Origin of the sequence: Streptomyces sp. NPDC051452 (genome assembly GCF_044454765.1) — a bacterium.
In the GTDB taxonomy this organism is placed as follows: Bacteria; Actinomycetota; Actinomycetes; order Streptomycetales; family Streptomycetaceae; genus Streptomyces.
In genome coordinates, this window is sequence record NZ_JBITEB010000004.1 from 1 (window position 1) to 54,603 (window position 54,603).

At 72.2% G+C, this 54,603-nt stretch carries 57 protein-coding genes (1 of these 57 only partly in view); 23 read left to right on the forward strand and 34 right to left on the reverse strand.

Annotated features, from left to right (window positions below; all coding sequences use genetic code 11):
- Positions 1–455 precede the first annotated feature (455 nt).
- Positions 456–1,106 (reverse strand): DNA-3-methyladenine glycosylase, encoded by a 651-nt coding sequence (locus ACIBA9_RS12210; RefSeq protein ID WP_399362134.1) that lies wholly within the window; start codon positions 1,104–1,106, stop codon positions 456–458.
- Positions 1,107–1,207: 101 nt separating this feature from the next.
- Between ACIBA9_RS12210 and ACIBA9_RS12215 the strand changes: the two genes are divergently transcribed.
- The 3 genes from ACIBA9_RS12215 (at position 1,208) to ACIBA9_RS12225 (ending at position 3,247) form a co-directional block, all read left to right on the forward strand.
- Positions 1,208–1,990 (forward strand): sporulation protein, encoded by a 783-nt coding sequence (locus tag ACIBA9_RS12215; RefSeq protein WP_362165156.1) that lies wholly within the window; start codon positions 1,208–1,210, stop codon positions 1,988–1,990.
- 45 nt (positions 1,991–2,035) lie between these two features.
- Positions 2,036–2,575 (forward strand): YbhB/YbcL family Raf kinase inhibitor-like protein, encoded by a 540-nt coding sequence (locus ACIBA9_RS12220; RefSeq protein ID WP_399362136.1) that lies wholly within the window; start codon positions 2,036–2,038, stop codon positions 2,573–2,575.
- A gap of 165 nt (positions 2,576–2,740) precedes the next feature.
- Positions 2,741–3,247: an HNH endonuclease gene (locus ACIBA9_RS12225; protein WP_393900867.1), complete on the forward strand. Its 507-nt coding sequence runs from the start codon at positions 2,741–2,743 to the stop codon at positions 3,245–3,247.
- 141 nt (positions 3,248–3,388) lie between these two features.
- On the opposite strand, the gene ACIBA9_RS12230 is transcribed toward ACIBA9_RS12225, so the two are convergent.
- The 3 genes from ACIBA9_RS12230 to ACIBA9_RS12240 all read right to left on the reverse strand — a co-directional run bounded on the left by ACIBA9_RS12230 (position 3,389) and on the right by ACIBA9_RS12240 (position 5,785).
- Entirely contained in the window at positions 3,389–4,354 is a 966-nt protein-coding gene (locus ACIBA9_RS12230; protein ID WP_399362139.1) for an SPFH domain-containing protein, read from the reverse strand.
- 110 nt (positions 4,355–4,464) lie between these two features.
- Entirely contained in the window at positions 4,465–4,896 is a 432-nt protein-coding gene (locus ACIBA9_RS12235) for an NfeD family protein (protein ID WP_399362141.1), read from the reverse strand.
- 91 nt (positions 4,897–4,987) lie between these two features.
- Positions 4,988–5,785 (reverse strand): ABC transporter ATP-binding protein, encoded by a 798-nt coding sequence (locus ACIBA9_RS12240; RefSeq protein ID WP_362165143.1) that lies wholly within the window; start codon positions 5,783–5,785, stop codon positions 4,988–4,990.
- Positions 5,786–5,935: 150 nt separating this feature from the next.
- Here ACIBA9_RS12240 and ACIBA9_RS12245 point away from each other — a divergent pair, with 150 nt between their 5' ends.
- The gene (locus ACIBA9_RS12245) at positions 5,936–6,724 is read left to right on the forward strand and encodes a hypothetical protein (protein ID WP_399362143.1); all 789 of its coding nucleotides are present in this window, start codon (positions 5,936–5,938) and stop codon (positions 6,722–6,724) included.
- Between the two features lie 422 nt (positions 6,725–7,146).
- Here ACIBA9_RS12245 and ACIBA9_RS12250 read toward each other — a convergent pair whose 3' ends face one another.
- From ACIBA9_RS12250 to ACIBA9_RS12260, 3 genes are all read right to left on the reverse strand, one after another.
- Entirely contained in the window at positions 7,147–7,392 is a 246-nt protein-coding gene (locus tag ACIBA9_RS12250; protein WP_362165163.1) for a chaplin, read from the reverse strand.
- A gap of 169 nt (positions 7,393–7,561) precedes the next feature.
- Positions 7,562–8,203 (reverse strand): response regulator, encoded by a 642-nt coding sequence (locus tag ACIBA9_RS12255; RefSeq protein WP_399362146.1) that lies wholly within the window; start codon positions 8,201–8,203, stop codon positions 7,562–7,564.
- Positions 8,196–9,365 carry a GAF domain-containing sensor histidine kinase gene (locus tag ACIBA9_RS12260; RefSeq protein WP_399362148.1) on the reverse strand — a complete coding sequence of 390 codons (1,170 nt, stop codon included), beginning with the start codon at positions 9,363–9,365 and terminating at the stop codon, positions 8,196–8,198. The genes ACIBA9_RS12255 and ACIBA9_RS12260 overlap by 8 nt, the downstream gene beginning before the upstream one ends.
- Before the next feature lie 940 nt (positions 9,366–10,305).
- On the opposite strand from ACIBA9_RS12260, the gene ACIBA9_RS12265 reads away from it, so the two are divergent.
- Positions 10,306–11,025 carry a transglycosylase SLT domain-containing protein gene (locus ACIBA9_RS12265; protein ID WP_399362150.1) on the forward strand — a complete coding sequence of 240 codons (720 nt, stop codon included), beginning with the start codon at positions 10,306–10,308 and terminating at the stop codon, positions 11,023–11,025.
- A gap of 95 nt (positions 11,026–11,120) precedes the next feature.
- Here the strand turns inward: ACIBA9_RS12265 and ACIBA9_RS12270 are convergent, their stop codons facing one another.
- Positions 11,121–13,673 (reverse strand): FHA domain-containing protein, encoded by a 2,553-nt coding sequence (locus ACIBA9_RS12270; protein ID WP_399362152.1) that lies wholly within the window; start codon positions 13,671–13,673, stop codon positions 11,121–11,123.
- A 242-nt stretch (positions 13,674–13,915) separates the two neighbouring features.
- Here ACIBA9_RS12270 and ACIBA9_RS12275 point away from each other — a divergent pair, with 242 nt between their 5' ends.
- Both ACIBA9_RS12275 and serB read left to right on the forward strand, forming a co-directional pair.
- On the forward strand, positions 13,916–15,883 hold the full coding sequence (locus tag ACIBA9_RS12275; RefSeq protein WP_399362154.1) for a streptophobe family protein: 1,968 nt from the start codon (positions 13,916–13,918) through the stop codon (positions 15,881–15,883).
- A 242-nt stretch (positions 15,884–16,125) separates the two neighbouring features.
- Complete coding sequence (gene serB / locus ACIBA9_RS12280; RefSeq protein ID WP_362165129.1) at positions 16,126–17,334, forward strand: phosphoserine phosphatase SerB; 1,209 nt, start codon at positions 16,126–16,128, stop codon at positions 17,332–17,334.
- Between the two features lie 244 nt (positions 17,335–17,578).
- On the opposite strand, the gene ACIBA9_RS12285 is transcribed toward serB, so the two are convergent.
- The 4 genes from ACIBA9_RS12285 to ACIBA9_RS12300 all read right to left on the reverse strand — a co-directional run bounded on the left by ACIBA9_RS12285 (position 17,579) and on the right by ACIBA9_RS12300 (position 20,093).
- On the reverse strand, positions 17,579–18,097 hold the full coding sequence (locus ACIBA9_RS12285) for a SixA phosphatase family protein (protein WP_399362156.1): 519 nt from the start codon (positions 18,095–18,097) through the stop codon (positions 17,579–17,581).
- 78 nt (positions 18,098–18,175) lie between these two features.
- Entirely contained in the window at positions 18,176–18,382 is a 207-nt protein-coding gene (locus ACIBA9_RS12290) for a hypothetical protein (RefSeq protein ID WP_399362158.1), read from the reverse strand.
- 169 nt (positions 18,383–18,551) lie between these two features.
- Complete coding sequence (locus ACIBA9_RS12295; RefSeq protein ID WP_362165122.1) at positions 18,552–18,671, reverse strand: SGM_5486 family transporter-associated protein; 120 nt, start codon at positions 18,669–18,671, stop codon at positions 18,552–18,554.
- 132 nt (positions 18,672–18,803) lie between these two features.
- Complete coding sequence (locus tag ACIBA9_RS12300) at positions 18,804–20,093, reverse strand: CynX/NimT family MFS transporter (protein ID WP_399362160.1); 1,290 nt, start codon at positions 20,091–20,093, stop codon at positions 18,804–18,806.
- Between the two features lie 163 nt (positions 20,094–20,256).
- On the opposite strand from ACIBA9_RS12300, the gene ACIBA9_RS12305 reads away from it, so the two are divergent.
- Positions 20,257–20,949: a FadR/GntR family transcriptional regulator gene (locus tag ACIBA9_RS12305; RefSeq protein WP_362165117.1), complete on the forward strand. Its 693-nt coding sequence runs from the start codon at positions 20,257–20,259 to the stop codon at positions 20,947–20,949.
- Here ACIBA9_RS12305 and ACIBA9_RS12310 read toward each other — a convergent pair.
- From ACIBA9_RS12310 to fabG, 3 genes are all read right to left on the reverse strand, one after another.
- Positions 20,927–21,277 (reverse strand): hypothetical protein, encoded by a 351-nt coding sequence (locus ACIBA9_RS12310; RefSeq protein ID WP_393900856.1) that lies wholly within the window; start codon positions 21,275–21,277, stop codon positions 20,927–20,929. The two genes, ACIBA9_RS12305 and ACIBA9_RS12310, sit on opposite strands and share 23 nt — an antisense overlap.
- Positions 21,278–21,497: 220 nt before the next feature.
- Positions 21,498–22,265: an enoyl-ACP reductase FabI gene (gene fabI / locus ACIBA9_RS12315; RefSeq protein WP_399362163.1), complete on the reverse strand. Its 768-nt coding sequence runs from the start codon at positions 22,263–22,265 to the stop codon at positions 21,498–21,500.
- Positions 22,266–22,270: 5 nt separating this feature from the next.
- Positions 22,271–22,975 carry a 3-oxoacyl-[acyl-carrier-protein] reductase gene (gene fabG, locus ACIBA9_RS12320; RefSeq protein ID WP_362165109.1) on the reverse strand — a complete coding sequence of 235 codons (705 nt, stop codon included), beginning with the start codon at positions 22,973–22,975 and terminating at the stop codon, positions 22,271–22,273.
- A 249-nt stretch (positions 22,976–23,224) separates the two neighbouring features.
- Between fabG and ACIBA9_RS12325 the strand changes: the two genes are divergently transcribed.
- From ACIBA9_RS12325 to tyrS, 3 genes are read left to right on the forward strand one after another with little or no spacing between them, the layout of a single operon-like run.
- The gene (locus ACIBA9_RS12325; protein WP_399362165.1) at positions 23,225–24,781 is read left to right on the forward strand and encodes a TldD/PmbA family protein; all 1,557 of its coding nucleotides are present in this window, start codon (positions 23,225–23,227) and stop codon (positions 24,779–24,781) included.
- Positions 24,778–26,172: a metallopeptidase TldD-related protein gene (locus ACIBA9_RS12330; RefSeq protein ID WP_399362167.1), complete on the forward strand. Its 1,395-nt coding sequence runs from the start codon at positions 24,778–24,780 to the stop codon at positions 26,170–26,172. Before ACIBA9_RS12325 ends, ACIBA9_RS12330 begins: the two co-directional genes overlap by 4 nt.
- 56 nt (positions 26,173–26,228) lie before the next feature.
- Positions 26,229–27,497 (forward strand): tyrosine--tRNA ligase, encoded by a 1,269-nt coding sequence (gene tyrS, locus ACIBA9_RS12335; RefSeq protein ID WP_399362169.1) that lies wholly within the window; start codon positions 26,229–26,231, stop codon positions 27,495–27,497.
- A gap of 150 nt (positions 27,498–27,647) precedes the next feature.
- Here the strand turns inward: tyrS and ACIBA9_RS12340 are convergent, their stop codons facing one another.
- Entirely contained in the window at positions 27,648–27,929 is a 282-nt protein-coding gene (locus ACIBA9_RS12340) for a GlsB/YeaQ/YmgE family stress response membrane protein (RefSeq protein WP_399362171.1), read from the reverse strand.
- A 259-nt stretch (positions 27,930–28,188) separates the two neighbouring features.
- Here ACIBA9_RS12340 and ACIBA9_RS12345 point away from each other — a divergent pair, with 259 nt between their 5' ends.
- Together ACIBA9_RS12345 and ACIBA9_RS12350 are read left to right on the forward strand one after the other, a co-directional pair.
- Positions 28,189–28,551 carry a DUF3099 domain-containing protein gene (locus ACIBA9_RS12345; protein WP_399362173.1) on the forward strand — a complete coding sequence of 121 codons (363 nt, stop codon included), beginning with the start codon at positions 28,189–28,191 and terminating at the stop codon, positions 28,549–28,551.
- Between the two features lie 244 nt (positions 28,552–28,795).
- On the forward strand, positions 28,796–29,014 hold the full coding sequence (locus ACIBA9_RS12350; protein WP_399362175.1) for a hypothetical protein: 219 nt from the start codon (positions 28,796–28,798) through the stop codon (positions 29,012–29,014).
- Here ACIBA9_RS12350 and moaA read toward each other — a convergent pair.
- From moaA to ACIBA9_RS12365, 3 genes are all read right to left on the reverse strand, one after another.
- Entirely contained in the window at positions 29,011–30,000 is a 990-nt protein-coding gene (moaA, locus tag ACIBA9_RS12355) for a GTP 3',8-cyclase MoaA (protein WP_399362177.1), read from the reverse strand. The two genes, ACIBA9_RS12350 and moaA, sit on opposite strands and share 4 nt — an antisense overlap.
- A gap of 193 nt (positions 30,001–30,193) precedes the next feature.
- On the reverse strand, positions 30,194–31,819 hold the full coding sequence (locus ACIBA9_RS12360; RefSeq protein ID WP_399362179.1) for a cation acetate symporter: 1,626 nt from the start codon (positions 31,817–31,819) through the stop codon (positions 30,194–30,196).
- Positions 31,816–32,172, reverse strand: coding sequence for a DUF485 domain-containing protein (locus tag ACIBA9_RS12365; protein ID WP_399362180.1), 357 nt, complete (start codon positions 32,170–32,172; stop codon positions 31,816–31,818). The genes ACIBA9_RS12360 and ACIBA9_RS12365 overlap by 4 nt, the downstream gene beginning before the upstream one ends.
- A 283-nt stretch (positions 32,173–32,455) precedes the next feature.
- Here ACIBA9_RS12365 and ACIBA9_RS12370 point away from each other — a divergent pair, with 283 nt between their 5' ends.
- Both ACIBA9_RS12370 and ACIBA9_RS12375 read left to right on the forward strand, forming a co-directional pair.
- Positions 32,456–33,982: a S8 family peptidase gene (locus tag ACIBA9_RS12370; protein ID WP_399362182.1), complete on the forward strand. Its 1,527-nt coding sequence runs from the start codon at positions 32,456–32,458 to the stop codon at positions 33,980–33,982.
- Positions 33,983–34,028: 46 nt separating this feature from the next.
- Positions 34,029–35,408 (forward strand): CoA transferase, encoded by a 1,380-nt coding sequence (locus tag ACIBA9_RS12375; RefSeq protein ID WP_399362184.1) that lies wholly within the window; start codon positions 34,029–34,031, stop codon positions 35,406–35,408.
- Positions 35,409–35,436: 28 nt separating this feature from the next.
- On the opposite strand, the gene ACIBA9_RS12380 is transcribed toward ACIBA9_RS12375, so the two are convergent.
- From ACIBA9_RS12380 to ACIBA9_RS12400, 5 genes are all read right to left on the reverse strand, one after another.
- The gene (locus ACIBA9_RS12380) at positions 35,437–36,486 is read right to left on the reverse strand and encodes a zinc-dependent alcohol dehydrogenase family protein (protein ID WP_399362186.1); all 1,050 of its coding nucleotides are present in this window, start codon (positions 36,484–36,486) and stop codon (positions 35,437–35,439) included.
- Positions 36,487–36,857: 371 nt separating this feature from the next.
- Positions 36,858–38,096, reverse strand: coding sequence for an amidohydrolase family protein (locus ACIBA9_RS12385; RefSeq protein WP_399362188.1), 1,239 nt, complete (start codon positions 38,094–38,096; stop codon positions 36,858–36,860).
- Positions 38,089–39,381, reverse strand: coding sequence for an amidohydrolase family protein (locus tag ACIBA9_RS12390; RefSeq protein WP_399362190.1), 1,293 nt, complete (start codon positions 39,379–39,381; stop codon positions 38,089–38,091). The genes ACIBA9_RS12385 and ACIBA9_RS12390 overlap by 8 nt, the downstream gene beginning before the upstream one ends.
- 13 nt (positions 39,382–39,394) lie before the next feature.
- Positions 39,395–40,279, reverse strand: coding sequence for an SDR family NAD(P)-dependent oxidoreductase (locus tag ACIBA9_RS12395; RefSeq protein WP_399362191.1), 885 nt, complete (start codon positions 40,277–40,279; stop codon positions 39,395–39,397).
- The gene (locus ACIBA9_RS12400; protein WP_399362193.1) at positions 40,279–41,076 is read right to left on the reverse strand and encodes an acetoacetate decarboxylase family protein; all 798 of its coding nucleotides are present in this window, start codon (positions 41,074–41,076) and stop codon (positions 40,279–40,281) included. Before ACIBA9_RS12400 ends, ACIBA9_RS12395 begins: the two co-directional genes overlap by 1 nt.
- 101 nt (positions 41,077–41,177) lie before the next feature.
- Between ACIBA9_RS12400 and ACIBA9_RS12405 the strand changes: the two genes are divergently transcribed.
- The 5 genes from ACIBA9_RS12405 to ACIBA9_RS12425 all read left to right on the forward strand — a co-directional run bounded on the left by ACIBA9_RS12405 (position 41,178) and on the right by ACIBA9_RS12425 (position 45,085).
- On the forward strand, positions 41,178–41,816 hold the full coding sequence (locus tag ACIBA9_RS12405; RefSeq protein ID WP_399362195.1) for a TetR/AcrR family transcriptional regulator: 639 nt from the start codon (positions 41,178–41,180) through the stop codon (positions 41,814–41,816).
- 122 nt (positions 41,817–41,938) lie between these two features.
- Positions 41,939–42,922 (forward strand): DEDDh family exonuclease, encoded by a 984-nt coding sequence (locus ACIBA9_RS12410; protein WP_399362197.1) that lies wholly within the window; start codon positions 41,939–41,941, stop codon positions 42,920–42,922.
- A 144-nt stretch (positions 42,923–43,066) separates the two neighbouring features.
- Positions 43,067–43,300, forward strand: coding sequence for a hypothetical protein (locus tag ACIBA9_RS12415; protein WP_362161955.1), 234 nt, complete (start codon positions 43,067–43,069; stop codon positions 43,298–43,300).
- A gap of 49 nt (positions 43,301–43,349) precedes the next feature.
- Entirely contained in the window at positions 43,350–44,147 is a 798-nt protein-coding gene (locus ACIBA9_RS12420) for an SURF1 family protein (RefSeq protein WP_399362199.1), read from the forward strand.
- Between the two features lie 182 nt (positions 44,148–44,329).
- The gene (locus tag ACIBA9_RS12425; protein WP_399362201.1) at positions 44,330–45,085 is read left to right on the forward strand and encodes an SDR family oxidoreductase; all 756 of its coding nucleotides are present in this window, start codon (positions 44,330–44,332) and stop codon (positions 45,083–45,085) included.
- Positions 45,086–45,165: 80 nt separating this feature from the next.
- On the opposite strand, the gene amaP is transcribed toward ACIBA9_RS12425, so the two are convergent.
- Genes amaP through ACIBA9_RS12450 form a run of 5 tightly spaced genes read right to left on the reverse strand, consistent with a single transcriptional unit; the run spans position 45,166 to position 47,529 of the window.
- Positions 45,166–45,732 carry an alkaline shock response membrane anchor protein AmaP gene (gene amaP, locus ACIBA9_RS12430; RefSeq protein WP_399362203.1) on the reverse strand — a complete coding sequence of 189 codons (567 nt, stop codon included), beginning with the start codon at positions 45,730–45,732 and terminating at the stop codon, positions 45,166–45,168.
- A gap of 20 nt (positions 45,733–45,752) precedes the next feature.
- Positions 45,753–46,436: a DUF6286 domain-containing protein gene (locus ACIBA9_RS12435; protein WP_399362205.1), complete on the reverse strand. Its 684-nt coding sequence runs from the start codon at positions 46,434–46,436 to the stop codon at positions 45,753–45,755.
- Complete coding sequence (locus tag ACIBA9_RS12440; RefSeq protein ID WP_399362207.1) at positions 46,433–46,810, reverse strand: hypothetical protein; 378 nt, start codon at positions 46,808–46,810, stop codon at positions 46,433–46,435. The genes ACIBA9_RS12435 and ACIBA9_RS12440 overlap by 4 nt, the downstream gene beginning before the upstream one ends.
- Entirely contained in the window at positions 46,807–47,001 is a 195-nt protein-coding gene (locus ACIBA9_RS12445; protein WP_362161969.1) for a hypothetical protein, read from the reverse strand. The genes ACIBA9_RS12440 and ACIBA9_RS12445 overlap by 4 nt, the downstream gene beginning before the upstream one ends.
- 54 nt (positions 47,002–47,055) lie before the next feature.
- Positions 47,056–47,529, reverse strand: a complete 474-nt coding sequence (locus tag ACIBA9_RS12450) for an Asp23/Gls24 family envelope stress response protein (RefSeq protein WP_399362209.1) — start codon at positions 47,527–47,529, stop codon at positions 47,056–47,058.
- An 87-nt stretch (positions 47,530–47,616) separates the two neighbouring features.
- Between ACIBA9_RS12450 and ACIBA9_RS12455 the strand changes: the two genes are divergently transcribed.
- Positions 47,617–48,342, forward strand: a complete 726-nt coding sequence (locus ACIBA9_RS12455; protein ID WP_399362211.1) for a nucleopolyhedrovirus P10 family protein — start codon at positions 47,617–47,619, stop codon at positions 48,340–48,342.
- A gap of 61 nt (positions 48,343–48,403) precedes the next feature.
- Here ACIBA9_RS12455 and ACIBA9_RS12460 read toward each other — a convergent pair whose 3' ends face one another.
- The 4 genes from ACIBA9_RS12460 to ACIBA9_RS12475 form a co-directional block, all read right to left on the reverse strand.
- Entirely contained in the window at positions 48,404–49,207 is an 804-nt protein-coding gene (locus ACIBA9_RS12460) for an enoyl-CoA hydratase/isomerase family protein (protein WP_393900834.1), read from the reverse strand.
- A gap of 146 nt (positions 49,208–49,353) precedes the next feature.
- Positions 49,354–49,575: a helix-turn-helix domain-containing protein gene (locus ACIBA9_RS12465; protein WP_010355597.1), complete on the reverse strand. Its 222-nt coding sequence runs from the start codon at positions 49,573–49,575 to the stop codon at positions 49,354–49,356.
- A 335-nt stretch (positions 49,576–49,910) separates the two neighbouring features.
- On the reverse strand, positions 49,911–51,509 hold the full coding sequence (gene abc-f, locus ACIBA9_RS12470) for a ribosomal protection-like ABC-F family protein (protein WP_362161980.1): 1,599 nt from the start codon (positions 51,507–51,509) through the stop codon (positions 49,911–49,913).
- 92 nt (positions 51,510–51,601) lie between these two features.
- Complete coding sequence (locus ACIBA9_RS12475; RefSeq protein WP_399362214.1) at positions 51,602–51,982, reverse strand: hypothetical protein; 381 nt, start codon at positions 51,980–51,982, stop codon at positions 51,602–51,604.
- Between the two features lie 1,026 nt (positions 51,983–53,008).
- On the opposite strand from ACIBA9_RS12475, the gene ACIBA9_RS12480 reads away from it, so the two are divergent.
- Together ACIBA9_RS12480 and ACIBA9_RS12485 are read left to right on the forward strand one after the other, a co-directional pair.
- Entirely contained in the window at positions 53,009–53,899 is an 891-nt protein-coding gene (locus tag ACIBA9_RS12480; RefSeq protein WP_399362216.1) for a neutral zinc metallopeptidase, read from the forward strand.
- A gap of 87 nt (positions 53,900–53,986) precedes the next feature.
- The gene (locus tag ACIBA9_RS12485; protein ID WP_399362218.1) at positions 53,987–54,400 is read left to right on the forward strand and encodes a VOC family protein; all 414 of its coding nucleotides are present in this window, start codon (positions 53,987–53,989) and stop codon (positions 54,398–54,400) included.
- A gap of 26 nt (positions 54,401–54,426) precedes the next feature.
- On the opposite strand, the gene ACIBA9_RS12490 is transcribed toward ACIBA9_RS12485, so the two are convergent.
- Positions 54,427–54,603: the final stretch of a hypothetical protein gene (locus ACIBA9_RS12490; protein WP_399362220.1), read on the reverse strand. It continues 1,236 nt past the right edge of the window; the window shows 177 of its 1,413 coding nt (coding positions 1,237–1,413); its start codon lies off the right edge, out of view; its stop codon occupies positions 54,427–54,429.

Here is a 54,603-nt window from a genome sequence, read left to right on the forward strand (position 1 = left end):
GTTGATTTTTGGCACGCTGTTGAGTTCTCAAGGAACGGTCGCTTCCTTTGTACTCACCCTCTCGGGCTTTCCTCCGGGCTTCCCTTCGGTGTTTCCGACTCTATCAGATCTTTTCTCGATCCGATTTCCTCGGTGCTTTCCAGGTTCCCGCTTTCGCGTTTCCCTTTCCGGCGGTTCCGACTCTATCAGACCCTTTCGGCGTCCGATTCCCGGTCGGCGGGATTGTCTGGGGCTTTGGACTTTCGCCTGTCGGCCTTTCGACATTCACTACGTTAGCCGATTCCCCCGGCGACTCATAATCGAGTCTCGCGAGTTCGAATTCGAGCGCGCGGGCGCGCCGAAATCGACCCCGGTGAAGGGGTTGAGCTAGGTAGTGGGTTGGCCGCTCCGGCTGCAGGCGATCGCCGTACCCGGTTCAGCGGCTCCGGATACATTACGCACCTTCCACGGGCGCGTCAACTTCGTCGGCGCCGCGGCACATGGGCCCGGTAGGGGCTCACGGTCGGGTCGCCGGCCACCCAGAAGCGCCAGGGATGCAGGTCGCCGCTGCCGCCTTCGCCGGCGACGCCGGTGCGTGGACCGCTCAGGACCTGGTCGGAGGGGATGGCCGTGCCCGTCAGTATCCGCAAGGGGGTCTCGTCGGAGCCGCAGGCGTCGGTGCCGTCCAGGGCCCGGTCGACCTCCAGAGCCGTGGCCAGACGGGCGGGCCCCTTGGCCAGTTCCTTGTCATTGCGGGCCGAAATCCGTCGTTTGCGGGCGAGTTCGACGCCCTCCACGACCTCTCCGGCGCGGAGCAGGACGGCGCTCGCCCGGCCCTCCGGACCGCAGACGAGGTTCATGCAGTGCCACATGCCATAGGTGAAGTAGACGTACACATGTCCGGGCGGCCCGAACATCACCGCGTTCCGGGCCGTCGGGCCACGGTAGGCGTGCGAGCCGGGGTCTTTCGCGCCGTCGTACGCCTCCACCTCTGTGAGGCGGAGCGCGATGGGGCCGTCGGGTGTCGTCCGGACCAGGACGCGCCCCAGGAGGTCGGGCGCTACCTCGAGGACCGGTCGGTCGAAGAACTCGCGGGGCAGTGGCGTACGGTCCGGGGGCGCGATCATGCCGTCCGAGGGTAGTCCAGACGGGGCACCGTCCCCGCGGAACCGGCCGGGGACGGATCGCGTTGGTACGGGTCGAGGGTCCAATCGTCAAGGGAGAGTCAATGGCGTTCAAGAAGCTGCTCGCGAGCCTCGGGGCCGGTGGTGCCTCGGTCGAGACGGTGCTCACCGAGGTCAACGTCGTGCCGGGTGGCGTCGTCCAGGGCGAGGTGCGGATCCAGGGCGGGTCCGTGAACCAGGACATCGAGGGCCTGTCGGTGGGTCTGCAGGCCAAGGTCGAGGTGGAGAGCGGCGACGAGGAGTACAAGCAGGACATCGAGTTCACCAAGGTGCGGCTCGGCGGTGCCTTCGAGCTGGCGGCGGGCGCCGTGCACGCGGTGCCGTTCGGGCTCGAGATCCCCTGGGAGACGCCGATCACCATGATCGACGGGCAGTCCCTGCGCGGTATGCACATCGGTGTGACCACGGAGCTCGCGATCGCGCGGGCCATCGACTCCGGCGACCTCGACCCGGTCAACGTGCACCCGATGCCGGCGCAGAAGGCGATCCTGGACGCCTTCATCCAGCTGGGCTTCCGGTTCAAGAGCGCGGACATGGAGCGCGGCCACATCCGCGGTACCCGGCAGCGGCTGCCCTTCTACCAGGAGATCGAGTTCTTCCCGCCGTCGCAGTACCGGGGTCTGAACCAGGTCGAGCTGAGCTTCGTCGCCGACGAGCACGCCATGGACGTCGTCCTGGAGATGGACAAGAAGGCGGGGCTCTTCAGCGAGGGTTCGGACACCTTCCGGTCGTTCCAGGTGGGTCTGAACGACTGGCAGGGGACCGACTGGGCGGCTTACCTCAACCAGTGGCTGTCCGAGGTCGGCAGCAAGCGCAACTGGTTCTAGGCTCGGGAACCGCTGATTCACGTCTTCGACGCAGGAGGTACCGAGGTGACCGAGCTCAAGCGGCGGCCGCTGCCCCACGACTTCCATCCGCCCGTGCCGTCGTTCACGGTGACGAGCGAGGACATCGAGGAGGGTGCGACGCTCAAGGCCGACCAGGTCAAGTCCGAGGGCGACACCTCGCCGCAGCTTCGGTGGACGGGTTTCCCCGCGGAGACCAAGAGTTTCGCCGTGACCTGCTACGACCCCGACGCGCCGACCGGCAGCGGGTTCTGGCACTGGGTGCTGTTCGACATCCCGGCCTCGGTGACGGAGTTGCCGGCGGGTGCGGGCGGCGGCAAGTTCGAGGGGCTGCCCGAGGGCGCTGTGCACGCGCGGAACGACTACGGGTCGAAGGACTTCGGGGGTGCCGCTCCCCCGCCCGGCGACGGCCCGCACCGTTACGTCTTCACGGTGTACGCGGTGGACCAGGAGAAGCTCGGCCCGGACGCGGACGCCTCTCCGGCCGTCGTGGGCTTCAACCTGCGGTTCCACACGATCGCGCGCGCCCAGCTCGTCGGGGAGTACGAGATCGCCGCCGAGGGCTGACGGCGCGCCGACTCAGCCGAGCGTTCACGCAAGGTTTGCCCGCCTCCGGTCTTGGAAGTGATCGGAGGCGGGCATTTTTTATTGCGTTGTCCATCCCGGCCCGCCCGTCCAGAGTTGATCCGGGCCCGCCGGGGGGTGGGCAGGTGCACACGGGAGGTGGGCTGGATGCGGGACACGCTGGTTCTGAACGCGAGCTTCGAGCCGCTGTCGACGGTGACTCTCAACCGCGCCGTCGTTCTGGTGCTTCAGGACAAGGCCGTCGTGGAGCAGGCCCACGCCGAACTGCGTATGCGCGGCGCGGATGTGGACATACCCGCGCCCCGGGTGATCAGGCTGTGCCGCTATGTGAGAGTGCCGTTCCGAAGACAAGCGCCCTGGTCGAGGCGGGGGGTGCTGGTCCGGGATCGGCACCGGTGCGCGTACTGCGGGCGCAGGGCCACGACGGTGGACCATGTGCTGCCGCGGTCGCAGGGCGGTCAGGACACCTGGTTGAACACCGTCGCCGCGTGCGCGGAGGACAATCACCGCAAGGCGAACCGGACTCCGGAGGAGGCCGGGATGGCGATGCTGAGGGAGCCCTTCGAGCCGACGCCCGCGGACGCGATGCTGCTGTCCCTGGGGACGGAGGACTTCGCCGCGCTTCCCGAGTGGCTCGCCGGGGAAGCGGCCTGACGGTCCTGTCGCGCGCGGTTCGGACGATGCCGCCAGTCACCGGTTGTTCCGTCCGGTCGTTCGTGGTCGTCCATGGTTGTCCGCGCGGTTCTCCGCGCCCCGGGAGGGCGCGGAGAGGACCCCGGCGTGGTCCGGGCGCCGTCAGTCGATGTCGGGCCGCTCCCGGCGTTCCGTGGCGCCCTTGCTCTGGGGCGGGACCGAACCTGAGCCGTTGCCCTGGCCACCGCCGCCGAAGGGGCCGAAGTTGCCCATGGCGCCGGACAGGCCCTTGAGGGCGTCGCCGATCTCGCTGGGGACGATCCAGAGCTTGTTGGCGTCGCCTTCGGCGATCTTGGGGAGCATCTGCAGGTACTGGTAGGACAGGAGCTTCTGGTCCGGGTCGCCGGCGTGGATGGCCTCGAAGACGGTGCGGACGGCCTGGGCCTCGCCCTCTGCGCGCAGGGCGGCCGCCTTGGCCTCACCCTCGGCGCGCAGGATCTGCGACTGCTTCTCGCCCTCCGCGGTGAGGATGGCCGCCTGCCGCGTACCTTCGGCGGTGAGGATCGCGGCGCGCTTGTCACGGTCGGCGCGCATCTGCTTCTCCATCGAGTCCTGGATGGAGGTGGGCGGTTCGATGGCCTTGAGCTCGACGCGGTTGACGCGGATGCCCCACTTGCCGGTGGCCTCGTCGAGGACGCCGCGCAGGGCCGCGTTGATCTCCTCGCGGGAGGTCAGGGTCCGTTCGAGGTCCATGCCGCCGATGATGTTGCGCAGTGTGGTGACGGTGAGCTGCTCGATCGCCTGGATGTAGCTGGCGACCTCGTAGGTGGCGGCCCGCGCGTCGGTCACCTGGTAGTAGATGACGGTGTCGATGTTCACGACCAGGTTGTCCTGGGTGATCACCGGCTGGGGCGGGAACGGTACGACCTGTTCGCGCAGGTCGATGCGGTTGCGGATGGTGTCTATGAACGGGACCACGATGTTCAGGCCCGCGTTGAGGGTGCGTGTGTAGCGGCCGAAGCGCTCGACGATGGCGGCGCTGGCCTGTGGGATGACCTGGATGGTCTTGATCAGGGCGATGAAGACCAACACCACCAGAATGACCAGGACGATGATGACCGGTTCCATCGTGTTCCCCGTACCCCTCTCCGCCTCGGCACCTTCGGCAGATCTCGCGGATGCCGAAGATCTTGCTGGTCGAGTCTGACAGACCGTCGCCCGGCGCGTGGCCGGATGCCTCAGATGACGATCGCGGTGGCTCCTTCGATGTCCACGACGTCCACCTCCTGGCCCACTTCGTAGGCCCGGCCGCCGTCGAGGGCGCGGGCCGACCACATCTCCCCGGCGAGCTTGATACGGCCGCCCGAGCCGTCGACCCGTTCGAGCACGACGGCCTGTTTACCCTTCAAGGCGTCGATGCCGGTGGCGTGTTGGGGCCGCTGTCTGCTGTGGCGGGCCGCGATGGGCCGGACCACGGCGATGAGGGCGACGGAGACGGCGACGAACACGAGTACCTGGGGCACGGTGTCGAAGCCGAGGCCCGCGGTGACCGCGGCGGCGACGGCTCCCACCGCGAGCATGCCGAACTCCGGCATCGCGGTGACCACGAGCGGGATTCCGAGCGCCGCCGCGCCGACGAGCCACCAGACCCATGCGTCTATGTCGTTCACGTGGTCATGGTAGGACCGGGACCGGGCGGCGGACAGGGCGCGAAGGGGGCGGGGCGGGAGCGGACCGATCGGCGGCGGATACCGGCCGGGGTCAGGACAGGGGCAGGCCCTGGGCGGTCCAGCGGTCGCCGACCCGCTCGACGACGAGCGGGAGACCGAAGCAGAGGGAGAGGTTGCGGGAGGACAGTTCCAGCTCGATGGGGCCCGCGGCGAGGACCTTGCCCTGGCGGATCATGAGGACGTGGGTGAAGCCGGGGGCGATCTCCTCGACGTGGTGCGTGACCATGATCATCGAGGGGGCGATGGGGTCGCGGGCGAGGCGGCCGAGCCGGCGGACGAGGTCCTCGCGGCCGCCGAGGTCGAGGCCGGCGGCGGGCTCGTCGAGGAGGAGCAGCTCGGGGTCGGTCATCAGGGCGCGGGCGATCAGGGTGCGCTTGCGCTCGCCCTCGGAGAGGGTGCCGAACTTCCGGTCGAGGTAGTCGCTCATGCCGAGGCGGTCGAGGAAGGCGCGGGCCCGCTGCTCGTCTACGTCCTCGTACTCCTCCTGCCAGCCGGCGGTCATGCCGTAGGCGGCGGTGAGGACGGTCTGCAGGACGCTCTGGCGCTTGGGGAGCTTGTCGGCGAGGGCGATGCCGGCCATGCCGACGCGGGGGCGCAGCTCGAAGACGTCGGTGCCGGGCTTGCCGAGGGTCTCGCCGAGGATGGTGGCGGTGCCCTTGCTGGGGTAGAGGTAGCTGGAGGCGACGTTCAGGAGGGTGGTCTTGCCGGCGCCGTTCGGGCCGAGGATGACCCAGCGTTCGCCCTCCTTCACCGACCAGGAGACCTGGTCCACCAGAGCCCGGCCCTCGCGGACCACGGATACGTCCTGAAGCTCCAGAACATCGCTCATGAGCGCGTTGTCTCCCCTTGCAGTGTGGCCGGTCTCGGCTGTCGCGTACGCCTGTGGCTCGGTCCGCCGCGCCTGCGGGCGCAGCCCATATGAAATCTACGCCACGAGTGCCCCGCCCCATTCCATCGGTCCTGTCCTTAGGGTGGGGGCATGCTCTCGGAACCACGTTCAGGACGCCTTGCCGCTTGGGGAAATGCCCTATTGGCCGGATTTGCCTCTCCGGACGACGCCGCGCTCGCCATTGTGGGCGAGGACACGGTGCACAGGGTCGAGGGGCTGCCCGGGGAGACCGCGCCGGTCGGGCTCACGCTCGCGCTGGGCCGGTTGCGGGCGCTCGGAGTGAGCGGTCTGCGGGTCGCGCTGCCGGCGTCCGGTCATCCGCTGGGGCTGAGCGGGCCACCGGAGTTCAACGCGCGGGCCCTGGAGGCGGGGGAGGCGGTGGTCTGTCACGGCGCCGCGTTCGGGCTGGTGCCGGAGGTGTACGAGGCGGGGCCCGAGGGCGATGTGCATGCCGAGGTGGTCTGGCGCGTGCTGCCTGTGCGAGAGGCGCCGCCGGCCGACGTGCCCTCGCTGGGCGAGGCGGAGCGGGAGCTGGCGGAGGCGCTGCGGGAGGCGACCGAGGTGCTGGCGAAGCTGGATGTCGCCGGATCGGGTCCGGTGGCGGATGCGGCGATCGACGCGTACCGGGCGCGGGCGGAGCGCGGACGGGAGGCGCTGGCGCCCGGTTATCCACCGCGCGCTGTGCGGGTGTTGGAGCTGGCTCAGCGGGTGGGGTTGCTGGTGTCGCTGGCGTCCGCCCATGGTCCCGGGGGCGCGGTGAGCGCTTCCGAGATGGCGGCGCGGGGGGCGGCGCTGCGGCCGGTGGAGCGGACGGCCCGGCGTGCGCAGGTGGCGGCCTACAACGCGATCGTGGAGGAACGGGAGCGGGGAGCGCGCTGAGCGTCGGGCTCGCCGCGGCCCCCGGACGGAGGCCCGCCGGACGGGAGCGCACCGGATAGGAGCGCACCGGACGGGCCGCGCCTGGAGTGCTTCCGTCGTCGCGGTCTCCTCGGGGCGTCCCGGCCGGCCGTCGCCTCGCCGTCGTCCCGGAGGCGCCGTGCCGTCGGGGGCGCCTGCGGAGCGCGCTTGCCGTCGCCTCGCCGTCTTCCGGTGACCGCCCGGCGGCCGTCCCCGTCGGCGCTGTCTGCGAGGAGCGTCGCCCGGTCCGGCCCGTCAGTCGGGGGCGGTCGTGTCGCCGTGCGTCGCTCCTGGCCGGCCGGGCCGTATATGACGCCTTGTCACCTACCGGCGCCGCCGCCGTGGTGACAGCCGGACAGGCCTTCCGGGAACCCGGAAGGCCTGGGGTCGTCGTCGGCGCGGCCTCAGTGGTTGAGGCCGAGGTTGCCGAACGCCGGGTTCAGCACGCCGATGACGCTCACGCTGTTGCCGACCGCGTTCACCGGCACGTGCACCGGGGCCTGGACGACGTTCCCCGAGACGACGCCCGGGGAGCCGTGGGCCTCGCCGGCGGCCCAGGCACCGTTCGCGGCGGAGGCCATGCCCGCTCCGGCGGCCACCAGGCCACCCGCCACCATCGTCACGGCCGCTGCCTTCTTCAGGTTCTGCACTTTCAACCCCTCCTGGACGTTCACCACGGCGGTTCTCCGCGGCACGCACTGGAGAACGGCGGAGATCGCCGGAGGATGCGCCATCCGGGTGACATTCCCACGACGGTATGAATCCCGGTCCGGAGCGATACCCCCGGATAGCCGTGCGTGATCCTCTGGCGAGGGCGTTTCAGCTGGTCATGCCGTGGCGTACGGCCCAGAGGGCGGCCTGGGTGCGGTCGGCGAGGTCGAGCTTCATCAGGATGTTGGAGACGTGCGTCTTGACGGTCTTCTCGGACAGGACGAGGGCCCGGGCTATCTCCCGGTTGGAGCGGCCGTCCGCGATCAGGCCCAGTACCTGGCGCTCCCGCTCGGTGAGCGATCCCCCTCTGCCCTGGCCGGTGCCGGGCTCCTCCTGGGAGAGCAGGGCGCCGGCGACCTCGGGCTGGAGCAGGACGTGCCCGGCGTGCACGGAGCGGATGGCACCGGCGAGGGCGTCGGGGTCGATGTCCTTGTAGACGTACCCGGCGGCGCCCGCGCGCAGCGCCGGGACGACCGTGCGCTGCTCCGTGAAGCTGGTGACGATCAGCACGCGCGCGGGGTTGGCGAGTTCCCGGAGCTTGCGCAGGGCCTCGATGCCGTCGGTGCCCGGCATCTTGACGTCCATGAGGACGACGTCGGGCCGCAGTTCCTCGGCCCGGGCGACCCCTTCGGCGCCGTCGGCGGCCTCGCCGACGACCTCGATGTCGTCCTGCACCTCCAGGAAGGTGCGCAGTCCCCGGCGGACGACCTGGTGGTCGTCGACCAGGAGCACCTTGATCGTCTCACCCACCGGGGACCTCCATCTCGATCGTGGTGCCCTTCCCGGGCGCCGATTCCACGGTCAGGGCGCCGCCGGCCCCGCTCGCCCGGTCCCGCATGGAGACCAGGCCCAGGTGGCGTCCGGCCCGGCGGACCGCACCGGGATCGAAGCCGCCGCCGTCGTCGGTGACGCGCAGCACGGCCCCGCGCCCGCGCCGCTCGACACTCACGTCGACATGAGCGGCGCCCGAGTGGCGCAGGGCGTTGTGCAGGGCTTCCTGGGCGACCCGCAGGAGGGCCTCCTCCTGGGCGGCGGGCAGGGCGCGGAAGCCGTCGCCGGTGAAGGTCACGCGCGCGTTGTGGGCACGGTCCAGGACGCGGGTGTGGGTGCGCAGGGTGGCGATCAGCCCGTCCTCGTCCAGGGCGGCGGGCCGCAACTCCACGACGGCGGCGCGCAGTTCGTCGGCGGCCTCGGCGGCGAGCACGGCGACCTGGTGCAGTTCGTCCTTGGCGCGGGCGGGGTCGCGGTCGACGAGCGCGGCCGCCGCCTGGGCGGTCAGGCGCAGGGAGAAGAGCTTCTGGCTGACGGCGTCGTGCAGTTCGTGGGCGAGGCGGGAGCGTTCCTCGGCGATGGTCAGTTCGCGGCTGCGCTCGTACAGGCGGGCGTTGGTGAGCGCGATGGCGGCGTGCTGGGCGAGGGTGGCGAGCAGTTCCTCGTCCTCTTGTGTGAAGCCGCAGCCGCCGTCCGTCCCGGAGTCCTCGGGGTGTCCGTGCCCGGGGCGCACCTTGTTGGCCAGGAACAGCGCGCCGAGGACCTCGTCGCCGTCGCGGATGGGCAGTCCCAGGAAGTCGACCAGGTCGGGGTGGGCGTCCGGCCAGCCCTCGAAGCGGGGGTCCTCGCGCACGTCGGCGAGGCGTTCGGGCCGGGCGTCCCGCAGCATCGCGGCGAGGATGCCGTGCTGGCGGGGCAGCGGGCCGATCGCCTTCCACTGGGCGTCGCTGACGCCGTCCACGACGAACTGGGCGAAGCCGCCGTGGTCGTCGGGCACGCCCAGGGCGGCGTAGCGCGCGTCGAGCAGTTCGCGGGCGGAGGCGACGATCGTCTTGAGGACGTCGCGCACCTCCAGGTGCCTGCTCATGGCCAGCAGAGCGGAGCTGACCGCCGCGAGGCCGGACCGGGGGCCTTGACTCATGTTCCTCACGGTACCGGCGGGCACTGACAGGGCGGATCGGCCCTGTGGTGGCCGGGGCCGGTCCGCTGGGCCTAGGCCGGGTGGTCTAGGTCCCTCGTCCCCGGCCCGCACGAGCGCGTGGTGGTGCACTTGCCCACGCGCGGGGACGACGGGCGATGGGGGCGGAGCCGAGGGGTCCGGACGGACGGGGTGCTACGCGCGCGTGCGGGGCGCGCGAGGACAGAGGTGTGGGTGCGAGGCAGGGACCGGCTGGTGCCGGAGGGGCACCGAGGGCGGGCGGGGAGCGGTTGTGGTGGGCGTGGGCGTCAGGTGAGAGCTTCCCGTGCTGCGGGAGCACGGGCGGGGGCGGTCAGCGCGGGGATGCCGGGCGCGGCGCGGCCCTTCACCGGGCGGACGGGTGGTGGAGCCGGTGAGCCGCCCAAGTGTGCGGCAGCACCGGCGCGGACGGGTTACTTACTGGGCTGCACGCCCGAGGCCTCGGATCCGCTGATGCCGGAGGCGGTCGCCGGGCGGCCGGCGGTGGGCCTGTCTACGACGAGGCGGGGCGGGGCTCTACCTGTGGCACGAGTTCGGCGACGTCCACCTCGTCCGCCAGGAGGAGGGCCCTCACATAGAGCATTGCGATGGCAACTCGCTGTGAGATCGGCGTGTGCTCGATGTGAGCCCGCGCATAGGGCGCACATCACGTACGAAAGGGCATAGGAGATAAACAGCCCCATATGAACGGGGCAGACAGCCCAGTCTGTCCCGTTTTGCCCTTCCCTGATCCACTACCGGGGATCGTACGTCACACCTTTGCCACGGCATTTTGCGGCCGCTAAGAATTGCTCTCGTCGCTCAGCGCCGTGGGTTTACGGCCCGCGGCGTTCGTGTGGGAGGAACCGAGATGCCCCCGGCGGACGTAGGAGCGACCTCCGCGCTACAGAAGAGGTCCAACGCCATGCCTAAGAACATCTTCAACCGAGCTCATAGTCGCCTGACCAAGCAGCACAAGGTCGCCGTCGCCGGCGTCGCCGCCCTCGGCACCGCCGCCATCGCCTTCTCGGCCGTTCCCAGCAGCGCCCAGACGGTCACCACCGGCGCCCCGGCCACGACCGCCCAGGTCGCCACCAGCACCGCGCTGCACAACGTCAAGGGCACGGTCACCGACCAGCTCGCCACGCAGAGCGTCAAGCTCGACACCTTCGCGGCCCAGAAGAAGGCCGCCGACGAGGCCGCCGCGAAGAAGGCCGCCATCGACGCCGCGGTCAAGAAGGCCGCGCAGGAGCGCGCCGCCAAGGCCGCCGCGAGCCGTTCCGCCCAGCGGACGCCGATGCAGCCGGTCGCCGCGAAGACCTACACGAACAACCTGGACGGCTGGATCCGCCAGGCCCTGGACATCATGAAGTCCAAGGGCATCCCGGGCAGCTACCACGGCCTGCACAAGAACATCATGCGTGAGTCCTCCGGCAACCCGAAGGCCATCAACGACTGGGACGTCAACGCCGTCAACGGCATCCCGTCGAAGGGTCTGCTGCAGGTCATCCCGCCGACCTTCGCCGCGTACCACGTCACCGGCACGTCGTGGAACATCTACGACCCGGTCGCCAACATCACCGCCGCCGCCAACTACGCGGCCGACAAGTACGGCTCGATCGACAACGTCAACAGCGCGTACTGAGGTCGGCGCGGACCTCTGAGCAGCGCGGAAGGGCGGCACCTCTCGGGGTGCCGCCCTTCGCGACGTCCAGGCGCGGCCACGCGCGCGGAGTGCGGCTACTTCCGCATGACCTCCGGCTCGTGCCGGCGCAGGAAACGGGCCACGAGGAAGCCGCAGACCACACCGAGCGCGATCAGCGCGAGCATGTCCACGGTCCAGGCCGAGGCCGTGTGGTCCCACAGCGGATCGGTGCTCGTCGGATCGTCGGTGTTGGGCGCGATCTTGTTGAGATCCAGCGTGGTGCCGGCCGCGGCCACCGCCCAGCGGGACGGCATCAGATACGAGAACTCGTTCACACCGAGCGTGCCGTGCAGGGTGAACAGACAGCCGGTGAAGACGACCTGGATGATCGCGAACATCACCAGCAGCGGCATGGTCTTCTCCGCGGTCTTCACCAGCGAGGAGATCACCAGGCCGAACATCATCGAGGTGAAGCCGAGCGCCATGATCGGCAGGCACAGCTCGAACAGGGTCGAGCCGCCCAGGACGAGCCCCTCGCCGGGGATCTCCCGGCTGGCGAAGCCGATCAGCCCCACCAGCAGGCCCTGCAGCACCGTGACGGCGCCGAGCACGACCACCTTGGACATCAGATACGCCGAGCGGGACAGGCCGGTCGCGCGCTCCCGCTCGTAGATGACCCGTTCCTTGATCAGCTCGCGGACCGAGTTCGCGGCACCCGCGAAGCAGGCGCCGACGGCGAGGATCAGCAGCACGGTGGTGGCCGTGCCGTTCGGGACGTGGAGGCCGGTCCTCGGATTGACCGCCGGATTCACCAGCAGGCCCTTGTCGCTGTCGATCAGCAGACTGACCGCGCCGAGGACCGCGGGCAGGATCACCGTCAGCGCCAGGAAGCCCTTGTCCGAGACGATGACCGACACATAGCGCCGGATCAGGGTCAGCAGCTGCGACCCCCAGCCCTGCGGCTTGGGCGGCCTGATCGCCTGCGGCGGCGGCATGTGTACGGACTGCGGGGCGACCGCGTCGATGTCCGCGGCGTACATCTGGTAGTGCTGCGAGCCCTTCCAGCGGCCGGCCCAGTCGTAGTCGCGGTAGTTCTCGAAGGCGGAGAAGACGTCGGCCCAGCTGTCGTAACCGAAGAAGTTCAGCGCCTCCTCCGGCGGCCCGAAGTAGGCCACCGCACCGCCCGGTGCCATCACCAGCAGCTTGTCGCACAGCGCCAGCTCGGCCACCGAGTGGGTCACCACCAGGACCGTACGGCCGTCGTCGGCGAGACCGCGCAGCAGCTGCATGACGTCACGGTCCATCCCCGGATCGAGGCCCGAGGTCGGCTCGTCCAGGAAGATCAGCGACGGCTTGGTGAGCAGCTCCAGGGCCACCGAGACCCGCTTGCGCTGGCCACCGGAGAGGGACGTGACCTTCTTGTCCTTGTGCACGTCCAGCTTCAGCTCGCGCAGCACCTCGTCGATCCGGGCGTCGCGCTCCTGACCGGTGGTGTCGGCCGGGAAGCGCAGCTTGGCCGCGTACTTCAGGGCCTTCTTGACGGTCAGCTCCTTGTGCAGGATGTCGTCCTGCGGGACCAGGCCTATGCGCTGGCGCAGCTCGGCGAACTGCTTGTACAGGTTCCGGTTGTCGTACAGCACCTCGCCCTCGTTGGCGGGCCGGTAGCCGGTGAGCGCCTTGAGCAGCGTCGACTTGCCGGATCCGGACGGGCCGATGACCGCGATCAGCGACTTCTCCGGGACGCCGAAGGAGACGTCCCGCAGGATCTGCTTGCCGCCGTCGACCGTGACGGTCAGATGACGCGCGGAGAAGGAGACCTCACCGGTGTCGACGAACTCCTCGAGGCGGTCGCCGACGATCCGGAAGGTGGAGTGGCCCACGCCGACGATGTCGCTCGGGCCGAGCAGCGCCGAGCCGCCCTTGGCGATCGGCTGACCGTTGACGTAGGTGCCGTTGTGCGAGCCGAGGTCGCGGATCTCGAAGCGGCCGTCGGGCGTGGCGTGGAACTCGGCGTGGTTGCGGGAGACCTGCAGGTCGGAGACGACCAGCTCGTTCTCCAGGGCACGGCCGATACGCATCACACGCCCGAGCGAGAACTGGTGGAACGTGGTCGGGCTGCGGTCGCCGTGGGCCGGCTGCGCCCCCTCGTCACCACCGGGGGTGTGCTGCGCGTACGGATCACCGGGGCCGGCCTGCTGCGGGAACGCGGGCGCCTGCCGCGGCTGCTCCGCCTGCTGCCAGCCGGGCTGCGGCGGCTGCTGGGCGGCGGGCTGCTGGTGTACGGGCGGCGGCTGAGTCGCGGCCTGCTGCTGCGCCCAGGCGGGAGCGCCGGCCCCCTGGGCCGCGTACGGCGCGGCGGCCGCGGAGAGGTTCAGCCGCGGCCCGTCCGTCGCGTTGCCGAGGTGCAGCGATGAACCGGGTCCGATCTCCATCTGCTGGATCCGGCGGCCCTGTTCGAACGTGCCGTTGGTGCTGCCGTGGTCCTCGATGACCCAACCGCGGCCGTTGAAGCTGACGGTGGCGTGCCGCCAGGAGACCCTTGCGTCGTCGAAGACGACGTCCCCCTGCGGATCGCGGCCCAAGGTGTAAGGCCTGGACGGATCGAGCGTCCAGGTACGTCCATTTGATTCCAGTACGAGTTCCGGCACTCCATGCCCCACTGAGTTGTCCCCCGAATTTCCCCCATCGCAGGGAGTCTAGGGATGTCGAACATCGTGGGGAACTATTTCAGGCTCGGCCCTCTGACCGAAACCCGGGCCTTGCCAACTTCGCCCGCGCGCGCTCCGACTCGCCCCGTTGACGCGGTTGAAACCGGGCAGGACAGTGGTAACCCCCGCGAGAGGGGACAAGCGCGGTGGTGACGGCCGCGCCGCGGATCGGGGGGTCTGCCATGAGCGCTGCCACGGGCGTCGACACCGCCCGACACGGTACGAGGTTGCCCTGGACGGACATCCTGTTGTCGGCGATGGCCGCGGTGAGCTGGGCGTTGATCGGGATGGCGGCGGTCGCCGCGCTCGGTCTGCACCTGCTGCGGGCCGACGCCTCGGGCTCACTTGGGCCCATGACGGCGGCAGTCGTGGCGCTCGCTGCCGGTGGTTCGGTGACGCCGTCGGGCGATGTGACGGCGTTCGGCCTCAAGGGGGCCGAGGCCCACACCGCCCTCCAGATCACGCCACTCGGGGTGAGCCTGGCCGGTGCCCTGCTGCTGTCCTGGGTCTTCCTACGGTCCCTGCGCCGGGCCGGAGTTGTCGTCGCGTCCGCCGAACTCCTCGCGCGGGCGGGCACGGTGACGGTGCTGTTCGTGGCGATGCTGGGCGGTCTCGCCTGGGCGGGGCACGACGTCATCACCATCGACGGCGGCGCGCTCGGCATGGACGCGGTGCCCGGCGCGGGCGGCAAGGGGGGCGGCGGCCTGAGCCTCCCGGGCCTCGGTGAGGTGGGCGGCCTGCTGCCGCACCGGATCGGCGACCTGATCGACGCCAAGGCGGCGGTCGGATTCACCGTGGACACCCCGGCCACGCTGCTCGGCGGACTCGGCTGGTGCGCCGGAGTCCTGGTGATCGCGCTGCTCGCCGGCCGCCGCGCCCCCCTGCCGCCGGGCTGGGCCGTCGTACACCGGGCGGTCCGGCCGGCTGTCTCCGCGCTCGTCACGGTCGTGCTGCTGACCGTGGCGGCCGGGGCGGCGGCCGCGGTGTACGCGGCGGCCGGCGACGACCACCCACGCCGGATCGCGGGCGCCGCGCTGCTCGGCGCGCCGAACGGGACCTGGCTCGGTCTCCCGCTCGGCCTGTTCGTCCCCTGGGACGGCCGCGCCACCGGTGTTCTCGTCGACGTCCTGCCCCATCCCGTGGACCAGCTCCTCGGCACGCCGTCCGACCGGCCGGTGACGCTGGGCCGGATGGCCGGACTGGACGGGCGGGTATGGCTGCTGGCGGTGGCGGCCGTGGTCACGATGCTGCTGGCGGGCGTGCTGACCGCGGTGCGCACGCCCGCGACCCGGGCCGCCGACAGCGTCCCGCGCCTGGCCGGCCGGTGCGCGCTGCGACTGGGGGTCGCCACCGCGCTCGCCCTGCCCCTGCTCGCCTGGCTGACGGACGTGTCCGTGGACGCCTCCCTGTCCGTCCTCGGCATCGACACCTCCGCCGCCGGTCTCACCCTGCACGCCCACCTCGGCACGGCACTCCTCCTGGGCGCGGCCTGGGGAGCGGGGGCGGGAGCGACGGGAGCATGGGCGGCGGGGGCGCGAGGAGCGGTGGGGGCGCGGGCGACCGGGGTGGCGCGGTCATCGGTGACCGGGGTGGCGGGGCCACCGGCGGCCGGGGTGGCGGGGCCGGTGGCCTGGGCTGGTGGGGCAGGTGCCGCGGGAACGACGGTGCCGTGGACGGCCGGGGCGGCAGAGGGTGCCGGGTACGGCGAGCGGGCAGGCGCCGGGGGTGGCGGGGGCCGGGCGTACGGCGACGCCCCGGGGGCCGGCGGACCGGGACGCGCCGGGGTTGGAGGGGGGCCGGACGGTGAGGGTGCCCGGGATCCCGGCCGGAATGATGCCCCGGGTGGTGCGGCCGGGGATCGGGGTGTCGGGCCGTATGCGTCGAGGGCGTCGTACCGGCCGCCCAACCCCGGGACCAACCCCTATCTCCGGGTGCCCGAGGAGGTGCGGGACGCGCCTCCTCGCCCGGACGGCGACGCCGTGTACGACGCCCCCACCATCGCCGGGCAACTCGACCCCGCTCCCCCGCCGCCCCCAGGCCGCCGCACCCGGCGATCGCGTGGCCGCCCGCCGGGTCCGGACGGTGGCTCCGGGTGGCCGCCGCCCCCTCCCCCGCCTCCCCCTCCGCCGGTCAACCCGACGCGTGAGTGAAGGCGTGAGTGAAGGAGGGGGCCGCCGGGGCGGCGGGCGCCTGTCGAACCCGTAGTCCCTCGACCTGCTCGCCGGGGCGTCCCGTGGCAGAGTCGTGGTGGAACCGGGGGCAGCGCGCGCCGGTGTTCGCGCCGTCTTCAGGCGGCAAGATCCCCGACACCGGCCCGACACCCATTGTTCCGTGTCCGTCAGACGGACCTCCACGGCGGCAGGCACTGGGTGCCGGATACGGTGGTGACACCATGAGCGCTTCGCAGACCTCCGAGGTCCCCACTCTCCTCGTCAAGATTTTCGGCAAGGACAGGCCGGGCATCACGGCCGGCCTCTTCGACACCCTCGCCGCCTACTCCGTCGACGTGGTCGATATCGAGCAGGTCGTCACCCGGGGCCGCCTGGTGCTGTGCGCACTGGTCACACCGCCGGCGGCCGGGTTGGAGGGCGACCTGCGGTCCACCGTGCACAGCTGGGCCGAGTCGATGAAGATACAGGCGGAGATCATCTCGGGACGCGGTGACAACCGGCCGCGTGGCCTCGGACGGTCCCTGGTCACCGTTCTCGGCCATCCGTTGACCGCCGAGTCGACGGCCGCCATCGCCGCCCGCATCGCGAAGGCCGGCGGCAACATCGACCGCATCTTCCGGCTGGCCAAGTACCCGGTGACCGCCGTGGAGTTCGCGGTCTCCGGGGTGGAGACCGAGCCGCTGCGCACGGCGCTGGCCCTGGACGCGGCGGCACTGGGTGTCGACATCGCGGTCGTCGCGGCGGGCCTGCACCGGCGCGCCCAGCGGCTGGTGGTCATGGACGTGGACTCCACGCTCATCCAGGACGAGGTCATCGAACTGTTCGCGGCGCACGCCGGCTGCGAGGACGAGGTCGCCGAGGTGACGGCGTCGGCGATGCGCGGTGAGCTGGACTTCGAGCAGTCGCTGCACGCGCGCGTGGCGCTGCTGAAGGGGCTGGACGTCTCGGTGGTGGAGAAGGTACGCGAAGAGGTCCGGCTGACCCCGGGCGCCCGCACCCTGATCCGCACCCTGAAGCGGCTCGGCTACCAGGTGGGGGTCGTCTCCGGTGGCTTCACCCAGGTCACGGACGATCTCAAGGAGCGGCTGGGGCTCGACTTCGCCCAGGCCAACACGCTGGAGATCGTCGACGGCAAGCTGACGGGACGGGTCACCGGGGAGATCGTGGACCGCGCGGGCAAGGCGCGACTGCTGCGCCGGTTCGCCGCGGAGGCGGGGGTGCCGCTGGTACAGACGGTGGCGATCGGCGACGGCGCCAACGATCTGGACATGCTGAACGCGGCGGGGCTGGGCGTCGCCTTCAACGCCAAGCCGGTGGTCCGCGAGGCGGCGCACACGGCGGTGAACTTCCCCTTCCTCGACACGGTCCTGTATCTGCTCGGCATCACCCGTGAAGAGGTCGAGGCGGCCGACACACACGACGAGGACTGAGCGGGACGAGCCTGAGCGGGACGAGCCTGAGCGGGACGAGTGGGTCCCGGGCCCGGAGGGCCCGGACCGGTCCGCCCGGGCCCCGGGTAAGGCCGTGCGAGGCCGGCGCCCCGCCCGCTGCCCGCCCTCCTGTTCCCGGCGGCCACCGCCGCCGACGCCACCGTAACGCCGCACGGCCACCGCACCGCGCCCCACGGCGACCGCCTCACAGGCAGGTCATCAGGGGCAGGTCGCTACGGGCAGGTCACTCTGCGGGAGCCCAGTAGTCGCTGAGCGTGGCCACGCCCGGTTCCAGTCCCTTCCAGGGGCCCTCGAAGGACAGCAGGGCGAAAGCCGCCGCCGGGAAGCCCCGGCGGTTCATCCGGTCGCGGGCGTCGCCCTCGGCGGCGCCGGCCAGGATGTCGGCCAAGCCGTGCACGCCCGGGTTGTGGCCGATCATGATCACGTTCCGCACGTCGTCCGGGATCTCGTTGAGCACGGCGATCAGCTCGCCGGGCGAGGCCTCGTAGACCCGCTCCTCGTAGACGGTCTTCGGCCGGTGCGCCAGTTCATGGACGGCGAGCTTCCAGGTCTCGCGGGTCCGGACCGCGGTGGAGCACAGGGCCAGGTCGAAGGTGATGCCGGTGTCGGCCAGCCTGCGTCCGGCGACCGCGGCGTCCTTGCGGCCCCTCTCGGCGAGCGGACGCTCATGGTCGGACACCTGGGGCCAGTCTGCTTTCGCATGCCGGAAGAGGACGACACTGCGAGGTTCTGCGGCGCTCATGCGTTCCAGCTTCGCATGAAACAGGCCAGGCGGCGCAGGGAGTTGACATGCGGATTCACCGAGCGAGGCGACCGGGTGTCAGCGGGTGACCAGATGCTGGGCGTGCTCGAAGAGGTGGGCTATCGCCGGATCGCCACCGGCCGCGTGGGCGTCCGACGGATTGAGTATCAGCGCGAGCAGCACGGTGAAGGCGAGCGCGGGCAGGGCGAGGGCCCACCAGGGCAGCCGGAGATCGACGCCGCCCGTGGTCGCCGGGTGGGGCCGGGAGGGGGTGCGGGCGGACATGATCGCCTCCGAGGTCTTCGAGCGGGTCCGTGACCGCCTCGTGCGGTCACATCTCGAAGTTACGGAGTCGGGGGCCGCCAACCCATCCGGAAGTCCACCCAGTTGACCCTGACCCTGGCCCCCTAGGGGATGGTGGGGCCAGCCCCACCATCCACCCGCGGGGCGGCCGTCACGGGGACGCGATGGTCGCGATGACGGCGATGATCACGAAGATGGCGAAGAACGAGCCGAAGACGAGCAGCATCTTCTTCTGGCCGTTCTTGGGGTTCGGGTCGAGGACAGGCTCCATGTGCCCAGTTTCGCACCCCTCGTCCGGTGGACCGCGCCGGGGTCGACCGGTCGGCCTATCGATCCGTCGGCCGATCCCCCCGTATGCCGGACGGCCCGCGCACCAGGCGGCGCCCCTGTGCCGGACGATCGCTCAGGCGGTGGCCGCCTCGTCCTCCACGGTGCGGTCGCGGCCCGCCAGGTAACCCACGGCCAGCTGGGGCAGCATCAGGGCCGCCATGAGGGCGATCGGCAGCCCCCAGCCGCCGCTCTGCTGGTAGAGCACGCCGACCAGCAGCGGGCCGGGGATGGAGATCAGATAGCCGGTGCTCTGCGCGAACGCGGACAGCTGGGCCACGCCCGGGCCGCTGCGCGCCCGCATGCCGACCATCGTGAGCGCCAGCGGGAACGCGCAGTTGGACACGCCCAGCAGCAGGGCCCAGGCCCAGGCGCCGCCGGCCGGCGCGAAGTAGAGACCGGCGTAACCGGCGAGGCCGCAGACGCCCAGTACGAGGACGATCGGCCCCTGGTGGGGAAGCCGAGTGGCGACCCTGGGGATGACGAAGGCCAGCGGCACGCCCATCGCCATGGTGACCGCGAGCAGCACGCCCGCGGTGCTCGCCGGGACTCCGGCGTCCCGGAAGATCTGCGGCATCCAGCCCATGGTGATGTAGGCGGCGGTGGCCTGCAGGCCGAAGAAGACGGCCAGTGCCCACGCGGTGCGACTGCGGGTGATGCGCAGGGTGGCCTGCTGTTCCGCCGCCGCGGGCGCCGCGGTGGAAGTCCGCTCCGGCCGCGGCGCGGTGGCCGGGCCCCGGTGGCGCACCAGCGGCAGCCAGGGCAGGACGGCGGCCGCGGCGATGATCGCCCAGACGGCGAGGCCCGACCGCCAGCTGCCGCCCATCGCGTCGGTCAGCGGGACGGTCACCGCGGCGGCGAGGGAGGTGCCGAGGGCGAGGGACATCGAGTACAGGCCGGTCATGGAGCCGACCCGGTCGGGGAACCAGCGCTTGACGATGACGGGCATCAGGACGTTGCTGACGGCGATGCCCATGAGGGCCAGAGCGCTGCCGGCCAGGAATCCGGCCGTACCGCCGACGAACGGACGTATCACCAGTCCCGTGGCGATCGCGGCCATGCCGGCGCACACCACGGCGGCCGGGCCGAACCGGCGGGCCAGGCGGGGCGCGGTGACGCCGAAGACGGCGAAGCACAGCGGGGGCACGGAGGTGAGCAGGCCGGCCACGCTGCCGCTCATGCCGAGTCCGTCGCGGACCTCCTCCAGCAGGGCGCCGAGGCTGGTGATGGCCGGGCGGAGGTTGAGCGCGGACAGCACGATGCCGACGACGACCAGCCGTACCGCCCACGCGCGCGGGCGACCCGCGCCGGAGGTCGGCCCGGTCGCGCTCGCCGCGACGGCCGTGCCGTGTTCGCCGGGTGACATCGCCGTAGGGGCATCCGCGGTCCGGGCGCCCCCGGCGTCCCCCGTCCGGGTTGCCGTTGTCCGTGTTTCCTCGCTCACCATGAGGCCCATCATAGAATCATGGGATGATTGGTTGTCCATTCCCGCGGTGCTTCCGCTTCCGCTCGTCGTGCGAAGGTGTGCCATGCCCCTGAGCCACCCGCGCCGGTCGGCGCTGTCCGAACAGGTCATCTCCGAACTGCGCAACCAGATCACCGCCGGTGAGTGGCCGGTCGGCTCGCGCATTCCGACCGAGCCGGAACTGGTCGAGCAGCTCGGTGTCGCCCGCAACACCGTCCGCGAGGCGGTCCGCGCGCTCGCGCACAACGGGCTGCTGGACATCCGCCAGGGTTCCGGCACCTATGTGGTGGCGACGAGCGAACTGGCCGGTGTGATGCACCGCCGCTTCGCCGACGCCGATCCCCGGCACATCGCGGAGCTGCGTTCCACCCTGGAGTCGGCGGCGGCGAAGCTGGCCGCCGAGCGGCGCACCGAGCGGGACCTCAGGCAGCTGGACACGCTGCTGGCGCGGCGTGAGGAGGCGTGGCGCGCCGGGGAGGCGGAGGCCTTCGTGACGGCCGACGCGACCTTCCACCTGGCCGTCGTGGCGGCCTCGCACAACGACGTCATGGTGGCCATGTACGCGGACCTGGGGGAAGTGCTGCGGGACTGGCTGCGCGCGGATGTCGGCGCCGAACTGACGCCGGAGACGCACATGGACCACACCCGGCTGGTGGAGGCGATCCGCGCGGGGGACGCGCAGGCGGCGGCGGCCGAGGCCGCGAGCTATCCGTTCCTGTGCCGGCCGGACCGGTTCAGCGTTCCCTCTGGTGGCTGATCCAGGCCGATGCGACGTCGCTCCAGCACCGGCCGGTGAGCCGTACGGTCATGGCGGCCCCGGCGTCCACCGGGTCCGTGTCGGTGTCGATGTCCCACCAGCGGGCGCACTCGATGTGCAGTCGGACACGGTCCGTGTCGACATAGGGATTGTGGCAGTAGGCCACCACGTGGGAGCCGCTCACGGTCGTGCGGCACGCGGCGCCGAACAGGTTCGGCGCGGGGGGTTTTCCGTCACCCGCGCGCGGGTGCGACATCGCGTCGTACGGCAGCGAGAGCACGAGGGCCACGGCCAGCGTCAGCGGGGCCAGGCTGCGGAACAGGCGCACAAGGGGACCTCCTCGGCCGGGCTGCGGAGGGAAATCGCGCGGTGAGAGTCCTGGGGTGAGGTCGTGGGGGGAAGGTGAGTCCAGGATCCGCCGTCGGGGCGGCGGCGGCCCGGCCGGTGAGCCGAACGGGTGACAGCAGCGCGGCCGCCCCGATGACGGCGAAGGCCCGCGTCCCCGAGGGGGCGCGGGCCTTCGCCGCAGGTCGAAGCCGTGGTGGCGGTCAGGCGCCGATGGCGTGCAGACCACCGTCGACGTGGATGATCTCGCCCGTGGTCTTCGGGAACCAGTCGCTCAGCAGGGCGACGACGCCCTTGCCGGCCGGCTCCGGGTCCTTCAGGTCCCACTCCAGCGGGGCGCGGCTGTCCCACACCGAGGCCAGCTCGCCGAAGCCCGGGATGGACTTGGCGGCCATGGAGCCGATCGGGCCCGCCGAGACCAGGTTGCAGCGGATGTTCTGCTTGCCGAGGTCACGCGCCATGTAGCGGCTGGTGGCCTCCAGGGCGGCCTTGGCCGGGCCCATCCAGTCGTACTGCGGCCAGGCGAACGAGGCGTCGAAGGTGAGGCCGACGACCGAGCCGCCGTTCTGCATCAGCGGCAGGCAGGCCATGGTCAGCGACTTCAGCGAGAACGCCGAGACGTGCATGGCGGTGGCCACCGACTCGAACGGCGTGTTGAGGAAGTTGCCGCCGAGGGCGTCCTGCGGGGCGAAGCCGATGGAGTGGACGATGCCGTCGAGGCCGCCCAGCTCCTCGCCGACGACGTCGGCCAGCCGCGCGAGGTGCTCCTCGTTCGTCACGTCCAGCTCGATGACCTTGGTCGGCTTCGGCAGCTTCTTGGCGATGCGCTCGGTCAGCGTCGGCCGCGGGAAAGCGGTCAGGATGATCTCGGCACCCTGCTCCTGGGCGAGCTTGGCGACGTGGAAGGCGATGGAGGACTCCATCAGCACACCCGTGACCAGGATGCGCTTGCCCTCGAGAATTCCGCTCATGGTGATCAGTGACCCATTCCCAGTCCGCCGTCAACAGGAATGACGGCTCCAGTGATGTACGAGGCGTCGTCAGAGGCGAGGAACCGCACCGCCGCGGCGACCTCCTCCGGCTGCGCGTACCGGCCGAGCGGCACCTGCGACACGATGTTCCCGCGCTGCTCGTCGGTGAGCGCCTTGGTCATGTCGGTGTCGACGAAGCCGGGCGCGACGACGTTGAAGGTGAGGTTGCGCGAGCCCAGCTCACGGGCGAGGGAGCGCGCGAAGCCGACCAGGGCGGCCTTGGAGGCGGCGTAGTTCGCCTGTCCCGCGGAGCCGAGCAGGCCGACCACCGACGAGATGAGGATGACGCGGCCCTTCTTGGCCCGCAGCATGCCGCGGTTGGCGCGCTTGACGACGCGGAAGGTGCCCGTGAGGTTGGTGTCGATGACCGAGGTGAAGTCCTCCTCGGACATGCGCATCAGGAGCTGGTCCTTGGTGACACCGGCGTTGGCGATCAGGACCTCGACCGGGCCGTGCTGGTCCTCGATCTCCTTGTAGGCCTGCTCCACCTGCTCCGGGTCGGTGATGTCGCACTTGACGGCGAGGAAGCCGGCCGGCGGCTCACCCGAGCGGTACGTGATCGCGACCTTGTCGCCGGCGTCGGCGAACGCGCGGGCGATGGCGAGGCCGATGCCCCGGTTGCCTCCGGTGACGAGAACCGAGCGGCTCAACGGATCACCCTTTCGATTGCGGTCTGATGCGGTCGGACGACCCGCCCGAACAGCAGGGTGACAGGCGGGTTCATCGAAAACCTATCGGTCGAGCCGCTGCCGCGGGCAATCGGGCACCGACAGTGGCGCGGGAGCGTCGCTGTCGGGTCCCTACAGAAAGGGCCCGGTCCGGCAGGGAAAGGTGTGGTCCGCCGGGCCGCTCCCGCGACATGATCGGACGCTACAGGCCACGACAGCAGGGAGACCTCGGTGCCTCATTCCATCGACGAAGCCTTCACGGCGCTTCCCCTACGGGCCCTCGCCGACGCCGCGCTCGCCCGCGCGCGTGCGCTGGGGGCCGAGCACGCGGACTTCCGGTTCGAGCGGGTGCGCAGCGCGTCCTGGCGGCTCAGGGACGCCAGGCCCGCCGGGTCGTCGGACACCACCGACCTCGGGTACGCGGTGCGGGTCGTGCACGACGGTGCGTGGGGCTTCGCGTCCGGGGTGGATCTGACCATGGACGCCGCCGCGCGGGTCGCCTCGCAGGCGGTGGCGATGGCCAAGCTGTCCGCCCAGGTGATCAAGGCGGCCGGGTCGGACGTGGGGGCGTCTCCCACGCCCTTCGGGCAGTGGGGGAGGGTGGAGCTGGCCGACGAGCCGGTGCACGCCGACCGGACGTGGGTCTCGTCGTACGAGATCGACCCGTTCTCGGTGCCGGACGAGGAGAAGTCGGCGCTGCTGGCGGACTGGAGCGCCCGGCTGCTGGCCGCGAACGGCGTCGACCACGTGGACGCCTCGCTGCTCACGGTGCACGAGAACAAGTTCTACGCGGACACCGCCGGGACCGTGACGACCCAGCAGCGGGTGCGGCTGCATCCGCAACTGACGGCCGTGTCGGTGGACGGGTCCAGCGGCGAGTTCGACTCGATGCGCACCATCGCGCCACCGGTCGGCCGCGGCTGGGAGTACCTGCAGGGGACCGGCTGGGACTGGGACGGCGAACTGGAGCGGATCCCGGAGCTGCTGGCCGAGAAGATGCGCGCGCCGAGCGTGGAGCCGGGCCTGTACGACCTGGTGGTCGACCCGTCCAATCTGTGGCTGACCATCCACGAGTCGATCGGCCACGCCACCGAGCTGGACCGCGCCCTCGGCTACGAGGCCGCCTACGCCGGCACCTCCTTCGCCACCTTCGACCAGCTGGGCAGGTTGCGCTACGGCTCGGAGCGGATGAACGTCACCGGCGACCGCACCGCCGAGCACGGCCTGGCCACCATCGGCTACGACGACGAGGGCGTCCAGGCGCAGTCCTGGGACCTGGTGAAGGACGGCACGCTGGTGGGCTACCAGCTGGACCGGCGGATCGCCCGGCTGACCGGGTTCGAGCGGTCCAACGGGTGCGCGTACGCCGACTCCCCCGGGCACGTGCCGGTGCAGCGGATGGCCAACGTCTCGCTGCTGCCGGATCCGGCGGGGCTGTCCACGGAGGACCTGATCGGCGGGGTCGACCGGGGGATCTACGTGGTCGGCGACCGGTCCTGGTCGATCGACATGCAGCGCTACAACTTCCAGTTCACCGGGCAGCGCTTCTTCCGGATCGAGAACGGGCGGATCACCGGCCAGCTGAAGGACGTCGCCTACCAGGCGACGACCACCGACTTCTGGGGGTCCATGGCGGCCGTGGGCGGTCCCCAGACCTATGTCCTGGGCGGCGCGTTCAACTGCGGCAAGGCCCAGCCCGGGCAGGTCGCCGCCGTCTCACACGGATGCCCCTCGGCCCTGTTCAAGGGCGTCAACATCCTCAACACCACGCAGGAGGCCGGTCGATGAGCGCCCGCACCAACAAGCCGCACGAGGTCGTCGAGCAGGCCCTCGCGCTGTCCCGGGCCGACGGCTGTGTCGTCATCGCCGACGAGCACTCCACCGCCAACCTGCGCTGGGCCCGCAACGCGCTCACCACGAACGGCGTGACCCGCGGCCGTACCCTCACCGTGATCGCGACCGTGGACGGCAAGGAGGGCACCGCCTCCGGTGTCGTCTCGCGCTCCGCGGTCACCGCCGACGAGCTGGAGCCGCTGGTGCGGGCCGCCGAGGCGGCCGCGCGCGGGGCCGGCCCCGCCGAGGACGCGCGGCCCCTGGTCTCCGGTGTGCCGCGGTCCCCGGACTTCACGGACGCGCCCGCCGAGACCTCCTCGGCGGTGTTCGCCGACTTCGCCCCGGCGCTCGGCGATTCGTTCGCCCGCGCGCGTGCGGGCGAACGGGAGCTGTACGGGTTCGCCAACCACGAACTGGTCTCGACCTATCTGGGCACGTCCACGGGGCTGCGGCTGCGCCACGACCAGCCGACCGGGACGCTGGAGCTGAACGCCAAGTCCCCGGACGGTACGCGCTCGGCGTGGGCCGGCCGCTCCACGCGGGACTTCAAGGACGTCGATCCGGGGGCGCTCGACGCCGAGCTGGCCGTACGGCTGGGCTGGGCCGAGCGGCGCGTGGAGCTGCCCGCGGGACGGTACGAGACGCTGCTCCCGCCGACCGCGGTCGCCGACCTGCTGATCTACCAGCTGTGGTCGGCCTCGGGCCGGGACGCGGCCGAGGGGCGGACGGTCTTCTCCCGGCCGGGCGGGGGCACGCGGGTCGGCGACAGGCTCACCGAGCTGCCGCTGACCCTGCGCAGCGACCCGAACGAGCCCGGTCTGGAGTGCTCGCCCTTCGTGATCGCGCACTCCTCGGGCGGCGACCAGTCGGTCTTCGACAACGGACTGCCGGCCCGGCCCACCGACTGGATGGGCGAGGGCGTGCTCAAGCACCTGACGACCACCCGGCACAGCGCGGACCTGACCGGACTGCCGGTCGCGCCGGCGCTCGGCAATCTGATCCTGGACGGCGGGGACGACCGCTCCCTGGAGGAGATGGTCGCGGACACCCGGCGCGGGCTGCTGCTGACCTGCCTGTGGTACATCCGCGAGGTGGACCCCGCGACGCTGCTGCTCACGGGGCTGACCCGGGACGGCGTCTATCTGGTAGAGGACGGCGAGGTGACCGGCCAGGTGAACAACTTCCGGTTCAACGAGTCGCCGGTGGATCTGCTGGGCCGCGCCACGCAGGCCGGGCGGACCGAGAAGACGCTGCCGCGGGAATGGAGCGACTGGTTCACCCGGGCCGCGATGCCCGCGCTGCGGGTCCCCGATTTCAATATGAGCTCTGTCAGTCAGGGCGTATAACCTCGTAGTCGGCTGTCACCCGACTGCCCCATGATCTTCGAGGAGACACGAGAACCGTGACGGACATCGTCGACGAGCTGAAGTGGCGCGGGCTGCTGGCCCTCTCCACTGACGAGGACGCATTGCGCAAGGCGTTCGCGGACGGTCCCGTCACGTTCTATTGCGGTTTCGACCCGACCGCGCCGTCCCTGCACATCGGGCACCTGGTGCAGGTGCTCACCGTGCGCCGGCTCCAGCGGGCCGGCCACCGGCCGCTGGCGCTGGTGGGCGGCGCCACGGGCCTGATCGGCGACCCGCGCCCGACCGCCGAGCGCACGCTGAACGACCCGGAGACGGTGGCCGGCTGGGTGGACAAGCTGCGCTCCCAGATCGAGCCGTTCCTCTCCTTCGAGGGCGAGAACGCGGCCGTCATGGTCAACAACCTCGACTGGACCGCGAACCTCTCCGCGATCGAGTTCCTCCGGGACATCGGCAAGCACTTCCGCGTCAACAAGATGCTGACGAAGGACTCCGTGGCCCGTCGCCTGGAGTCCGACCAGGGCATCAGCTACACCGAGTTCAGCTACCAGATCCTTCAGGGCATGGACTTCCTGCAGCTGTTCCGGCGGTACGGCTGCACGCTCCAGCAGGGTGGCAGCGACCAGTGGGGCAACCTCACGGCCGGGCTCGACCTGATCCACCGGCTGGAGCCGGGCGCCTCGGTGCACGCCCTGGCCACGCCGCTGATGACCAAGGCGGACGGCACCAAGTTCGGCAAGACCGAGGGCGGCGCCGTCTGGCTCGACCCGGAGATGACGACGCCGTACGCGTTCTACCAGTTCTGGCTGAACGTGGACGACCGCGACGTCTCCCGGTACCTGCGGATCCTTTCCTTCAGGTCCCGCGAGAAGCTGGAGGAGCTGGAGCGGCAGACCGAGGAGCGTCCGCAGGCCCGGGCGGCGCAGCGCGCGCTCGCCGAGGAGCTGACGACGCTGGTGCACGGCGCCGGGCAGACGGCCGCGGTGATCGCCGCGTCCAAGGCGCTGTTCGGTCAGGGCGAGCTGGCGGAGCTGGACGGCGGGACGCTGGCGGCGGCGCTGTCCGAGGTGCCGCACATCCAGGTCACCGAGCTGAAGCCGGTGGTCGACCTGTTCGCCGAGGTCGGGCTCGTGGCCAGCAAGTCCGCCGCGCGGCGGACGGTGAAGGAGGGCGGTGCCTACGTGAACAACGTGAAGGTCGCCGCCGAGGATGCCGTCCCGGCCAAGGACGACCTGCTGGACGGGCGGTGGCTGGTGCTGCGTCGGGGCAAGAAGAACCTGGCCGCGGTGGAGGTCGTGTCCGGCTAGCGGCTCGGGGGCGTGGGCTTCGCCGCGGTCGGCCGGTCGCGGTACGGCGGTCGGTACGGCCGGTACGTCGTGGCTCGTCGCGCGGTTGCCCGCGTCCCTCCCCCGCGCCCCTGTGCCCATGCCCCACCGCCCGCGCCCCGCGCGGGAAGCTCAGGCCCGCTGGTACTTCCTCTTGCCCAGCGTCGCCATGTAGAGGGCGTCCACCGCGGCGACGATGATGATCGCGGCCACGAGCTGGAAGATGTGCCGGCTCCAGTCGATGCCGCGGGTGGCCCCTACCCCGACCGCGCGGGCGATGGCGTTGCCCACGATGGCGCCGAGCATGCCGCAGATGGTGGTCAGCCACAGGGGGCTGTGCTGCTTGCCCGGAATGATCGCCTTGGCGATCAGGCCCAGCACGAACCCCACGATGATCGCCCACAACCAGCCCATGGCTGCCTCCTCTTACGGCTCTACGTGAGCATTACGGTCAGTCTGGGTCGGGCCGCCACACGGCGCATGTCGGGTTCCCCCGTACGCGCGGCTGGACGGCGTCGTGCCAGGCAGCGGGCGTACCGGTCCGGCGCCCCGGTCTCGTGGCCGGCGAAGGCCCGGCGTACCGTGGGAGGTGTCCCGGCCCGGTTCCCCGCAGGGCGTGGACAGCGGTGCGGGCCGGCGGGAGAGTCCGATGCGGGCGGATGGTGAGAGTGTGATGCGGAAGCAGCACGGCGGCGTCCAGGTGTTCCGGATCACCGGTGCCCGGTCCGGGCTCGCCGAAGACGTACGGGGCCGACAACGGCGGTACGTCATCTCGATGACGATCCGTACCCTGTCGGTGATCCTCGCGGTGACCTTGTGGAACGTCGAACGGTACGTCGCGATCGTGGCGCTGGTGGCGGGTGCGCTCCTGCCCTATATCGCCGTGGTCGTCGCGAACGCCGGCCGGGAGCGGCCGCAGTCCCTGCCCTCGACGTTCGTCACCGTGCCGACGCGCCCGATGATCATGCCGCCCCGGGCCGAGGACGAACCGGCGGACTCCGGGCCGAAGGACGTGCCGACGAACCCGGCGGCATGACCGGGCGCCCGCGCCGGAAGCGGAATGCGACCGCGCGCCCAGGCTCAAGAAATGCTCAGATCAATCATGCAGTTCCAGTGCCGGGCGACGGGCGACCCGTGACATACTTCGTACGCGCTCCGCATCCCCCGTCGGAGCGACAGACCGACGCCGGGCAGCTCCCCCCGTGGCTGCTCGGCGTCGCCTTGTTCGCGACCGTTTCCGAGAGACGAACGCGAGACGAACCTGTGAGTGGCGAGAATCCGTGAGTGACGAGACCCCGATCTGCTCCGCCAAGGGCTGCCGCGCCGCCGCCGAGTGGGTGCTGGCCTGGAACAACCCGAAGATCCACCAGCCGGAGCGGCGCAAGACCTGGCTGGCCTGCGAGGAGCATCGCGAGTATCTGTCGCGGTTCCTCGGGGTGCGGGGCTTCCTGAAGGACGTGGTGGCGTTCGCGGACTGGCGGGAACGGGAAGCGTCCTAGCCGCCGATCGCCGACATGGGCCGGTCCGGCTGCACGAACGACGGATCGTCCAGGCCGGCGCCCGCCTTCTTGCCCCACATCGCCAGCCGCCAGATCCGGGCGATCTCCTCGTCGGGGGCGCCCGAGCGCAGGGCGGCGCGCAGGTCGGTCTCCTCGGTGGCGAACAGACAGGTCCGTATCTGACCGTCGGCGGTCAGCCGGGTGCGGTCGCAGGCCGCGCAGAACGGGCGGGTGACCGAGGCGATCACGCCGACCCGGTGCGGGCCGCCGTCCACCACCCAGCGCTCCGCCGGAGCCGACCCGCGCTCGTCCGCGCCCTCGGCGGTGAGGTCGAAGCGGGTGCGCAGGGAGGCGAGGATGTCGCCCGCGGTGACCATGCCCTCGCGCTTCCAGCCGTGCTGGGCGTCCAACGGCATCTGCTCGATGAACCGCAGCTCGTAGTCGTGCTCGACGGCCCAGGCGAGCAGGTCGGGGGCCTCGTCCTCGTTCAGGCCCGGCATCAGGACCGTGTTGACCTTGACCGGGGTGAGCCCCGCCTCGCGGGCGGCCTGGAGGCCGTCGAGGACGTCCTGGTGGCGGTCGCGGCGGGTGAGGGTCTTGAAGACGTCGGGGCGCAGGGTGTCGAGGGAGACGTTGACCCGGTCCAGGCCCGCCGCCTTCAGGGCGGTCGCCGTGCGCTTGAGGCCGATGCCGTTCGTCGTCAGGGACATCCGGGGGCGCGGGCCGAGGGCGGCGACGCGCTCGACGATACCGACCAGCCCGGGGCGGAGCAGGGGCTCGCCGCCGGTGAACCGGACTTCCTCGACGCCGAGCACGCGCACCGCGATGTCGATGAGGCGGACGATCTCGTCGTCGGTGAGCAGGTCGGGCTTCGCCAGCCACTGCAGGCCTTCCTCGGGCATGCAGTAGGTGCAGCGCAGATTGCACCGGTCGGTCAGCGAGACCCTCAGGTCGGTGGCGACTCGGCCATAGGTGTCGATGAGCACGGGGCCCCCTCCCTCTCCGGTACACACGTCGCGGGCTCCGGTGGTTCGTCCACCGGTGTGTCCTGCGTCATCTGCGAGCCTACGTGACACCACCGACATAGACAGCGGCCCGATCCCACGAGGTGCGCCACGGCCGCGTCGTAGGACCGTACAGTCCCGGGCGACGCGGCCGTCCGTAGGAAGCTGGAAGAGGTCAGTGTGCTCCGGTGCCGGTCAGGGACCGCACCTCCAGTTCCGCGTACTTGCCGGCGTCCGGGGTCTCCTTCGACAGCAGGGTGCCCAGAACGCCGAGCAGGAACCCGACCGGGATGGAGATGATCCCGGGGTTCTCCAGCGGGAACCAGTGGAAGTCGACCTCGGGGAACATCGAGGTGGGCCCGCCGGAGACCACCGGGGAGAACAGGACCAGGCCGACGGCGGTGACCAGGCCGCCGTAGATCGACCACAGGGCGCCCGAGGTGGTGAACCGCTTCCAGAACAGGCTGTAGAGGATGGTCGGCAGGTTGGCGGAGGCCGCGACCGCGAAGGCGAGGGCCACGAGACCGGCCACGTTGAGGTCGCGGGCGAGGGCGCCGAGGACGATGGAGACCGCGCCGATGCCGACGGTCGCCCAGCGGGCGGCGCCCAGCTCCTGCTTCTCGGTGGCCTGTCCCCTCTTGATGACGTTCGCGTAGATGTCGTGCGCGAAGGAGGAGGACGAGGCCAGGGTGAGGCCGGCGACGACCGCGAGGATCGTGGCGAAGGCCACGGCCGAGATGGTGGCGAGCAGCACGGCGCCCCAGTTGGAGTCCACTCCCCCGAGATGGAGGGCGAGGAGCGGGGCGGCGGTGTTGCCCGCCTTGTTGGAGGCGATGATCTCGTCCGGTTTGATCAGCGCGGCGGCGCCGAACCCGAGGGCGAGGGTCATCAGATAGAAGGCGCCGATCAGGCCGATCGCCCAGAGCACGGACTTACGGGCGGCCTTGGCGGTGGGCACGGTGTAGAAGCGGATGAGGATGTGCGGAAGGCCCGCGGTGCCGAGCACCAGGGCAATGCCGAGCGAGAGGAAGTCGAGTTTCGTGGTGCCCGTGGCGCCGTACTTCAGGCCGGGCTCCAGGAACGCCGAGCCCTTTCCGCTGTTGTCGGCGGCCCTGCCGAGGAGTTCCGAGACGTTGAAGTCGAACTTGACCAGGACCATGAAGGTCAGCAGCAGGGCGCCGATGATCAGCAGCACCGCCTTGACCATCTGAACCCAGGTGGTGCCCTTCATGCCGCCGATGGTGACGTACACGATCATCAGGACGCCGACCAGGGCGACGATGCCGATCTTGCCGCCGTCGCTGGTGATGCCCAGCAGCAGGGAGACGAGGACACCGGCGCCGGCCATCTGGGCCAGCAGGTAGAAGATCGAGACGACGATCGTGGAGACGCCGGCGGCCGTGCGGACGGGCCGCTGACGCATCCGGTAGGCCAGCACGTCACCCATGGTGTAGCGGCCGGAGTTGCGCAGCGGTTCGGCGACCAGGAGGAGGGCGACGAGCCAGGCGACGAGGAAGCCGATGGAGTACAGGAAGCCGTCGTAGCCGAACAGGGCGATGGCGCCGGCGATGCCGAGGAAGGACGCGGCGGACATGTAGTCGCCGGAGACGGCGAGGCCGTTCTGGAAGCCGGTGAACTGACGTCCGCCGGCGTAGAAGTCGGCGGCGTCCTTCGTCTGGCGACCCGCCCAGACGGTGATGACGAGTGTCGCGGCGACGAACACCGCGAACAGCGTGATGATCAGCGTGCGGTGCTGGCTCGCCTCGCCGGCGGCCAGCAGGGTGTGCTGTGCGGGGCTCATGCTCCGCCCTCCATCCGGGACTTGATGGCCTCGGCCTCGGGGTCGAGCCTGGCCGCGGCGTGCCGCGCGTACCACCAGGCGATGAGGAAGGTGGTGAGGAACTGTGCGAGGCCCAGGACGAGGGCCATGTTGACGTTGCCCGCGACCTTGGTGCCCATGAAGCCGCCCGCGTAGTTGGACAGCAGGACGTAGAGCAGGTACCAGGCGATGAAGCCGACGGTCAGCGGGAAGACGAAGGTGCGGTGGGAGCGGCGCAGTGCAGCGAACTCCGCGCCGTGCTGCACCTCGATGAACTCGTCGGTGGAGGGAAGCGGGGGCCCCGGTGTGACGGGGGGTGGTGTGTCGGTGGCCACGGAGTCTCCTCGGGTGACGGGCATGCGCGTTTCTGGCCTCGCGGAGCAGGAATCCCGTGACCGGAGTCGGAGCCGGGTCCGGTACGTGATTCCGGGGAGGCCACGATCCTGCTGGGCCCCCTGTCCACGGTCACGGCGCCACGCTCGGGGCGGTTCAAGTCCGGCGTGCTCTTTCGCGGACGGGGCGCGGCAGATAGCTTCACCCTGCACCACTTGCCATGTACCTGCCCGAGCGCTACCCGTGTCTCGGGCGGTTCCGTATCCGGATTGATGTGGAGATCCCATGGTTCGACTGCGCCCCAGACGCCGGCTCGCGCTCGCCGTACCGGTCGTGCTGTCGCTGACCGCCTCGCTCGGTTTCCTGCCGGCGGCGGCCTCGGCGACCCCCGCCACGGCGACCGGGGCGGCGCGGGCGGCGGCCGATGGACCGAACCTCTCGTACGTGGTGAACACCCGGACGGACCACCGCACGATCAGGTCCGTCCAGCGGGAGATCACGCGTGCGGGCGCCACGATCGTGACCAGTTACGACCGGATCGGTGTGATCGTCGTCCACTCGGCCGACCCGGACTTCGCCACGCGCATCCGCGCCGTCCGCGGAGTCGACTCGGCCGGAGCCACCCGCCACGCGCCGCTGCCCGCCCAGTCCACCACCGACGTGGGTACGCCGAAGGTCCTGAGCGCCGCGCAGGTCGCCGGTGCCCGGGCGGCCGACGGCCAGGACCCGCTGGAACCGCTGCAGTGGGACCTGCCCGCCATCAAGGCGGACAAGGCGCACGAGAAGACCCTGGGCAGCCGGCGGGTGACGGTCGCGGTCATCGACACCGGCGTGGACGACACCCACCCGGACATCGCGCCCAACTTCGACCGCGCGGCCTCCGCCAACTGTGTGTCGGGCAAGCCGGACACGACGGACGGGGCCTGGCGGCCGAGCGCCTCGGAGAGCCCGCACGGCACGCACGTGGCGGGCGAGATCGCCGCCGCGAAGAACGGCGTGGGTGTCACGGGTGTGGCGCCGGGTGTGAAGGTGGCGGGCATCAAGGTCGCCAACCCGGACGGGTTCTTCTACACCGAGGCCGTGGTCTGCGGCTTTGTGTGGGCCGCCGAGCACCACGTCGACGTGACCAACAACAGCTACTACACGGACCCGTGGTACTTCAACTGCACCGACGACCCGGACCAGCGGGCGCTCGTGGACGCCATCACCCGGGCCTCGCGGTACGCGGAGAAGAAGGGCACGGTCAACGTCGCCGCGGCGGGCAACGAGAGCTACGACCTCGCGTCCCACTCCATCACCGACCCGGTCTCCCCCAATGACGGCACCCCGTCGGACCGGGTGATCGACCCGCACAAGTGCTACGACATCCCGACCCAGCTGCCGGGTGTGGTCACGGTCGCGTCCACCGGCGCCAAGGGCCTGAAGTCGTCCTTCTCCAACTACGGCCTCGGGGTGATCGACATCGCCGCGCCCGGTGGTGACTCGACGGCCTACCAGAAGCCGCAGCCACCGGCGACCAGCGGTCTCATCCTGGGCCCGCTGCCGGGCGGCAAGTGGGGCTACATGGCCGGTACGTCGATGGCGACCCCGCATGTGGTGGGCGTTGCCGCATTGATCAAGTCAACCCATCCGCACGCCTCCGCCGCCCTGGTGAAGGCACTGCTGTACGCGGAGGCCGACGCCACGCCGTGCACGGACCCCTATGACATCGACGGTGACGGCAAGGTCGACGCCGTGTGCGAGGGGTCCAAGAACCACAACGGCTTCTACGGCTGGGGTACGGCGGACGCACTGGCCGCGGTGACCAGGTAGCCGCCAGCCCAATAGGTTGATTGCATCAATACTGCATAGTGCAGTCATGACTGCTGTCAACTACGCGTGGTCCGCCGTGGGCGGCGACCCCGCTCATCTCGCCCGGCTCACCTCCGTGGTGCGGGAGGGCGCGCTCCGGGCGCGTCTTCCCGTCCGGGAGCTGGCAAGGGCCTGTGTCGGCGCGTGCGCGCTGGCGGCCGCGGAACTGGCGGGCCGCCGAGCCGGGCTGGACCCGGTCCCCGCTGTCCGGCTCGACGACGCGGCGGTCGCCGCCGCCTTCCACAGCGAGCGGCTGCTGCGCATCGACGGGCGCGCGCCGGTCGCCTTCGCACCGCTGTCCCGGTTCTGGCGGACCGCCGACGGCTGGGTGCGCACCCACGCCAACTATCCGCACCACCGGGCCCGGTTGCTCGACGCGCTGGGCCTGCCGGCGGAGTCCTCGGTGCCGGAGGTGGCCGCGCGGTTCGCCGCGCTGACGGCCCTGGAGGCGGAGGAGAGCGTCTACGGCGCCGGCGGCCTCGCCGTCGCCCTGCGCACCCCGGCACGCTGGCGGGCGCACGAGCAGGCCGCCGAGGTGGCCGCCCGGCCGCTGGTCGAGCGCGAGCTGCTGGACGGGGTCCGCGCGAGCGGGCTCGCGCCGCTGGACGCCGACGCCGCCGCGCTGCTGCCCGCCGCCGGAGTGCGCGTCCTCGATCTGACCCGGGTGCTGGCCGGCCCGGTGGCCACGCGCACCCTCGCCCTGCTCGGCGCCGACGTGCTGCGCCTGGACGCCCCGTGGCTGCCCGAACTGCCCGACCAGCACGCCGACACGGGCTTCGGCAAACGCTCGGCGACCCTCGACCTCACCGCCGGCCGGGACCGGTTCGAGGAGCTGCTGCGCTCGGCGGACGTCGTGGTCACCGGCTACCGGCCGGGCGCCCTCGACCGGTTCGGGCTCTCTCCCGGCGCACTGTCGGCGCGGCGGCCGGGCCTGATCGTGGCGCAGGTCTCGGCGTGGGGCGGCTACGGGCCCTGGGGCGGCCGGCGCGGTTTCGACAGCCTGGTGCAGGTCGCGACCGGCATCGCGGTGACCGAGGGCTCGGCCGGGGAGCCGGGCGCGCTGCCGGCCCAGGCCCTGGACCACGGCAGCGGGTATCTGCTGGCGGCGGCCGTGCTGCGGGCGCTGACCGAGCGGTCGTACGACGGACGCGGGCGCGGCGTTCGGCTGGCGCTCGCCCGGACCGCGCACTGGCTGACGGAAGGGATCCGGCCGGAACCGGACGCGGGGGCGCCGTACGAGGGCCCGGACGCCCGGCTGGCGGAGACGGACGGTCCCCTGGGCCGGCTGCGGTACGCGCTGCCGCCCGTGTCCTTCACGGGCGGCCCCGCGCACTGGTCACGGCCGCCGGAGCCCTGGGGCTCGTCCCCGGCCCGCTGGAGTGCCTGATCCGCCGTCGGCCCGCGGCCCCGGCCGGTCAACGGTGGTTGGTGACCATCACCTTGAGGGCGGTGCGCTCGTCCATCGCCTTGTAGCCGTCGGGTACACCCTCGATGCCGACGGTCATGTCGAACACCGGCGAGGGGTCGATCGTGCCGTCCAGGACGTCGGGCAGCAGGTCGGGGATGTAGGCGCGGACCGGGGCCACCCCGCCGCGCAGGGCGATGTTCCGGTCGAACATGACACCGAGGTCCAGGCCGGTGCCGCTGCCGTGCGGCACGCCCACGAAGCCGATCGCGCCGCCGTCCCGGGTGATGTCGACGGCCGTCCGCATCGACTGCTCGGTGCCGACCGCCTCGACGACGGCGTGCGCGCCCTGGCCGCGGGTGAGTGCGCGGACGGCCTCGACGGCCGCGTCGCCGCGCTCGGCGACCACGTCGGTGGCGCCGAAGCGGCGGGCGATGTCGGTGCGGGCCTCGTGCCGGCCCAGCGCGATGATCCGCTCGGCGCCCAGCCGCTTGGCGGCCAGCACCGCGCACAGCCCGACGGCGCCGTCGCCGACCACGGCGACCGTGGCGCCGGGGCGGACGCCCGCGCCGAGGGCGGCGTGGTGTCCGGTGCCGAGGACGTCGGAGAGGGTCAGCAGCGCGGACAGCAGATGGTCGTCGGAGGCGGCGTCCTTGGGCAGCGTGACGAGGGTGCCGTCGGCGAACGGCACACGCACCGCCTCGCCCTGGCCGCCGTCGTAGCCGACCGAGCCCCAGAAGCCGCCGTGCTCGCAGGAGGTCGTCAGGCCCTCGCGGCAGTAGTCGCAGACGCCGTCGGACCACATGAAGGGGGCGACCACCAGGTCACCGCGCCGGACGGCGGACACCTCGGAGCCGGTCTCCTCGACGATGCCGAGGAACTCGTGGCCGATGCGCTGTCCCGGCTGCCGGGCCGCCTCGCCGCGGTACGCCCACAGGTCGCTGCCGCATATGCAGGCGCGCAGCACCCGCACCACGGCGTCGGTGGGCAGCTGCACCATGGGCTCGGGGACGTCCTCCACGCGCATGTCGAACGGGGCGTGGATGGTGGTGGCGCGCATGGCGAGGATCCTTCTCGTGCGGGGCGTGCGGGGTGTCGTGCGATGCGCTCGGGGGGTGGTCGAGCGCGCACTTCACGGTACGCCGTGGCCGCGCCGGGAGGCGCGCCGAGGTGCCTTCCAGGTGCTCGCGCACCGGTGCCGCGAGCCGGGGCGGGGGGCCCCCCGGCGGGGGGGGCCCCCCCCCCCCCCCCCCCGCCCCCCACCCCCCCGCCCCCCCCCCCGGGGGGCCCCCCGGGGGGGGCCGCCGGGCGGGGGCGGGCGGGGGGGGGGGGGGGGCGGGCCGGGCGGGGGGGGGGGGGCCGGGCCCCCGCGGGGGGGGGGGGGGGGGGCCCGCCGGGGGGGGGGGGCCCCCCCCCGCCGGCCTCCCGTTCTCACCACACCCGCAGTGACGCCCCCGGGGCGAACGCCGGGCTGGTCGCGGCGGCGGGTGGTGTGGTCAGGGGGGTGGCGACCTCTTCCACGGTGGGGCCCACCTTCGCCGCGACGGTGTCCAGGAGGCCGAGGTCGAAGCCGTAGACGCGGGCCGCGTTGCCGCCGAGCATGGCCGCGGCCTCCGCGCGCGGGACGTCGGCGTAGGCGAGACGCAAAGCTTCCCGGGTGTAGGGGAAGGTGCCCTCGTCGTGCGGGTAGTCGCTACCCCACATGATCTTGTCGACGCCGATGGCCTCTCGCAGCGGAACCTCGTGGGGACGCATGAAACTGGCGCCGACGAAGCAGTTCTCGCGCCACACCTCGGAGGGCGGCGCGCCCATGCCGGCCGCCAGACCGGCACCGAAGCGGGCCTCCGCGGTGGCGGCGCCGGACGGCTGCCCGGCGGCCGCAACGAGCCGGCCGTGGTAGTAGTCGAGCATGCCCAGTACCCCGGGGATCCAGCCGGAGCCCTGCTCGGTCAGGACCAGGGTGAGGTCCGGGTGCCGACGGAAGGCACCGCCGAAGACCAGGTGCCACAGGGCCCGGTGGGAGAACCAGGTCGTCTCCACCATGAACACCGCGCGGGCGGCCGGTTCCTCGCCGAGCGGCGGTGAGGCGGAGCCGGCGTGGTGGTTGAGGGGGACGCCGAGTTCGGCGCAGGCGGCCCAGATCGGGTCGTAGGTCCGCGAGTACAGCTCGGGCAGGCCGGATCCGGGCGGGGTGCCGGGCAGCATCAGACCGCCCTTGAGGCCTGCCGAGGCGGCCCAGCGGATCTCCTTGACGGCCTCCTCGACGTCGCCCAGGAGGATCTGGAAGACGCCCGCCCGGCGGCCCGGCGCGGCGGCGCAGAAGTCGGCGAGCCAGCGGTTGTGGGCGCGCAGGCCCGCCCAGCGGCGCCGGAACTCCTCGGCGTTCGGCGGCGGGGCCATGAGCGAGCCGGACGGGAAGAACGGCGGGATGGTGTTGGGGAAGATCACCTCGGCGACGATCCCGTCCGCCTCCAGCTCCGCCAGGCGCCGCCCGGAGTTCCAGTTCCGGTCGGCGCAGTCGGCGAGGAGGTCCTCGTGCGGATTGACGTAGGTGGCCGCCCACAGGTCGAAGTCGTCGTGGTGGCGCTTGTCGAGGTAGGGCTTGTAGTCGAGCAGGTCCGCGCCGGCGTGGCAGTCGGCGGAGATCACGGTGTAGCGGTCGTCACTCATCGGTCCTCACCCCCAGTACCGGGAAGTCCTCGCCGGTCAGCCAGTGCCGGCCGGTCTCGCGCGAGCGGGCCCAGGACGCCTCCACCGCCGTCTGGTCGGCCGGCTGGCCGAGATCGGCGGGGGTCGGCCCGATGCGGCGGGCCACGGGCGCCAGTGCGGCGGTGTCGAAGCCGAAGGCGTCGGCCGCCGCGAGGCCCAGCATGCGGCGGGTCTCGGCGACGGGGATGTCGTGGAAGGTGCGGCGCAGCCACGCGCGCGTGTCGGGCCAGGTGCCCTCGGGGTGCGGGAAGTCGCTGCCCCACAGGATGTTGTCGACGCCGATCTCGTAGCGCTGGGCCAGTTCGCGCCGTTTGGTGTTGGTGGCGCAGATGAAGACCTGCCGGTCCAGGTACTCGTGCGGCGGGCGCCTCAGCTCCGCGAAGGGCGAGAGCTTCTTGCCGCCGTGCGCGCCGAGGTAGAGGCGGTCCATGAACCACAGCAGGTTCGGCAGCCACCAACAGCCCGACTCGGCGATGCCGAAGCGCAGCCCCGGGTGGCGTTCGAAGACGCCGGACCACAGCAGGAACCACAGCGGCCGGGCCGGCCACCAGGTGACCTCACTGACGTAGATGCCGAGGTGGTCGCCGTACTCGTGGCGCGGGGCGGCACCGGAGTGGGTGAGCACCGGCATCGCGTACTCGGCGGCGGCCGCCCACACCGGGTCGTAACGGCGGTCGTGGTAGGGCGCCTGACCGGCCCACATGGCCGGGATCAGCAGGGCGCCGAGGCCGGACTCCCGGGCCCGGTGGATCTCGGCGACCACCCGGTCGACCGGTGCGGTGACCGGCAGCAGCGCGACGCCGCAGTGCCGTTCGGGGTGGGCCGAGACGAAGTCGGCGAGCCAGCGGTTGTGCGCCTGGGCGCCGGCCATGCCCAGTTCGGGGTCCTGGTCGCCGGAGAGGCCGAGGCCCACGCCGAAGGGGGCGGCGGTGCTGCTGTCGACCGCGTCGGCGTCCGGGAAGACGACCTCGGCGGCCACGCCGTCGCCGTCCAGCTCCTTCAGGCGCCGCGCGCTGTCCCAGCCGCCGCGCAGGCCCTCCTCGTGGTCGTGGAACCAGCGGTCGGCGAACGCCTCGTTGCGGACGCCGAGCCGGGTCATCTCCTCGCGGCGCCGGTCGCGGCCCGCGAGGAACGCGTCGAAGTCGCGGTGGAAGCGGGAGGCGAGGTAGGGCCGGTAGCGCTCGGTGGGCAGTCCTGCGTGGCAGTCGGAGGAGATGATCAGGTAGGGGTCGTCCTGTGGGCTCACCGGAGGCCTCCTCTCAGTCCAGGACGAATGTCTCGAGGTACGACGGGTTCGCGCGGTCCAGCATCGAGCGCGCCCGCGCGCGGATCCGGGCGTCGCTGTGCTCGCCGGCCGGAAGCATCCAGAAGCGGTCCTCGCGGATGCCGGCCACGACGTGTTCGGCGACCTCCTCGACGGGCGTGTAGCGGATCTCCCGGCCGGCCGCGCGCATCGCCGTCTCCCACTGGTCGAGGCTGCGGTAGGGAGCCTTGCGCGGGCGTTGCTTGGCGTAGCGGGCGGGGCGGTTGCGGTAGGACTCCCACAGGCCGGTGCGCAGCATGTGCGGGCCCGGGAAGAGCACGGAGGCGCCCACGCGCGCGTGTTCGTCCCTCAGCTGGGCGTACAGCGACTCGGTCAGGGTGACGACGGCCGCCTTGGTGACGGCGTACACGGAGGCGGTCGGCAGCGGCGCGATGCCGCCGTCGGTCGACGACGTGTTGACGACATGACCGGGCCGGCCCGAATCGATCATCCGGGGCACGAAGGCCTGGATGCCGTGGAAGACCCCCCACACGTTGACGGCGAAGGCCCAGCGCCAGTCGTTCGGCTCGTGCTCCCACATGCGGCCCTCGGCGCCCGAGCCGACGCCCGCGTTGTTGCACAGGACGTGCACGGCCCCGTAGGTGGAGTACGTCGACTCGGCCAGCTCCATGACCTGTTCGCGCTCGCCGACGTCGACCACGCGCGCGTGCACGTCGGCGCCCCGCGCGCGCAGGCCGGCCGCGGCTCGTTCCAGGGCGGCCGCCTCGACGTCGGCCATGACCACCTTCAGGCCCTCGGCCGCGAAGCGGTGGGTGAGCGCGAGCCCGATGCCGCTCGCCGCGCCGGTGACGACGGCGACCTGTCCCGCTTCCAGGTCCATCAGCGGCTCCGCTCGGGCGGCGCGTCGAGGACTTGGCGCGGATCGTCGTAGCGCTGGTGGATGTACGGCAGCAGCGCCCGGGGGTCGACACGTTCGACGATCCGGCCGCGCTGCTCGCTGGTCTTCTCGCCGAGGGTGATCTCCCGCGGGCGCAGCACCGGAAGGTCGGCCACGGGGTCGTGGGGCGACTCGCGCAGGACGACCTCCCCGGCGACCCGCCGCAGCCGGCGGACCTTCTCGTGGCGCACGCAGTGCACCAGGACCGGGTCCGCGTCGAAGCCGTGACCGTCCACCGCGGGCAGGAACTTGAAGTAGAAGTCGGTCCTGGGCGCGGGCTTCGGCAGCGGCAGCTCGGCGGTGATCGTGCCGCGTATCTCGACGAAGGCGACACCGTGGCGCCTCATCGACGCGCTCAGGAGGGAGCCGTCGCGTTCGACGGTCACCTCGCCGAGCTTCTTGGGTTCCCCGAAGACCTCGCGCCCGCCGGTCAGGGCCCGCTCCTGGGTCATCGGCATGACCAGCGGGTACCAGCCCTCGACCGTGCCGTGGGCGGCGGCGACCGCGAACGAGCCCGCGCCGAGCGGCTGTCCGGGCAGGTCGACGATGCTGATGTTCACCCGCGCGAGGGGGCTGCCCGCGGGTTTCAGGGGTGGTGGCAGCACCGCGGCGACCGCGTCCGGGTCGGTCTCCCAGACGGCCACCACCCCGGTGGACCAGATCTCGGGGAGCCGTGCGCCCGCGGTGCGGGTGGCGGCGATCTCCTCCTCGGTCCGTGCGCCGTACCGTACGCGTGCCATACGCCGTACCGCCCTTCTTCTGACGGACCGTCATCTGTAACACTGTTACAGCAGTCGTCGCGAAGGGTAAAGACACACGCGGTGACGGGAGTTGGTGACGTATGCCGAGTGGACCGAGGACCGCGCTGACCCGCCGGGCGGTGTTGGACGCGGCCGCGGAAGTGGTGCGGCGGGGCGGCCCGGACGCCCTCACCATGCGCGGGCTCGCCGCCGAGTTGGGCACCGCCGTGACGTCGATCTACTGGCACGTGGGTGGGCGGGAGGCGCTGCTGGACGCCCTCGTCGAGCGGACGATGGCCGGCCTCGGCGAGATCCGTCCGTCCGGGCGCACGCCCGAACAGCGCGTGCTCGGCGTCGCGCGGGCCCTGCGCCGCCGGCTGCGCGATCATCCGCACCTGGTGGCCCTGGTGCACGAGCGGGGGCTGACCGAGCGGATGTTCCTGCCCGCCCAGCGTGCGCTGGTGGGGGAGGCGCACGCGGCCGGGCTGCGTGGCGCCCGGGCCGCCGAGTTCGTGCGGGCGGTGCAGTTCCAGGTCGTCGGGCACGTGCTGGTGGAGCGTCACCGCGAGCGGGCCCCGGCGCAGCGTCCCGGCGAGGAGGAACTGTGGGGCGCGGAGGACGCCGGGGGCGATCCCGCACTGGCCCGCGCGCTGGCCCGCCCGGCGGACACGGAACGGCTGTTCACGACGGCCGTACGGGCCCTGGTACGAGCCCTGCTGGCGCCGCACGTCGATCCGTGAGCCAAGGTGCGGCACGTGTACGCGTACCCCTGTACGACGGCCGAGCGGCCGACCGGGCCGGCGGGGGCCGGTCGGCACCTCAGGGACGGCACTGTCGGTCGTGGCCCGTATCCTCAGTGACCATGCTCGAAGACCGTGCGGCCGCAGTGCCCTCCCCCACCCGGTGGCCGACCGCGTATCCCCAGGGATATGCGGTCGTTGACGTGGAGACCACCGGCCTGGCCCGGGACGACCGGATCATCTCGGCGGCCGTGTACCGGCTGGACGCGCGCGGCGAGGTCGAGGACCACTGGTACACGCTCGTCAACCCGGAGCGCGATCCGGGGCCCGTGTGGATACACGGCCTGACGAGCGAGGTGCTCGCAGGGGCGCCGCTGTTCGGGGACGTCGCCGAGGAGTTCGCCGCCCGCCTGGCCGGCCGGGTCCTGGTGGCGCACAACGCGGTCTTCGACTGGCAGATGATCGCGCGCGAGTACGCGCGTGTGCGCAGCGAGGCGCCGGTGCGCCAGCGGCTGTGCACCATCGCGCTGTCGAAGGAACTGGGCCTGCCGCTGCCCAACTTCAAACTGGAGTCCCTGGCAGCGCATTTCGGGGTCGTGCAGCAGCGGGCGCACCACGCGCTGGACGACGCGCGCGTGCTGGCGGAGGCCTTCCGGCCCAGTCTGCTCGCGGCGGCGACGGGCGGGGTGCGGCTGCCCCTGCTGGAGTGCCGCCCGCTGACGGAGTGGTCGGACCGGCCCGTGCCCCGGCAGGCGTCGGGCGGCTACGGCGGTTACCGCCCCGGCGGTTGGCGCCCCTCCCGCAAGCGGCCCGCCTGCCCCCACCCCAACCCCGGCCGGTACGAAGAGGGCAAACGACTCAAGCAGGGCATGCGGGTGGCGTTCTCCGGCGACACCTCCACGGAGCGGGAGATGCTGGAGGACCGCGCGACGGACGCCGGGCTGCACGTGGCCACCAGCATTTCCCGGCTGACGAGTCTGCTGGTGACCAACGACCCCGACTCGGGCACGTCCAAGACGGTCAAGGCGCGGCAGTTCGGCACGCCGATCGTGGACGAGGCGGCCTTCGGGCAACTGCTCGCGGACGTGGAGCCCGCCGACGGGTGACCGCCCGAAGGCCCTCGGCGTGTCCGGCGAGGCCTCCGGCCCATCCGGCCGGACCGGACAGCTGATCGGACGAACGGGTGATTGGGCCACGACTCACCCGGCGGCCGCTCGCCCGCGCGTCGGCGACGGCTCACCCTGTGGCCCATGGCGACATGCGAAGTTTGCGGCAATGACTACGGAATGACCTTCGAGGTCCACGCGCAGGGCGCGGTACACGTGTTCGACTGCTTCTCCTGTGCGATCCATCGCATGGCCCCCATCTGCGAGCACTGCCGGGTGCAGATCATCGGGCAGGGTGTCGAGGCCGAGGGCCACTGGTACTGCGGCGCACACTGCGCCCGCGCGGAGGGAAGGACGGGAGTGGTCGACCGGGCCTGACGCGGTACCCCCCGCAGCGCACCCCCTGGCTCGGGGGTACCTTCGTGGGGTGCACCGCTACCGCTTCCTGTTGTCCCGCCAGTGGGTGATTCTCACACTCGTCGCGATCGCGCTGATACCGACGATGGTCAAGCTGGGCTTCTGGCAGCAGCACCGGTACCAGGAGCGCACCGCCCGCAACAACCTGGTCTCCTCCGCGCTGCACGCGCGGCCGGTCCCGGTCGAGCGGCTGACCTCTCCCGGGCACGTGGTGACCCGCACCGAGAAGTACCGCACGGTCACCGCCACCGGCACCTTCGACACCGCCAGGGAGGTCGTCGTCCGGCGCCGGACCAACGCCGACGACGAGGTCGGCTTCCACGTCCTCACCCCGCTGGTGCTCACCGACGGCAGGGTGGTCCTGGTCAACCGCGGCTGGATCCCCGCGAACGGCCTCCAGACCGCCTTCCCGAAGATCCCCGCCCCGCCGGCCGGCCGCACCACCATCACCGGGCGGCTGAAGGCGGACGAGACGACCGCCGCCAGCGGCATCAAGAACGTCAAGGGCCTGCCCGACCGGCAGATCATGCTGATCAACAGCGCGGAGGAGGCCCGGCGACTCGGCGCGCGGGTGCTCGGCGGTTACGTCGAGCAGACCGCGCCCGCGTCCAAGGGCGGCTCGCCGGAGCAGATCTCCGACCCCGGCAGCGAGGACGCCCCGCTGAACTACGCGTACATGATCCAGTGGTGGCTGTTCGCCGCCGCTGTCCCCTTCGGCTGGTGGTCCCTGGTGCGGCGCGAACTGCGCGACCGGGAGGAGGCCACGGCGGCACGGCAGCCGGAGGAGAGCGAACCGGCCCCCGTGTGACCGTCCCGGGCACGAGGGGCCCGCGCCTTGACACCACTCCCCCGGCGCACCACCTGATCGGCCCCTCGTCCCGCCGGGAAACCGGATCATGCGCCGCCACGCGACTTCCCGCAGGCGCTCGGCCACATCGCCCCGGTGACCACTCTCACGCTGTTCGGGGACGACGAGGCAGGATAGGGGCCATGGATCTTGGACTGAAGGACCGGGTGTACGTCGTCACCGGAGCGACGCGCGGGCTGGGCTACGCCGCCGCGCGGGAGCTCGTCGCCGACGGCGCGAAGGTGGTCGTCACCGGGCGCGATGAGCAGCGGGTCGCCGACGCGGCCGCCGAACTGGGACCGAACGCGGTGGGCCTGGCCGTGGACAACGCCGACGACCGGGCGCCCGAGCGGTTGATCGCGGCCGCCCGTGAGCACTTCGGCGGCTTCCACGGTGTGCTGGTGAGCGTGGGCGGGCCGCCGCCGGGGTTCGTCGCCGACAACACCGACGAGCAGTGGCGCGACGCCTTCGAGTCGGTGTTCCTCGGCGCGGTACGGCTCGCCCGCGCGGCGGCCGCCGAGCTGTCCGAGGGCGGTGTCATCGGGTTCGTGCTGTCGGGGTCGGTGCACGAGCCGATCCCGGCGCTGACCATCTCCAACGGGCTGCGGCCCGGACTCGCCGGGTTCGCCAAGTCCCTCGCGGACGAGCTGGGTCCGCGCGGGATCCGGGTGGTGGGGCTGCTGCCGGCGCGCATCGACACGGATCGTGTGCGTGAACTGGACGGGCTGTCGGCCGACCCGGAGGCGACCCGGGCGGCGAACGAGTCCCGGATCCCCCTGCGCCGGTACGGGACCCCGCAGGAGTTCGGCAAGGTGGCGGCCTTCCTGCTGTCACCGGCGGCGTCCTACCTCAGCGGAATCATGGTGCCGGTCGACGGCGGAATGCGCCACGGCTTCTGACACCGCCTCAGGCGACCGGACCAGCGGGGGCTCGGCACGCCATGCGGCACCCGTTCCGGGGCGCGGGGGTCCGTGCGCTGTCAGCTCACGCGTTCCGGGCGGTGTCTGCTCGAGGCCAGGCGTACCTCCGCCGGGAGTTTCGCCAGGCCCGCCGAGTCGCGTGCGTGGGTCAGCGGGCCGGACGTGAAGTCGGCCAGTGCGGTGGCCGGGTCGATGCCCGTCTCCAGCCGCAGCGAGGCCTGGATCGTCGGAGCGGAGCGTCGGCCGCGGAGGTGGACCCCGGCCCGCGCCACCCCCCGCTGTCCGGCGGCCTCCCGCGCCAGGACCGACTCCAGGGTCGCGCCGCGTACGAACGCCTCGTCGCCGTCGCCGGTGTCCACCAGGAGCTGGGTCAGCCGGCGTCGGCGCAGGATCGCGGTGAGCCACCACAGGGCGAACAGCGCGAGGAGGGCCAGGGCGGCGATGACCGCGGGCCACCACCAGCGGGCACCCCGCCAGCGCGTGCGTTCGGCCCGGCTGAGCAGGACGTCGTGGACGCCCGTGTGCAGCCACCAGTGCGGCGGCCGCACGCCGACGCCCACGGCCAGCACCGAGCCGCCCAACGCGAGCAGCAACAGCCCCGCGAGAGCGATCAGTACGCGGTTCACGCCACCGTTGCGCACTCGCCTCACCCCTTCCGTCCGGGCCGGCGGACACGCACCGACACCCCCGGCGGGTGGGCCAGCCCGAGCCCGCGGGCCGCGTCGGCGAGTACGGCGTCCAGGTCGGCGCGCACCTCGTCGAGGTCACGGAAGTGTGCGACCGCCCGGACGTCCGCCTTCCTGCGGCCCATCCGTACCCACGCGTCCCGCACACCGGAGACCTCCATGGCCCGGTCGCGCAGCGTCACGGCGGCCGCCTCGCGTCTCAGCGCGGCGCGGACCTCGGGGCGCGGGCGTCGCATCGGCAGCAGGTCGCGCAGGCCGGGGGTGACGGCCAGGCCGAGGAGCCACAGGCCGAGGGCGGTGGCGACACCGGCTCCGACCAGCACCCAGAAATCGTCGAGCGGACGCTCGGCGAGCTGCCGGGCCAGGACACGGCGCCAGCGCATCGCCGGGTAGCCGGCGCGCACGGCGACGATGTCGTACAGCAGGAGGCAGGAACCGGCCAGGACGAGCAGGGCGACGATGCCCGCGGGAATCCGGCGCGCCGACCAGAAGCGGCCACTGCTCTCGGGGAGCAGGAGCGGCGGACCGTCCGGGAAGGTGTCGTCCTGCGGGGGCTCGTCGAAGTCGTCCCGAGGAGCCTTGTCGAAGTCGAGGACCGGCGGCCGTCCGCCGTCGCTCTCGGGCGGCCGGGGCTCGCCGCTCATGACGTCCTCCGGCGCGACGCGCCGAGCACCGGTGCCGGATGCAGCCCCTCGACCCGGACGGCGACCTCCGGTGCCTCCATGTTCACCAGCGCCTCCAGCCGCTCCCGGACCCGCCGGCGCACGGCGCCGCAGCGGGCGCCGATGTCACAGGGGTACCCGAGGTCGACGCGGAGGCGGACACGGGCGGTCTCCTGGCGTACGACGACCGTGGCGTGCGGAGCGGCGGCGCCCGGGGGCAGCGGGGCGAGCGCCTCGCGTGCGGCCTGCGTGGCGATCTTCGCCACGACCCGGTCGTCGATCCGGGTGGCGCCGCGCTCGCCGGGCGCCACGAGGCCCGGGGGCGTCGCGGCGGACCGCGCGTGCACGGCGGTCACAGCTGCCGGTCGCGCCGGCGGTCACGGCCACGGAAGAAGTCACCCGGGTCCAGGTCCCCGTCCGCGAACCGCCCCACGACGAAGCCGACCGCGCCCAGGGCCGCCACCAGCACGAAGGCCCCGAAGCCGCCGAAGTACCCGGCGAAGCCCAGCGCCATCCCGGCGATCATGCCGACCACTGCCATGCTCATTCAGCGCTCCTCAGCTCGTCGGGCGGGCGCGGTCCGGCGCCCGGGGTCCGGGTCTCACTGGATCCGGGGCTCCGGCGGCTCCTCTTCCTCTTCCTCAGGCAGCTTGACGTCGCCTACCGCGATGTTGACCTCGACGACCTCGAGTCCGGTCATCCGTTCCACGGCAGCGATGACGTTCTCCCGCACGGCGTGGGCGACATCGGAGATCGAGACGCCGTACACCACGACGATCTCCAGGTCGAGGGCGGTCTGCACCTCGCCGACCTCGGCCTTGACCCCGCGGGTCACGGATTTGCCGCCGCCGGGCACCCGGTCGCGCATGGCTCCGAAGGTGCGGGAGAGTCCGCTACCCAGCGCGTGGACGCCGTAGACGTCGCGGGCGGCGAGCCCGGCGATCTTCTCCACGACGCCGTCGGCGATGGTGGTCCGGCCGCGGGTGGCCGGATCGCCGCCGCCGCGCCGGGTGGTCTTGCGGGTCGACACCTGCGGGTCCTGGTCGCCCTCGGGGGTCGTCGTCATATCGGTCATCGCCGCACGTCCCTTTCGGTGGTCGTCCTTGAACCACCGTACGCAGGGTTGCCGGACTCCGCGCCGTGGATGCGGCAGGCTGGAGGAATGACGGCGGACCGGTGGGCACAGGCGGTACGGCAGCAGGTGGGCCTCGGACGGCTGGTGCCGCTCGGCGGGCCACGCGACGGCGCGTGGATCGCGGAGGGCGCGGCGGGGGCGGTACTCGGACGGGCGGTGGCGCTCGGGATGCCGGGCGTACGGCTGGGCGCGCTGCGGATCGCGCTCGCCGATCCGGCGCAGGCGCACGAGCCCGTCGTACCGGCGCCGCCGAGCGCGCTACCGCCGGGTGCGCTGCGGGTGACGGCGGAGTTCGCGGCGACGGCGGCCGAGCCGCTGCCGGCGGTGGCCTCCCTGTTGCGGCTGACGCTGGCCACGGCCGCTGCCGAGCGGCTCGGCCTGGAGGTGACGGCGGTGGATCTGCGGGTGACGGACCTGCTGGACCCGGGTGGCGAGCCCGGCTCGGCGGTGCCCGCGCCGCACCCGGAACCGGCCCGGGAGGTCAAGGATCCGGACGAGGTCCGGGTGGCCGTGGCCGCGCTGTCCGTTCCCGGGGTGAGCGCGCTGACGGGGACGCTGGGCGGCATGGGCCGGGCGGTGCATCTGGAGATGCGCGCGGCGGATGCGGCGCTGCCGCACCGGCACGTGCGCGTGGAACTGGCCACGAGCGCGGACCACCGGGCCGTGGACGTGGCCCGGCGGGTCCGCGCCGTCGTACGCGAGGTGCTGGAGGACCGTCCGACGGTGGCGGTACTGGTCACGGCGGTGACCTAGTACAGGGCGGTCCGGGGCTCGGCGGTGCGGCCGGTCGCGGCGGGCCGGGGGGAGCTGGGAATTACTCGCCCGTGCCGGCCAGGTCGCGCAGGCGTCGGGCCTGGGCGGCGCGTTCCGCCGCACGCTGATCGTCGTACGTGCGGTCGAGGGCGCCGCGCAGCAGCGCCTTGGTCTCCACGACGGCGTCGCGGGGCGCGGCGAGCAGCGCGGCCGCCAGGTCGTGCGCGGCGGCGTCGAGTTCGTCCACGGGCACGGCGACGTTGGCCAGGCCGCAGGCCACCGCCTCCTGGGCGCCGACGAACCGCCCGGTCGCGCAGATCTCGAGCGCGCGGGCGTATCCGACGAGGCCGACCAGCGGATGCGTACCGGTCAGGTCGGGGACGATGCCGAGGCTGGTCTCGCGCATGGCGAACTGCACGTCGTCGGCGACGACGCGGAGGTCGCACGCGAGGGCCAGCTGGAATCCGGCGCCGATGGCGTGCCCCTGGACGGCGGCGATGGACACGATGTCGTTCCGTCGCCACCAGGTGAACGCCTCCTGGAACCCGGCGATGGCGGCGTCGAGCCCGGCGTCGTCACGGCGCGCGAGATCGGTGAAGGACGGCTCGCCCGGGATCCCCTCCGGGGTGAGCATCTGGCGGTCCAGCCCGGCGGAGAAGGACTTGCCCTCGCCGCGCAGCACCACGACCCGCACGGAGCCCGGCAGCGACCGTCCGGCCTCGGTGAGCGCCCGCCACAGAGCGGGGCTCTGCGCGTTGCGCTTGGCCGGGTTGGTCAGCGTCACCGTGGCGAGCGCGTCGTCGACGGTGAGCCGTACGCCGTCCTTGTCGAGTACAGCAGCGAGGTCCTGGGCGGGCGAAGCCATGGGGCGCCTCCGATGGGTGCGGTCAGCAACACGTGCCGTGGGCACGCTCGCGTGCGGGGGCACGCTTAAGTGACTGCACAGTAACCACCCGGCCGGTCTGTCCGCCGACCGGGTGGCCACCATCGAAGCCGATGGGCCGCCCGGAGTCAGGACGTCGCGGCCTTCTTGCCCCGAGTCGCTCCGCCACGCCCACGCAGGGTGACGCCCGACTCGCTGAGCATCCGGTGTACGAAGCCATACGAGCGGCCGGTCTCCTCGGCCAGCGCCCGGATGCTCGCACCGGAGTCGTACTTTTTCTTCAGGTCTGCCGCGAGCTTGTCGCGCGCGGCGCCGGTTACCCGGCTGCCCTTCTTCAGAGTCTCGGCCACCCGTGCCTCCTCATGGGAAGTGCGCTCTGGTCTCCTCATGATCACCCCTCCGGGCCCTGATGGCCACCCATTCGGCAAGGTCCGTGGGACATCGTTGTGACGACGGGAGCGCATCCCCACAAGGGGAACCGCGGATTCCGGAGTCTCGGAGCGAGGGGGCTGAACGGGTGGATCCACGAACGGCCAGGTCAGGGATGCGAAACGGCCGATCCCTTGACTGCCAAGGGATCGGCCGGAAAATCCGTGTAGGACACACCCTGCTACCAGGAGATCTCACACAGATGATGGATCACGGATCGGCCGAATGATCCATACGCCGTGGATCAGACTTTCGATCACGCCAGGGCGACGAGATCCGCGTAGTCGGAGCCCCACAGGTCCTCGACGCCGTCGGGCAGCAGGATGATCCGCTCCGGCTGGAGCGCCTCCACGGCGCCCTCGTCGTGGGTGACGAGGACCACCGCGCCCTTGTAGGTGCGCAGCGCGCCGAGGATCTCCTCGCGGCTCGCGGGGTCGAGGTTGTTGGTCGGCTCGTCGAGCAGGAGGACGTTGGCCGAGGAGACCACGAGGGTCGCCAGGGCGAGACGGGTCTTCTCGCCGCCGGACAGCACGCCCGCGGGCTTGTCCACGTCGTCGCCGGAGAACAGGAACGAGCCCAGCACCTTGCGGACCTCGACCAGGTCCATGTCGGGGGCGGCCGAGCGCATGTTCTCCAGGACCGAGCGCTCGGGGTCGAGGGTCTCGTGCTCCTGGGCGTAGTAGCCGAGCTTGAGGCCGTGACCGGGCACGACCTGACCGGTGTCGGGCTGTTCCACCCCGCCGAGCAGGCGCAGCAGGGTGGTCTTGCCGGCGCCGTTGAGGCCGAGGATGACCACCCGGGAGCCCTTGTCGATGGCGAGGTCGACGTCGGTGAAGATCTCCAGCGAGCCGTACGACTTCGACAGGCTCTCGGCGGTCAGCGGGGTCTTGCCGCAGGGGGCGGGCTCGGGGAAGCGGAGCTTGGCGACCTTGTCGGACTGTCGGACCGCCTCCAGGCCGGAGAGCAGCTTGTCGGCGCGGCGGGCCATGTTCTGCGCGGCGACCGTCTTGGTGGCCTTGGCGCGCATCTTGTCGGCCTGCGAATGCAGGGCGGCGGCCTTCTTCTCGGCGTTGGCGCGCTCGCGCTTGCGGCGCTTCTCGTCGGCCTCGCGCTGCTGCTGGTAGAGCTTCCAGCCCATGTTGTAGACGTCGATCTGGGACCGGTTGGCGTCCAGGTAGAACACCTTGTTGACGACCGTCTCGACGAGGTCGACGTCGTGGGAGATCACGATGAAGCCGCCGCGGTACGTCTTCAGGTAGTCCCGCAGCCAGACGATCGAGTCCGCGTCGAGGTGGTTGGTCGGCTCGTCGAGCAGCAGCGTGTCGGCGTCGGAGAACAGGATGCGGGCCAGCTCGATACGGCGCCGCTGGCCACCGGAGAGGGTGTGCAGCGGCTGGCCGAGCACGCGGTCGGGCAGGTTGAGCGCGGCGGCGATGGTGGCGGCCTCGGCCTCGGCGGCGTATCCGCCCTTGGTGAGGAACTCGGTCTCCTGGCGCTCGTACTGCCGCAGGGCCTTCTCGCGGGTGGCGCCGGCGCCGTTGGCGATGCGCTGCTCGTTCTCGCGCATCTTGCGGATCAGCACGTCCAGGCCGCGCGCGGACAGGACGCGGTCGCGGGCGAGCACGTCCAGGTCGCCGGTGCGGGGGTCCTGCGGCAGGTAGCCGACCTCGCCGGAGCGGGTGATCGTGCCGCCGGCGGGGACGCCCTCGCCGGCCAGGCACTTGGTCAGGGTGGTCTTGCCCGCGCCGTTGCGGCCGACGAGGCCGATGCGGTCACCCTTGGCGACACGGAAGGTGGCGTTCTCGATGAGGACGCGCGCACCGGCGCGCAGCTCGATACCGGAGGCGGAGATCAAGGACAGACTCCAGGGCGTACAGGGATTGGCGGGTGGGCGGCTGAGGACGTTCCCGCCGTCTAATGCGCGAGGAGAATGGCCATGGGCCAAGTCTAACGGGGTCGTGCAAGCGGTTTTCCTACGTCCGCGCGTTCGGGCCGTGACGCGGGAGTTCGTTGCCCAGCGGGGTGCGGTCGGGGGTTGATCCGGCCCAGGTCGTCCAGGGCCACGAGTTGGCCGGTCCAGGCGCCGTGCGCGCACGGCTGGGCGACGAGCAGGGCCGGCCCCCGGCGCAGGGCCCCTTCCGGGCGGAACGCGCAGCTCGGCCGGGCGGGGAGCATCCAGCGCAGGTCTCCGTCGGCGGTGCGGTACGCGGCGACGCGGCGCGGGGTGACGACCCCGAGGATGCCGCGCCCGAGTGGCCGCAGGACGCCGGTGCCGCCCAGGCCCCGGAGCCGGCCGGTGGCGTCGGGCAGCACGCGGTGCCAGCGCACCGAACGGCCGTCGGTGGCGGTGAGCAGGCCGTCGGTGGCGGTGAGCAGGCCGTCGTCTCAGAGCGCGATCACCTTCCCGCGCGCGGGAACCACCGCGACCGGCCGGCGCCCCAGGCGCTCGTACCGCCAGCGCGGCGCCCCGGTACGGGTGTCGTAGGCCACGACGGCGGCCCCCCGCGCGCGTTGTCCACGCGTCGGCCGGCGCCCCCGGTTCCCCGAGCAACCGGTCCCCGTAGGGCGCGGCCCGCGTGTGATGAGCCACACCGAGCAGACAGAGAAGACAGAGCAGGAGAAGCGGGCCGAGGGCACGGCGGAGGGCAGCCGGGGTGCCGCGCCGCGTGGGGGTGGGCTGCGGGGTGTCTGCGGCCGGTGACATTCGTGTGGCGGATGGGGTGTGCCGGGTGCGTGGGTCGAGGGAGGGTTGCGGGGCGAGCGGGGTCGCTGGGCCGAGCAGTCGCGGTGCCGGTGGGAAGCGGGGGGCTTCCGGGGACCGTGGGGGTGGTGGGGCGACCCCGGGGCGGTGCCCCTGTAGCGAGCGGGACGCGGGGGTCACCCGGCTCGCGACGGCGTCCCCCAGGGCACCGCCGGGTACGGCCGGTCGTGGCGGAAGGCGCTCGCCGCCGCGGCGGGGGTCGGGTGGCGATCCGGGTGGAGCGGGGCTCGGCGCTCACCGAACGGATGTCCGGGTGGGGGCAGGGCCGGAGGGAGGCGGATGCGGCGCCCGGGGAGTCGGTGCCGGGTGGCGGCACGGCGTCCGGATCCGGGCTCTGCGCGGCAGGGCGGGGGTGTGGGGTGGTTGGGCGGTGGGTTCGCCGGGGTGGAGCGGGCACCTGGTCCGGGCCCCCTTCGTCGTCCCTGGGCATGGGTCGGCCGCCGAGGCTAGCCATGCCCGGTCGGCGGGGTCGGGTGCCGGGCCGGGCTGGTCCCCCGTTCGGGTGCTCGTTCCGCGACGTCGGCGGTGGGGCGGGTAGGGATGACACCAGGCTCCGGACGCCGAGCGCGCCGGCGGGCAGAGGGCGGTGACGCGTGCAGTTCGACGACGACGCGAATCTGGACACCTCCGAGGTCCAGGACGTGCGCGGCAGCCGTGTCCCGGGGGGCCGGGCCACGATCGGCGGCGGCGTCGTCGGATTGATCGCCCTGCTGCTGGGCCTGTTCCTGGGCGTCGGCCCCGACCAGTTGGGGCTGTCCTCGGGCGGGGACGCGCCCCAGCCCACCGCCTCCTCGCTCCAGCAGGTCCAGCAGACCTGCCGTACCGGCCGGGACGCGAACACCAGGGACGACTGCCGGATCGTGGCGGTCGTCAACAGCGTGCAGGACTACTGGACGCAGGAGTTCGGGCGGCGCGGCGCGACCTACACCGGTTCGCCGACGGTGCTCTTCAGCGGCGGGATCGGCACGGCCTGCGGGGCGGCGACCTCGTCGGTCGGCCCGTTCTACTGCCCCGGGGACCGCAAGGTCTATCTGGACCTCGGCTTCTTCGACGAACTGCGCACGAAGTTCGGCTCCCGGGGCGGCCCCTTCGCGCAGGCGTACGTCGTCGCGCACGAGTACGGCCATCACGTGCAGGACCTGCTGGGCGTCCTCGACCGGTCCCAGGACGGGCTGACCGGGGCGAACAGCAACTCGGTGCGGACGGAGCTGCAGGCGGACTGCTACGCGGGCGTCTGGGCGCGGCACGCGACGACCACTCCGGACGAGTCCACCGGACGGCCGCTGATCACCAGCCTGACGACCGCCGACGTACGCGACGGCCTGGACGCCGCCGCGGCCGTGGGTGACGACCGGATCCAGGAGCGGTTCCAGGGCCGGGTGACGCCGGAGACGTGGACCCACGGGTCGGCGCAGCAGCGGCAGCAGTGGTTCCAGCAGGGGTACCGCACCGGCGACATGAAGCAGTGCGACACGTTCCGCTGAGGAGTGTCAGTGGCTGTCAGGGCTGTCGGTGGCTGCTGGAAGACTGAACGGCGGGCCACGGGAGCGGCGCGCGAAGGAGTGATCGGCATGACGGACACGGGTGCGGGACGGCCGAGCATGTACCCCTCGCTGCTGTACACGGACGCGAAGGCGGCGATCAGACAGTTGACCGAGGCCCTCGGGTTCACCGAGCTGTCGGTGTACGAGACCGAGGACGGCAAGGTGATGCACGCCGAGCTGGTCCAGGGCAACGGCGCGGTGATGCTGGGGTCCAGGGGCCGCGACGGCCGCTTCGACGCGGCGATGCGGGACGCGGGCCCCGCGGCGGTGTACGTCGTGGTGGACGACGTGGACGCCCACCACCGGCGAGCGGTGGAGCACGGGGTGGAGATCCTGACGCCCCCGACGGACCAGGAGTACGGCTCGCGCGACTACCTGGCCCGCGACGCCGAGGGCAACATCTGGAGCTTCGGCACCTACGCCCCCGAGATCGGGGCCTGAGGCCGCCCCGGGCCTCCGTGCGCCCGCTATCCCCCGGTGTGCACCTGGAAGGCGGCCCGGCGCACGGCCTTGGCCAGGGCCGGATCGGGGTGCGCGGCGGCCAGGGCGACCAGGACCTGCACGGTGCGCGGGTGGCCGACGGCGCGGACCTCGTCGAGCAGCTGGGGGACGGTGGGCTGCACCGCGGACTCCAGATGCCGGAC

Bases quoted from the DNA above. Each gene is read 5' to 3' on its own strand.
- ACIBA9_RS12210 (WP_399362134.1), bottom strand. From the start codon at position 1,106: ATGATCGCGCCCCCGGACCGTACGCCACTGCCCCGCGAGTTCTTCGAC.
- ACIBA9_RS12215 (WP_362165156.1), top strand. From the start codon at position 1,208: ATGGCGTTCAAGAAGCTGCTCGCGAGCCTCGGGGCCGGTGGTGCCTCG.
- ACIBA9_RS12225 (WP_393900867.1), top strand. From the start codon at position 2,741: ATGCGGGACACGCTGGTTCTGAACGCGAGCTTCGAGCCGCTGTCGACG.
- ACIBA9_RS12230 (WP_399362139.1), bottom strand. From the start codon at position 4,354: ATGGAACCGGTCATCATCGTCCTGGTCATTCTGGTGGTGTTGGTCTTC.
- ACIBA9_RS12240 (WP_362165143.1), bottom strand. From the start codon at position 5,785: ATGAGCGATGTTCTGGAGCTTCAGGACGTATCCGTGGTCCGCGAGGGC.
- ACIBA9_RS12245 (WP_399362143.1), top strand. From the start codon at position 5,936: ATGCTCTCGGAACCACGTTCAGGACGCCTTGCCGCTTGGGGAAATGCC.
- ACIBA9_RS12260 (WP_399362148.1), bottom strand. From the start codon at position 9,365: ATGAGTCAAGGCCCCCGGTCCGGCCTCGCGGCGGTCAGCTCCGCTCTG.
- ACIBA9_RS12265 (WP_399362150.1), top strand. From the start codon at position 10,306: ATGCCTAAGAACATCTTCAACCGAGCTCATAGTCGCCTGACCAAGCAG.
- ACIBA9_RS12275 (WP_399362154.1), top strand. From the start codon at position 13,916: ATGAGCGCTGCCACGGGCGTCGACACCGCCCGACACGGTACGAGGTTG.
- serB (WP_362165129.1), top strand. From the start codon at position 16,126: ATGAGCGCTTCGCAGACCTCCGAGGTCCCCACTCTCCTCGTCAAGATT.
- ACIBA9_RS12285 (WP_399362156.1), bottom strand. From the start codon at position 18,097: ATGAGCGCCGCAGAACCTCGCAGTGTCGTCCTCTTCCGGCATGCGAAA.
- ACIBA9_RS12290 (WP_399362158.1), bottom strand. From the start codon at position 18,382: ATGTCCGCCCGCACCCCCTCCCGGCCCCACCCGGCGACCACGGGCGGC.
- ACIBA9_RS12295 (WP_362165122.1), bottom strand. From the start codon at position 18,671: ATGGAGCCTGTCCTCGACCCGAACCCCAAGAACGGCCAGAAGAAGATG.
- ACIBA9_RS12300 (WP_399362160.1), bottom strand. From the start codon at position 20,093: ATGTCACCCGGCGAACACGGCACGGCCGTCGCGGCGAGCGCGACCGGG.
- ACIBA9_RS12305 (WP_362165117.1), top strand. From the start codon at position 20,257: ATGCCCCTGAGCCACCCGCGCCGGTCGGCGCTGTCCGAACAGGTCATC.
- fabI (WP_399362163.1), bottom strand. From the start codon at position 22,265: ATGAGCGGAATTCTCGAGGGCAAGCGCATCCTGGTCACGGGTGTGCTG.
- ACIBA9_RS12330 (WP_399362167.1), top strand. From the start codon at position 24,778: ATGAGCGCCCGCACCAACAAGCCGCACGAGGTCGTCGAGCAGGCCCTC.
- ACIBA9_RS12340 (WP_399362171.1), bottom strand. From the start codon at position 27,929: ATGGGCTGGTTGTGGGCGATCATCGTGGGGTTCGTGCTGGGCCTGATC.
- ACIBA9_RS12345 (WP_399362173.1), top strand. From the start codon at position 28,189: ATGCGGAAGCAGCACGGCGGCGTCCAGGTGTTCCGGATCACCGGTGCC.
- ACIBA9_RS12360 (WP_399362179.1), bottom strand. From the start codon at position 31,819: ATGAGCCCCGCACAGCACACCCTGCTGGCCGCCGGCGAGGCGAGCCAG.
- ACIBA9_RS12370 (WP_399362182.1), top strand. From the start codon at position 32,456: ATGGTTCGACTGCGCCCCAGACGCCGGCTCGCGCTCGCCGTACCGGTC.
- ACIBA9_RS12375 (WP_399362184.1), top strand. From the start codon at position 34,029: ATGACTGCTGTCAACTACGCGTGGTCCGCCGTGGGCGGCGACCCCGCT.
- ACIBA9_RS12380 (WP_399362186.1), bottom strand. From the start codon at position 36,486: ATGCGCGCCACCACCATCCACGCCCCGTTCGACATGCGCGTGGAGGAC.
- ACIBA9_RS12385 (WP_399362188.1), bottom strand. From the start codon at position 38,096: ATGAGTGACGACCGCTACACCGTGATCTCCGCCGACTGCCACGCCGGC.
- ACIBA9_RS12395 (WP_399362191.1), bottom strand. From the start codon at position 40,279: ATGGACCTGGAAGCGGGACAGGTCGCCGTCGTCACCGGCGCGGCGAGC.
- ACIBA9_RS12400 (WP_399362193.1), bottom strand. From the start codon at position 41,076: ATGGCACGCGTACGGTACGGCGCACGGACCGAGGAGGAGATCGCCGCC.
- ACIBA9_RS12405 (WP_399362195.1), top strand. From the start codon at position 41,178: ATGCCGAGTGGACCGAGGACCGCGCTGACCCGCCGGGCGGTGTTGGAC.
- ACIBA9_RS12410 (WP_399362197.1), top strand. From the start codon at position 41,939: ATGCTCGAAGACCGTGCGGCCGCAGTGCCCTCCCCCACCCGGTGGCCG.
- ACIBA9_RS12415 (WP_362161955.1), top strand. From the start codon at position 43,067: ATGGCGACATGCGAAGTTTGCGGCAATGACTACGGAATGACCTTCGAG.
- ACIBA9_RS12425 (WP_399362201.1), top strand. From the start codon at position 44,330: ATGGATCTTGGACTGAAGGACCGGGTGTACGTCGTCACCGGAGCGACG.
- ACIBA9_RS12435 (WP_399362205.1), bottom strand. From the start codon at position 46,436: ATGAGCGGCGAGCCCCGGCCGCCCGAGAGCGACGGCGGACGGCCGCCG.
- ACIBA9_RS12445 (WP_362161969.1), bottom strand. From the start codon at position 47,001: ATGAGCATGGCAGTGGTCGGCATGATCGCCGGGATGGCGCTGGGCTTC.
- ACIBA9_RS12450 (WP_399362209.1), bottom strand. From the start codon at position 47,529: ATGACCGATATGACGACGACCCCCGAGGGCGACCAGGACCCGCAGGTG.
- ACIBA9_RS12455 (WP_399362211.1), top strand. From the start codon at position 47,617: ATGACGGCGGACCGGTGGGCACAGGCGGTACGGCAGCAGGTGGGCCTC.
- ACIBA9_RS12460 (WP_393900834.1), bottom strand. From the start codon at position 49,207: ATGGCTTCGCCCGCCCAGGACCTCGCTGCTGTACTCGACAAGGACGGC.
- ACIBA9_RS12485 (WP_399362218.1), top strand. From the start codon at position 53,987: ATGACGGACACGGGTGCGGGACGGCCGAGCATGTACCCCTCGCTGCTG.